This window comes from Acinetobacter sp. WCHAc060033, from assembly GCF_004209125.1.
Classification (GTDB): Bacteria; Pseudomonadota; Gammaproteobacteria; order Pseudomonadales; family Moraxellaceae; genus Acinetobacter; species Acinetobacter wuhouensis.
This window is the reverse complement of the sequence record NZ_SGSW01000015.1, coordinates 57,672-100,430: the sequence shown is the minus strand read 5'-3', so window position 1 is coordinate 100,430 and position 42,759 is coordinate 57,672. Positions and strand designations below refer to the sequence as shown.

At 38.1% G+C, this 42,759-nt stretch carries 40 protein-coding genes and 1 other RNA gene (1 of these 41 cut by a window edge); 24 read left to right on the top strand and 17 right to left on the bottom strand.

Translation table 11 applies throughout. From position 1 onward, the window contains the following. On the top strand, nucleotides 1–822 hold an 822-nt coding region (locus EXE10_RS08890), incomplete at its 5' end, for an IS982 family transposase (RefSeq protein WP_130113115.1). Nucleotides 823–855: 33 nt separating this feature from the next. On the opposite strand, the gene EXE10_RS08885 is transcribed toward EXE10_RS08890, so the two are convergent. Beyond that, nucleotides 856–1,998 carry an alpha-hydroxy acid oxidase gene (locus EXE10_RS08885; protein WP_130113114.1) on the bottom strand — a complete coding sequence of 381 codons (1,143 nt, stop codon included), beginning with the start codon at nucleotides 1,996–1,998 and terminating at the stop codon, nucleotides 856–858. Between the two features lie 376 nt (nucleotides 1,999–2,374). Here EXE10_RS08885 and lpxB point away from each other — a divergent pair, with 376 nt between their 5' ends. Beyond that, nucleotides 2,375–3,547, top strand: a complete 1,173-nt coding sequence (lpxB, locus tag EXE10_RS08880; RefSeq protein WP_130113113.1) for a lipid-A-disaccharide synthase — start codon at nucleotides 2,375–2,377, stop codon at nucleotides 3,545–3,547. 40 nt (nucleotides 3,548–3,587) lie between these two features. Here the strand turns inward: lpxB and EXE10_RS08875 are convergent, their stop codons facing one another. Together EXE10_RS08875 and EXE10_RS08870 are read right to left on the bottom strand one after the other, a co-directional pair. After that, on the bottom strand, nucleotides 3,588–4,166 hold the full coding sequence (locus EXE10_RS08875; protein WP_130113112.1) for a DUF2878 family protein: 579 nt from the start codon (nucleotides 4,164–4,166) through the stop codon (nucleotides 3,588–3,590). Nucleotides 4,167–4,363: 197 nt separating this feature from the next. Further along, nucleotides 4,364–5,236 (bottom strand): DUF2797 domain-containing protein, encoded by an 873-nt coding sequence (locus EXE10_RS08870; RefSeq protein ID WP_068974601.1) that lies wholly within the window; start codon nucleotides 5,234–5,236, stop codon nucleotides 4,364–4,366. 32 nt (nucleotides 5,237–5,268) lie between these two features. On the opposite strand from EXE10_RS08870, the gene EXE10_RS08865 reads away from it, so the two are divergent. The 3 genes from EXE10_RS08865 (at nucleotide 5,269) to EXE10_RS08855 (ending at nucleotide 7,006) form a co-directional block, all read left to right on the top strand. Continuing rightward, entirely contained in the window at nucleotides 5,269–5,739 is a 471-nt protein-coding gene (locus EXE10_RS08865; RefSeq protein ID WP_068974602.1) for a DUF6231 family protein, read from the top strand. A 125-nt stretch (nucleotides 5,740–5,864) separates the two neighbouring features. After that, nucleotides 5,865–6,470, top strand: a complete 606-nt coding sequence (locus EXE10_RS08860; RefSeq protein ID WP_068974603.1) for a YidB family protein — start codon at nucleotides 5,865–5,867, stop codon at nucleotides 6,468–6,470. Nucleotides 6,471–6,550: 80 nt separating this feature from the next. After that, nucleotides 6,551–7,006, top strand: a complete 456-nt coding sequence (locus EXE10_RS08855) for a hypothetical protein (RefSeq protein ID WP_130113111.1) — start codon at nucleotides 6,551–6,553, stop codon at nucleotides 7,004–7,006. Nucleotides 7,007–7,055: 49 nt separating this feature from the next. Here EXE10_RS08855 and EXE10_RS08850 read toward each other — a convergent pair whose 3' ends face one another. From EXE10_RS08850 to glnL, 3 genes are all read right to left on the bottom strand, one after another. Next, a complete protein-coding gene (locus EXE10_RS08850; protein ID WP_130113110.1) occupies nucleotides 7,056–7,766 on the bottom strand; it encodes a hypothetical protein in 711 nt (236 codons plus the stop codon). 132 nt (nucleotides 7,767–7,898) lie between these two features. Next, complete coding sequence (glnG, locus tag EXE10_RS08845) at nucleotides 7,899–9,380, bottom strand: nitrogen regulation protein NR(I) (RefSeq protein ID WP_068974606.1); 1,482 nt, start codon at nucleotides 9,378–9,380, stop codon at nucleotides 7,899–7,901. Continuing rightward, nucleotides 9,370–10,476, bottom strand: a complete 1,107-nt coding sequence (gene glnL / locus EXE10_RS08840) for a nitrogen regulation protein NR(II) (protein WP_087551783.1) — start codon at nucleotides 10,474–10,476, stop codon at nucleotides 9,370–9,372. Before glnL ends, glnG begins: the two co-directional genes overlap by 11 nt. Before the next feature lie 362 nt (nucleotides 10,477–10,838). On the opposite strand from glnL, the gene rimO reads away from it, so the two are divergent. The 12 genes from rimO (at nucleotide 10,839) to lpxA (ending at nucleotide 23,275) form a co-directional block, all read left to right on the top strand. Continuing rightward, nucleotides 10,839–12,182 carry a 30S ribosomal protein S12 methylthiotransferase RimO gene (rimO, locus tag EXE10_RS08835; RefSeq protein WP_130113109.1) on the top strand — a complete coding sequence of 448 codons (1,344 nt, stop codon included), beginning with the start codon at nucleotides 10,839–10,841 and terminating at the stop codon, nucleotides 12,180–12,182. A gap of 87 nt (nucleotides 12,183–12,269) precedes the next feature. Next, complete coding sequence (pyrH, locus tag EXE10_RS08830; RefSeq protein WP_068974609.1) at nucleotides 12,270–12,998, top strand: UMP kinase; 729 nt, start codon at nucleotides 12,270–12,272, stop codon at nucleotides 12,996–12,998. Nucleotides 12,999–13,119: 121 nt separating this feature from the next. Continuing rightward, complete coding sequence (frr, locus tag EXE10_RS08825) at nucleotides 13,120–13,674, top strand: ribosome recycling factor (RefSeq protein WP_068974610.1); 555 nt, start codon at nucleotides 13,120–13,122, stop codon at nucleotides 13,672–13,674. Between the two features lie 8 nt (nucleotides 13,675–13,682). Continuing rightward, nucleotides 13,683–14,435, top strand: a complete 753-nt coding sequence (gene uppS / locus EXE10_RS08820; protein WP_068974611.1) for a polyprenyl diphosphate synthase — start codon at nucleotides 13,683–13,685, stop codon at nucleotides 14,433–14,435. Then, a complete protein-coding gene (locus EXE10_RS08815; protein ID WP_130113108.1) occupies nucleotides 14,435–15,259 on the top strand; it encodes a phosphatidate cytidylyltransferase in 825 nt (274 codons plus the stop codon). The genes uppS and EXE10_RS08815 overlap by 1 nt, the downstream gene beginning before the upstream one ends. Further along, complete coding sequence (gene ispC, locus EXE10_RS08810; protein ID WP_130113107.1) at nucleotides 15,260–16,456, top strand: 1-deoxy-D-xylulose-5-phosphate reductoisomerase; 1,197 nt, start codon at nucleotides 15,260–15,262, stop codon at nucleotides 16,454–16,456. 2 nt (nucleotides 16,457–16,458) lie between these two features. Continuing rightward, complete coding sequence (rseP, locus tag EXE10_RS08805; protein WP_130113106.1) at nucleotides 16,459–17,814, top strand: RIP metalloprotease RseP; 1,356 nt, start codon at nucleotides 16,459–16,461, stop codon at nucleotides 17,812–17,814. A 36-nt stretch (nucleotides 17,815–17,850) separates the two neighbouring features. Next, entirely contained in the window at nucleotides 17,851–20,400 is a 2,550-nt protein-coding gene (gene bamA / locus EXE10_RS08800; protein ID WP_130113105.1) for an outer membrane protein assembly factor BamA, read from the top strand. 42 nt (nucleotides 20,401–20,442) lie between these two features. Next, the gene (locus EXE10_RS08795) at nucleotides 20,443–20,928 is read left to right on the top strand and encodes an OmpH family outer membrane protein (protein WP_068974616.1); all 486 of its coding nucleotides are present in this window, start codon (nucleotides 20,443–20,445) and stop codon (nucleotides 20,926–20,928) included. 3 nt (nucleotides 20,929–20,931) lie between these two features. Then, nucleotides 20,932–22,002 carry a UDP-3-O-(3-hydroxymyristoyl)glucosamine N-acyltransferase gene (gene lpxD, locus EXE10_RS08790; protein WP_130113104.1) on the top strand — a complete coding sequence of 357 codons (1,071 nt, stop codon included), beginning with the start codon at nucleotides 20,932–20,934 and terminating at the stop codon, nucleotides 22,000–22,002. Nucleotides 22,003–22,004: 2 nt separating this feature from the next. Continuing rightward, nucleotides 22,005–22,490, top strand: a complete 486-nt coding sequence (gene fabZ / locus EXE10_RS08785) for a 3-hydroxyacyl-ACP dehydratase FabZ (RefSeq protein ID WP_068974618.1) — start codon at nucleotides 22,005–22,007, stop codon at nucleotides 22,488–22,490. Beyond that, complete coding sequence (gene lpxA / locus EXE10_RS08780; protein WP_068974619.1) at nucleotides 22,487–23,275, top strand: acyl-ACP--UDP-N-acetylglucosamine O-acyltransferase; 789 nt, start codon at nucleotides 22,487–22,489, stop codon at nucleotides 23,273–23,275. The genes fabZ and lpxA overlap by 4 nt, the downstream gene beginning before the upstream one ends. An 88-nt stretch (nucleotides 23,276–23,363) precedes the next feature. Here lpxA and EXE10_RS08775 read toward each other — a convergent pair whose 3' ends face one another. Further along, a complete protein-coding gene (locus tag EXE10_RS08775; protein WP_213073849.1) occupies nucleotides 23,364–24,224 on the bottom strand; it encodes a YbgF trimerization domain-containing protein in 861 nt (286 codons plus the stop codon). 332 nt (nucleotides 24,225–24,556) lie between these two features. Here EXE10_RS08775 and ffs point away from each other — a divergent pair. Then, an RNA gene (gene ffs / locus EXE10_RS08770) (signal recognition particle sRNA small type) lies at nucleotides 24,557–24,653 on the top strand. Between the two features lie 125 nt (nucleotides 24,654–24,778). Here ffs and EXE10_RS08765 read toward each other — a convergent pair. The 6 genes from EXE10_RS08765 to EXE10_RS08740 form a co-directional block, all read right to left on the bottom strand. Continuing rightward, complete coding sequence (locus EXE10_RS08765) at nucleotides 24,779–25,477, bottom strand: regulatory protein RecX (protein ID WP_130113103.1); 699 nt, start codon at nucleotides 25,475–25,477, stop codon at nucleotides 24,779–24,781. Between the two features lie 96 nt (nucleotides 25,478–25,573). Next, nucleotides 25,574–27,052, bottom strand: a complete 1,479-nt coding sequence (locus EXE10_RS08760) for a class I adenylate-forming enzyme family protein (RefSeq protein ID WP_130113102.1) — start codon at nucleotides 27,050–27,052, stop codon at nucleotides 25,574–25,576. Further along, nucleotides 27,052–27,906 carry an SDR family NAD(P)-dependent oxidoreductase gene (locus EXE10_RS08755; protein ID WP_130113101.1) on the bottom strand — a complete coding sequence of 285 codons (855 nt, stop codon included), beginning with the start codon at nucleotides 27,904–27,906 and terminating at the stop codon, nucleotides 27,052–27,054. The genes EXE10_RS08760 and EXE10_RS08755 overlap by 1 nt, the downstream gene beginning before the upstream one ends. 190 nt (nucleotides 27,907–28,096) lie before the next feature. Further along, the gene (gene recA / locus EXE10_RS08750) at nucleotides 28,097–29,137 is read right to left on the bottom strand and encodes a recombinase RecA (protein WP_068974623.1); all 1,041 of its coding nucleotides are present in this window, start codon (nucleotides 29,135–29,137) and stop codon (nucleotides 28,097–28,099) included. A gap of 187 nt (nucleotides 29,138–29,324) precedes the next feature. Next, nucleotides 29,325–29,765, bottom strand: coding sequence for an RNA-binding S4 domain-containing protein (locus EXE10_RS08745; protein ID WP_068974624.1), 441 nt, complete (start codon nucleotides 29,763–29,765; stop codon nucleotides 29,325–29,327). Beyond that, a complete protein-coding gene (locus tag EXE10_RS08740) occupies nucleotides 29,749–30,435 on the bottom strand; it encodes an HAD-IA family hydrolase (protein WP_130113100.1) in 687 nt (228 codons plus the stop codon). Before EXE10_RS08740 ends, EXE10_RS08745 begins: the two co-directional genes overlap by 17 nt. Nucleotides 30,436–30,834: 399 nt before the next feature. Between EXE10_RS08740 and EXE10_RS08735 the strand changes: the two genes are divergently transcribed. From EXE10_RS08735 to EXE10_RS08725, 3 genes are all read left to right on the top strand, one after another. Then, nucleotides 30,835–31,686 (top strand): 3'(2'),5'-bisphosphate nucleotidase CysQ family protein, encoded by an 852-nt coding sequence (locus EXE10_RS08735; protein ID WP_130113099.1) that lies wholly within the window; start codon nucleotides 30,835–30,837, stop codon nucleotides 31,684–31,686. A 109-nt stretch (nucleotides 31,687–31,795) separates the two neighbouring features. Beyond that, nucleotides 31,796–32,524 (top strand): histidine phosphatase family protein, encoded by a 729-nt coding sequence (locus EXE10_RS08730; RefSeq protein WP_130113098.1) that lies wholly within the window; start codon nucleotides 31,796–31,798, stop codon nucleotides 32,522–32,524. A gap of 282 nt (nucleotides 32,525–32,806) precedes the next feature. Then, entirely contained in the window at nucleotides 32,807–35,911 is a 3,105-nt protein-coding gene (locus EXE10_RS08725) for a M66 family metalloprotease (RefSeq protein WP_130113097.1), read from the top strand. A 116-nt stretch (nucleotides 35,912–36,027) separates the two neighbouring features. Here EXE10_RS08725 and EXE10_RS08720 read toward each other — a convergent pair whose 3' ends face one another. From EXE10_RS08720 to EXE10_RS08705, 4 genes are all read right to left on the bottom strand, one after another. Next, on the bottom strand, nucleotides 36,028–36,552 hold the full coding sequence (locus tag EXE10_RS08720; RefSeq protein ID WP_130113117.1) for a protein tyrosine phosphatase family protein: 525 nt from the start codon (nucleotides 36,550–36,552) through the stop codon (nucleotides 36,028–36,030). An 80-nt stretch (nucleotides 36,553–36,632) separates the two neighbouring features. Continuing rightward, on the bottom strand, nucleotides 36,633–37,724 hold the full coding sequence (locus tag EXE10_RS08715) for a 3-deoxy-7-phosphoheptulonate synthase (RefSeq protein WP_068974628.1): 1,092 nt from the start codon (nucleotides 37,722–37,724) through the stop codon (nucleotides 36,633–36,635). 142 nt (nucleotides 37,725–37,866) lie between these two features. Continuing rightward, a complete protein-coding gene (locus EXE10_RS08710; RefSeq protein ID WP_130113096.1) occupies nucleotides 37,867–38,745 on the bottom strand; it encodes a sulfite exporter TauE/SafE family protein in 879 nt (292 codons plus the stop codon). A 390-nt stretch (nucleotides 38,746–39,135) separates the two neighbouring features. Then, entirely contained in the window at nucleotides 39,136–40,032 is an 897-nt protein-coding gene (locus EXE10_RS08705; protein WP_130113095.1) for a DUF4198 domain-containing protein, read from the bottom strand. A 105-nt stretch (nucleotides 40,033–40,137) separates the two neighbouring features. On the opposite strand from EXE10_RS08705, the gene EXE10_RS08700 reads away from it, so the two are divergent. The 3 genes in view from EXE10_RS08700 to EXE10_RS08690 are tightly spaced (at most 28 nt apart) and all read left to right on the top strand, a layout consistent with a single transcriptional unit that may run on beyond the window. Then, on the top strand, nucleotides 40,138–41,694 hold the full coding sequence (locus EXE10_RS08700; RefSeq protein WP_130113094.1) for a DUF2271 domain-containing protein: 1,557 nt from the start codon (nucleotides 40,138–40,140) through the stop codon (nucleotides 41,692–41,694). Between the two features lie 28 nt (nucleotides 41,695–41,722). Then, nucleotides 41,723–42,313, top strand: a complete 591-nt coding sequence (locus tag EXE10_RS08695; protein WP_130113093.1) for a PepSY-associated TM helix domain-containing protein — start codon at nucleotides 41,723–41,725, stop codon at nucleotides 42,311–42,313. A gap of 10 nt (nucleotides 42,314–42,323) precedes the next feature. Beyond that, nucleotides 42,324–42,759: the 5' end (the start) of a sulfite reductase subunit alpha gene (locus tag EXE10_RS08690; protein ID WP_130113092.1), read on the top strand. It continues 1,064 nt past the right edge of the window; 436 of the gene's 1,500 nt are visible here — the first part of the coding sequence; it begins with the start codon at nucleotides 42,324–42,326; the stop codon falls past the right edge of the window.

Here is a 42,759-nt window from a genome sequence, read left to right as displayed (position 1 = left end):
ATTGTCACAAAACCCTTAAGAACCAGAGGTTTTCCACCTGCTTTAAGTGATATTGAAATTATCACCATGCAAATTGTTGGAGAGTTTCTCAGCCTAGATTCAGATAAAAATATCTGGATGTATTTCAAGCATAATTGGATTGAGTGGTTTCCTCAGTTAGGTTCATATCCTAATTTCTGCAAGCATTGTGCAAATTTATGGAATATTAATCAACAAATTACAGCAAAACTAAGTTCTCGTTTTGGTGCTGATAATATTCATTTTATGGATGGTTTACCGATTCCTGTCTGTCGTTATGCGAGAGCAAAAAAGCATAGAAACTTTAAAGCATCAGCAGGCTTTAGTTATTGTGCGGCAAAACAGGAAAAATATTATGGGTTTAAAGGGCATATCGTGATTAATTTATCAGGGATGATTACGAACTATACTTTTGCTCCAGCAAATTGTGATGAAAGAGATGTTGCACCTGAAATTACACAAAACATTTATGGTTTATTGGGAGCGGATAAGGGATATATAAGACCTGAATTAAAACAATATTTTAGGCATCAATATTTAGACTTACAAACACCTTATAGACGAAATATGGTTGATCTAAGACCAAAAGAATCAATCAGAATATTGATGAATGCTCGAAGGAAAATTGAAACTGTTATCGGTCAGTTGACTGACCGATTCAACATTCAAAAAGTAAGGGCAAAAGATCTGTGGCATTTAACACATCGAATTGTTCGCAAGATTCTTTCACATACTCTTTCAGTTATTCTAAATATGAAATTAGGGAATCCTCCTATACAGCTTGAAACCCTAATTAAAAGTTGAGATTGGCGTTAATATATGCTTTATTGTCAGTCATTACCTTAAAATACTTTTGTCCACATCTTGAATATTGACCTTGCCACAAAAAGCCATACTAAGGTCAAGCTCTTTCTTTAAAATTTCCAGAACGCGATAAACACCTTGCTCGCCATATGCACCTAAACCATATATGAACGCTCGTCCGATTAGACAGCCTTTCGCACCTAAAGCAATGGCTTTTAAAACATCTTGTCCAGTACGAATACCACTGTCGATATAAACTTCAGTTTGCTCACCGACAGCGAGGACGATTTCTTCTAAAACGGAAATGGTTGAAGGGGCGCTGTCTAATTGACGACCACCATGATTGGATACCACTATTGCATCTGCACCTGCGTGTACAGCAGAAATTGCATCGTCAACTTCCATGACACCTTTGATAATCAGTTTACCACCCCATTGTTGTTTAACCCATTCCACATCTTTCCAACTGAGTTGCATGTCAAACTGTTCGGTTGTCCATGCGGACAATGAACCTGTATTGCTGATGCCTTCAACATGTCCCACGATATTGCCAAAACTGTGTCGTTTTGTACTAAGCATGCCTAAACACCAAGTAGGTTTAGTGCACATGTTAATGAGATTGCCAAGAGTTAGTTTGGGCGGCGCAGATAATCCATTTTTAATATCTTTATGGCGTTGCCCCATGATTTGCAAATCTGCGGTCAATACAAGTGCAGAACATTTTGCTTGTTTTGCACGCTGAATCAGTTGTTTCATAAACTCACGATCTTTCATCATGTAGAGTTGAAACCAAAAAGGTTTGGTTGTCGCTGCTGCGACATCCTCGATTGAGCAGATGCTCATGGTTGACATAATGTATGGAATACCGAACTTTTCAGCAGCTTTTGCAGCTAGGATCTCACCATCCGCATGTTGCATACCGATCAAGCCAGTCGGTGCAAGTGCAACAGGCATTGCCACCTGTTGGTCTAGCATCTTTGTTGCAACAGAGCGGTTATCCATATCGACCAAAACTTTCTGGCGGAATAAATATTTTTTAAAGTCTTCCGAATTTTGTCGCCAAGTTTGCTCAGTCCAAGAACCTGAATCACAATAATCAACAAACATTTTAGGTACGCGTCGGTGATAAATTTCCTGCATGTCTGCAACGCAGGTGATTTTTTGTAATTTATCCATAACGATTCCTTATTGGTGTAAGTGTGTTTGGGTTGAATATTGTTAAGCTAAGTCAGCGTTGAAGTTGCTCAATTGCTTGAGTTGCTAAATCATTTTAGGACGAATAGGGTGGTGTTGAATAAAAAATCATTGAAAAGTGTATTAAATGGAGATTATTTGTACATTATATTGAGGTGTGCATCGCAAAGGAGGTTACAACCAAATTGGATCATAATGACATCGTGGTGAAAGCATCGGTTAGATATTTCAATGATCTTCATGCATGTTTAAACATGTCTTTTGTATGAAAAGAAGGGCTTATTTGTTTTTAAGCATTTTTATGAAATATAAATGAGTATGATATGATGCACCTAGACTGCTAAATGGGAAGAATGTCTTGCAAAATCGAAAACTTAAAATTGGAATTGTGGTGGGTGAAGTATCTGGAGATACTTTAGGCGCTAAACTGATCCGTAGTTTTCGTGAACAAGGTATTGATGTTGAGTTTGAGGGTATCGGTGGTCCTCAGATGATCGCGGAAGGTTTTAATAGTTTTTATCCGATGGATATTTTATCAGTCATGGGAATTGTTGAGGTTCTTAAAGATCTCAAAAAACTATTCGCTGTGCGTGATGGTCTGGTGGAAAAGTGGACTGAAAATCCTGTCGATATTTTTATTGGAATCGACGCACCTGATTTTAATTTACGTCTTTCTAAAAGTTTAAAACAAAAAAATCTTCCGATTAAAACAGTTCAGTATGTGAGTCCATCGGTATGGGCATGGCGACAAGGACGTGTGCATGGCATCAAAGCCAGTATTGATCTGGTATTGTGTTTATTCCCATTTGAAAAAGCCTTTTATAAAAAGTTTGATGTTGCTGCTGCATTTGTGGGGCACCCGCTTGCAAGTGCATTGCCATTACAAAATCCAATTTTAGATGCAAAACAAGAGTTAGGCTTAGATATTAGTCAAAAACATATCGCGCTTTTACCAGGTAGTCGTCGTGGTGAGATTGAGCGCTTAGGGCCGTTGGTTTTAGATGCGGCTCAAATTATTCACAAAAAGTATCCAGATTATCAATTTCTGATTCCTGCAATTAATGATTTGCGTAAGCAGCAAATTGAAGAATTATTGAAGCAATATCCAAGTGACCTAGTGTCTAATATTCACTTGTTAGAAAATACAGATAAAGAGTCAAAAATAGGTCGTCAGGTAATGAATGCTGCCAATATTGTGGCATTGGCTTCTGGTACTGCTACGCTTGAGGCTTTGTTGTTGCATCGCCCAATGGTGACGTTTTATAAGCTAAATTGGTTGACGTATGTGATTGCAAAGTTATTGGTCAAAATTCCGTATTATTCTTTACCCAATATCATTGCGGGTAAAAAGGCGATTCAAGAATTGATTCAGTCTGATGCGACACCTGAAAACCTCGCCAACGAAATTGAAAAATTAATGAATCAGGAAACAGCGCAAATTCAGGTAATGCAGTTAATCACCATGCATAAGAAGCTTTTAGCGGGAAATAGTGAAGATCCTGTTCAGGCGATTTTAGGTATTTTAAATTGAATCGGGATTGAGGAAACTTGTCCTCAATCCATGTATAGATTTATTTGTTATACACAAAATATCTCATACCACTTCTTAGAGCAAAAGCACCGTGCATATATAAACCGCCCAACCACCATGGGACATAGAAAATATCGACATGATGATACGCAACCAGTTCAAAATGTGATAATAAACCTTCAAAGAACATTCCAGCAATAGCTAGTATTATCGCAATAATGGTTAAAAAAATTCGTTCATAACTGAAAAATAAACGGATAATAAAAGTACTGTAAAAAATGATGCTGAGCATGCTTGGATCATTGTTACCAAAGACACTGAGTAAGTAGACCATTACAAAAAGGATTAAGCTCTCAATTAAGTGTTCTAGAGATCCTGATGTTTGACTTTCTGTAGTGGCAATTGTATTTGGTAAAGCATGAATAAGTTGTAAATAGTTGATTGCCATAGAAGCAAAAGCAAGAAAAAAACTAGGAAAGACCCACCACGCTTGGTTGAAAAGTAAAGGATTAGGATAGCTTAATGTGAGTGTGTAAACATGATAACCATCGCATATTGTCGCTGTAATGGCAGCGACTAAGCTGAGTAGGAAAATGCCTCGAATATTATAATTTTGCATCTAGTTTCCTTGATTTGTTATTTCAATTTTGAAATTTAGAATCAATTAAAGCAGATTGGTTTGAATTGACAATAGATATTGTCAATGAGAGGTGGTTAAATGATGGACGGTAATCGCAAAATAAATAGCCCCTAATTTAGGGGCTATCATAGGTGGAGCTATAATTTGAATAATATCAAACTGGCATAATACAAAGGTTATTCTGCACGAAGCTTTAGCTCATAACCTGTATATTTACGGATATTAATCACACCTGTATCCATGATCAGATATTGACCTTTAATCCCTTGCAGCTTGCCACGAATAATTGGTGTTTTGTCCAAGTTATGCGATTTGATCTTTTCAGGGTATAGATCAACAGGGTAGACAAATTCACGAGGGAGTTCATTTTCCAAAATTTCAACATTTTCATTAAAATCCAAGCTCATGCTGAATTCATCACGAATTAACTCAATTTGAGGTTCAAACTCAGTCAATAACTCGTCCCGAATAGTTATTAAATCAATCGGATCAGCTTCACCTTTCAGCAATTTACGCCAATCAGTTTTATCTGCCACTTGTGTACCAAACATGACTTCAAGCTGACCTGAAAGACGGCGTGAACCCACTTTCATGATCGGTAGAGCTTGAGTTGCGCCTTGGTCTAACCAACGCGTTGGCATTTGTCCTAAACGTGTAATACCGACTTTTAAGGCACTTGAATTGGCTAAATAAACAATATGTGGTTGAAAACAAACTTCTTGCGCAAAACTTTCTTCACGACATGTGCCTAAATGATAATGACAAGTCTCAGGCTTCATAATGCACATATCACAAGATGCTTTGGTCTTCATACATTTGAAACAATGCCCTTGAGAGTAGGATTTCGGGGTTTTAGCACCACACGATACACAATAAATATTCCCAGTCGCTTCAAGTTCAATTTCTTGCCCTAAACTAAATGGAAGCTCGATTTCTGAACGATCTAAAATAAATTTATATTCAACATTTGCCTTATGTGTTTGCTGATCAGTTAAACTAAGGTCTCTAAGACCTGCATGCATTTTATGGCAAATGCCTTGTAGTTCCATGTTTAATTACTCACTCAAAAATAGGTGCAGTTATGGCTGAGCAAAATGTCATCACTTCTATGCTAGACGATTTATCGCAAGAACAGCCAATTCAAACTGCATTGTGTATTGGGCAAAATTTAGCGCAATACAATACAAATCATTCAATTCAATGGTTTCATTTTAACGCATCTGAGCTTTTAAATCTGCCTTTTACTCAGCGATATGATTTGGGATTTGTGTTATTGGATACAGATGAAATGTCAAATGTATCAGAATCACAGAAATCACAACTCCTAGTGAAACTGCGTGATTTATTTGCAAAACGAATAGTTGTGACATGTAAGCTTGATGATGAACAATTATTACGTGCATTGGGTTTTACGCAATTGATTGATAAAACTTCGCATGAAAATGATTTTGCACTCTGGCAATTTAATATTTTGACTTATAAACATGTGCCAGATTGGTTTAATTCTAAGTTTTGGGCAAACCCTGAAAACTGGAATAAATTCCGTTGGTAATTTGATTTTCCTTGAGATAAAAATAACTTTTAACTTATTGCAAAATTTAACAATTTCAATTTGGTGAATATTCTAAAGCCAAGTATGCTGTACACGAGTCATAAAACTTAGAAAAGGGAATAACCATGACCGATTTATCGAATATTGTAGAAATTTTAGCGAAACAAGCGCTTGGCGGACAACAACAATCACAAGGCGGGCTAGGTGGTGGCTTGGGTGGTGTTCTAGGTTCAGTACTTGGTGGTTTGGGCGGTGGGCAACAACAATCACAAGGCGGATTGGGTGGTGTGCTTGGATCGGTTCTTGGCGGATTAACGGGTGGTCAGCAACAACAAGCGCCACAACAATCAAGTGGATTTAATGGTTCTTCATTGCTGATCGCAGTTGTACCGTTGATTCTAGGTTGGATTCAGCAGAATGGTGGTTTGCAAGGTGCCTTGGCTAAATTGCAAGGCGCGGGTCTAGGTGGCCAGGTACAAAGTTGGGTGGATCCATCACAAGGTAATGGTGGTGTTGATGTTCAACAAATTCAAGGTTTATTCGGTGGTCAGCAAGTAGAGCAAGTTGCACAACAAGCAAATGTACCGACCAATGAAGTTTATGGTGCAATTTCGACTGTATTGCCACAAATCATCGATTCTTTGACTCCGCAGGGTGATTCAACAGATCACAATGAAGCAAATGATGATATTCAAAATGTGATGAATTTGGTTTCAGGATTTTTAAAGTAAATTCATTGTTCTAATGAATGCGTAAAAAGCCAATTTATATTGGCTTTTTTATTACTTATTTGTTCGTTTAAGACATTGATATGAAAATAATAAAAAACATTAAGTTAATAGTGATAAAACCTGCAAATGATTATAGAGAAACCCTTTGTGAGGTTTATTTAGATGGTGTTGCAACGCAGATTTATGTGCGGGGTGAAGTGTTAGAACAGGCCCTTTATGTAGCTGATAATCGTTACTTATTATTTACAACGGATAATGTGATTTTTGAAGAAAGTTTAAATATTTATCTAATTGAAATCGGGCGTGATGTTCTGGATAAGCTATGGGTGGGTGTACCTTATGAAACTGATAGCTATTCAGGTTGTGAGATCCTAGATGAATATTCACTTCGATTTAGCTTTATTTACAAGCGAGATTGGCAATTATTAATTTATCAAAAACCTGCTTTTAGGGTTTCTTTTTATTCGTTTTTAGCATTTTTAACGACATTTCGTCTAAAGCGTTATTTAAGACTAAAGCAAATGCCAAAGTCTTAAAAAATATCATTAATCACAGTAAATATGCTTATATCATTTTGATCTTGATTTAAGGTTCATCTCCAATCGCTTCACTAGATTTGACGTCGCCATTAGCTTTTGTGCGGACAAATTTGATTTGACCAAAACCTTGCGCATACCATTCATCAAGTGTTTCGTCTTCGAGCTGAGATTTAAAATGACAAGCCTGATTAAACTCTAAAGTATTGTTATTATTATCAATGAATTTTAGATCTTCGAAACCAACAAATTGAACTTCAATCGTTTTATTATTCTCAGTTTTATCATTTTCATCAGTTTGTGATTGGATGACAGCATTATAAGTCATGGGAAACTTTTGTTGAGGTTTCATGTTAGATGGAAAAGTAGGTAATGGAGCTTGGAAAGTAGTTTTTACCAGAACTTCATTCGGGTTTGAACCTAATGCAGCAATGCCGTAATCTAAATTTGCCAACATGGTGCGACCAGTGAGATCATAAATATAGTCTGTGCGAATACCATTTCCAGTTTTAATCACCGCAATGGCTTTCTGATTGTTAAATTCAGTCGATTCAATTTTTATATTGAAATCATCATTATTGAGTGTAAATTCAAAGCTAGGCTCTAATTGAAAGCAGTCATCCGAATTCAGCTTTTGATTTTTTTTAATGCTGTTTACTTTTTGTTGTTGTTCAAGCTGTATGCTGTCATGTGGTTCATTTTTAGAACAAGCCACACTGAATATGGATAATATGCTCAATACAGCAACGGTCTTTTTCATTTTAATCCTAGATGATCAAGGTTAAATTTAACGTGGCTATTCTTTACTATGCTTAAAGAAAAAACAACCATATTCTTTGAGAATATGGTTGGAGTAAACTATTATTTTTTATAGATTTAAGTGCTTTGAATATTATTCTGTAAGAATAGACTTATCTTCTTCCTCATCGTCTTCAACAGAGTCCATGCCTAACTCTTTGAGTTTGCGTGTTAAAGTATTACGTCCCCAACCAAGTAGTTCGGCAGCATGACGTTTACGACCACGTGTTTGTTGTAAGGCAGCATTAATGAGTGTGCGCTCAAACATTGGTGTGGCAATGTCTAGGATTTTCATCTCACCATTTTTAAGTTTTTGAATCGCCCATTGTCCCAATAACTCATCCCAATGGTGTAAGGCGATACGATCCACTCCAGACTGCGCATGAACAGTAGCATCTGATTTAATTGGAATTTGTTTTAACTCAGAAGGCAGGTCTTCTGGATAAACTTCACGCCCCGTGATCATGACGGTTAGCCAACGGCAAGTATTTTCTAGCTGACGCACATTTCCAGGCCAAGGCAGTTTTTGAATATATTCTTGGGTTTCTGGACGTAAAATTTTAGGACTAACACCGAGTTCTTTGCCTGCACGAGCAAGAAAGTGTTGTGCTAACATTGGAATGTCTTCAGCGCGATGTGCAAGTTTTGGAATGTGAATGCGAATTACGTTCAGGCGATGATATAAATCTTCACGGAAACGTCCATCATGCACCAATTTTTCTAAATCTTGATGCGTTGCAGCCACAATACGAACATCTACACGAACAGGAATATGACCACCAACACGGTAAAACTCACCATCTGCTAATACACGAAGTAGACGAGTTTGTGTTTCAAACGGCATATCGCCAATTTCATCAAGAAAAAGTGTTCCGCCATTGGCTTGTTCAAAACGACCTTGACGTTGTGTGTTTGCACCCGTGAAAGCACCTTTTTCATGACCGAATAATTCAGTTTCGATCAAATCTTTTGGAATTGCCGCCATATTGAGTGCAATAAAAGGCTTGCTGCTACGTGGTGAATGGCGATGCAGGGCGTGTGCAACCAGCTCTTTACCAGTACCAGATTCACCATTAATTAAAACAGTGATATGAGACTGTGAAAGGCGTCCAATTGCTCGGAACACTTCCTGCATTGCAGGAGATTCACCGATAATTTCAGTCGATTGAATTGGTGCAGCTTTGGCAGATTCTTGTTGTTGTAACTTATTGATATGTAAGATCGCACGATTCACCAAAGCCAAAGCTTCATCAATATCGAAAGGCTTTGGTAGGTATTCAAAAGCACCAGTTTGATAGCTTGAAACGGCTGATTCTAAATCTGAATGTGCAGTCATGATGATGACAGGTAAGTCTGGATAGTTGCTTTTGACTTTGCCTAAAAAAGTCAAACCATCAATACCTGGCATACGAATATCAGTCAGGATCACATCTGGTGCATCATGTGGAAGTTGGTCTAAAGCAGACTGAGCTTCTTCAAAACTGGTAACATCAAAACCTTCTTCTTTAAATGTTTTTTCTAAGACCCAACGCATAGCGCGGTCATCATCAATTACCCAGATTTTATTATGCGACATGGTGAGTCTCCCAAGGTAAATATAAGCTAAATACTGTTTTTCCTGGAATTGATTGGCATTCAATCATTCCGTTATGTTGATGCATGATATTTTGTGCGATGCTTAATCCAAGACCAGTCCCTTTGGCACGACCTGTAACCAAAGGGTAGAACACGGATTCTAAAATTTCTTCAGGGACACCTGGTCCATTGTCTTGAATGTCGATACGAATCGCAGACTTATTTAAGACACCATTAATTGTGACGAGGCGTTGAATACGTGTGCGTAAGGTGAGTTCAGGTTGATGGTCTACGAAAAACTCTCGATTTTCTGTCATGGCTTGAACGGCATTCACGCTGATATTTAACATTACTTGAATCAGTTGATCACGATCAGCCTTTACATCAGGTAATGACAAATCGTAATCACGGGTAATTTTAATTTTCTTTTTGGTTTGATTGACAATCAGTGAGCGCACACGTTCTAAAGGTTCATGGACATTGACAGGTTCATAACTTGGCAGTTGACGTGAACCGAGCATGGTATCGGCAAGATTCCTTAAGCGATCCACTTCACTGATGATAATGTCGGTAAATTCAGCATATTGTGGATCATTTAGGCTACGAGCAAGAAGTTGAGTTGCACCACGGATACCGCCTAAAGGATTTTTAATTTCATGTGCAACACCGCGAATCAACTGACGTGCAACTTGATGTTGTTGAATTAAGTTTTCTTCTTTGGAAATTTTCAACATACGATCGATTGGGTTGAGTTCAATCAATAGTAGTGGGTGATAAGGTCGTCCAGTATTGAGTTGAGAAACTGAGTAATCGACATGCATATCTCTAAAGTTTACATTGATGATAGCTTCACGGCGGGTGTAGGCTTGCCCTGTTTTCATGCTATTGGTGAGTGCTTCCAAAGTATTAAAGCTATCATTGGGTGCATGCAGTAAATTGATTACGGGTTGACCGGCAGCACGTAAGAGGCTGATATCAAACAATGCTTCACATGATGAATTTAGATAAAAAATATTTAAGTTACAATCGACCAAAAGGATTGCTGTGGTTAAATTATCCACAAGTAGTCGGTAGTCAATTGTTGGGTATTGATCCATTAGCAGAACGTTCCTGTCTTAAAATAGCGCAATGGCATCTGCACCTCAATTTTCATTCCTGTATTTTGGAATGCACATTTATTCAATATCGTGCGCTTATAAAGCAAAATACACGCCAACTTTTATAAATTGCGCAGTTTTCTTACACGACTTATAAAAAATGCGCATAAATCGCTCTTAGTTAAAGATTTAACATCGAGAGATATACTACGCTATGATTATAGTGTTCCAAAATGGTGCATTGTAAGGAATTAATATTCGACTTGGTTTTATTTTGGTGCAATGGATAAAGAGTACCTTTTTTACCTATTTTTATCTCTAGAAAAGTCATACAATACGCGGAATATAGTGGAGCGTAATTCATGAAGTCCCCCAAAGTCGGTTTTGTATCTTTAGGTTGTCCTAAGGCATTGGTAGATTCTGAACGAATTTTAACTCAGTTAAAGACTGAGGGTTATGATGTAGCATCGGATTATGATGGTGCTGATCTTGTCGTTGTAAATACATGTGGATTCATTGAATCTGCAGTACAGGAGTCACTCGACGCCATTGGCGAAGCAATGAGTGCAAATGGCCGTGTTATTGTGACTGGCTGTTTAGGTAAAGATGAAGATAAAATTCGCCAAATGCATCCGAATGTTTTAAAAGTAACAGGTGCAGCAGCATATCAAGAAGTCATGGAAGCGGTACATGAGTACGTTCCAGAACCACCGAAACACAATCCTTTTATTGACCTTGTTCCTGAACAAGGTATTCGTTTGACCCCAAAACATTATGCATATTTAAAAATATCAGAAGGCTGTAACCACCGTTGCACATTCTGCATTATTCCTAGCATGCGTGGTGATCTTGTTTCTCGTCCAGTAGGTTCTGTACTGAATGAAGCTCAGGCGCTAAAGAAAGCGGGCGTAAAAGAAGTTTTAGTCATTTCCCAAGATACTTCAGCTTATGGTGTAGACACCAAATATAAGTTGGATTTTTGGAATGGTCAGCCTGTAAAAACTAAATTCTATGACATGTGTGAAGCACTCGGTCAGCTTGGAATTTGGGTGCGTTTGCATTATGTCTATCCTTATCCACATGTGGATGCTGTGATTGATTTAATGGCACAAGGCAAAATTCTTCCTTATTTAGATATTCCTTTTCAACACGCCAGTACGCGCATCTTAAAGTTGATGAAGCGACCAGCTCACAGTGAAAATACATTGGAACGTCTAAAATTATGGCGTGAAAAATGCCCAGAATTGGTCATTCGTTCAACATTTGTTGTCGGTTTCCCTGGTGAAACTGAAGAAGATTTCCAAATGTTGTTGGATTGGTTGCAAGAAGCCAAACTTGATCGTGTGGGGTGCTTTACTTATTCACCTGTAGAAGGTGCAACAGCAAACGATCTTCCAGATCATGTGCCTGAAGAGATTAAACAACAGCGCTATGAACGTTTTATGGAAGTTCAACAAGCGATTTCAGCTGAGAAACTTCAACGTCGAATTGGTCAAACCATGACGGTATTGGTTGATGACTTGGAGGAAGAATTCCCTGTTGCTGTAGCGCGTTCTTATGCAGATGCCCCAGAAATTGATGGTAATGTCTTTGTTGAAGATATTGATAAGTCAGTGATCAAAGCAGGTGATTTATTAGAAGTCGAAATTACCGATGCAGATGAATATGATTTATTTGCAAAGTTAATCAAGATCAAATCAGCTTAAATGCATTACGTTTAGATTCAAGATTGAATGATCTAAAGATAAATAAAATTTTAAATAAATTGTAGATATGAGTATTGGAGTTTTGTGATGTTAGATTCTAAAAAGCCACGTTATGAGCGCATTTTGCTGAAACTTTCAGGTGAGGCGCTTGCAGGAAATAAAGACATGGGGATTGATGCTCCAGTCTTAGATCAAATGTCATTATCAATTGCGCATTTGGTCGGTTTAGGTGTGCAAGTCGGTATCGTCGTGGGCGGTGGTAACTTATATCGTGGTAGCCAGTTGCAAAAAGATGGTCTGGTTGGTCGTGTAACAGGTGACCAAATGGGTATGTTGGCAACTGTAATGAATGGTTTGGCATTACGTGATGCATTGGTGCGTCGTAATATCAAAACACGTTTAATGTCAGCGCTTCCGATCGGTGCTGTGGTTGAATCATATTCAAGCCGTGATGCGATTCGCCATTTAACTCAAGGCGAAGTGTGTGTATTTGTAGCGGGTACAGGTAATCCATTCTTTACGACAGATACAGCTGCATGTTTACGTGGTATTGAAATCGAAGCAGACCTTATTTTAAAAGCAACTAAAGTTGATGGTGTCTACAATAAAGACCCAAGCAAATATGATGATGCTGTAAAATACGATACTTTAAGTTTCGATCAAGTTTTAGATGAGAAACTGGGTGTTATGGATTTAACTGCAATTTGCTTATGCCGTGACCACAATGTGCCATTACAAGTTTTTGATATGAATAAGTCTGGTGCTTTGCTTTCTGTGGTTATGGGGGAAAAAGAGGGTACTCATGTTACCAATTAATCATTTGAATGAAAGTTATTTTAACCAAGTTCATTTGAATTAATGACGTGAGCTATAAAGCTCTTTATACTACTGCAATTTTACGTTATACACATTTAGATAAATAAGTAAGGAAGATCATATGATTAACGATCTTAAAAAAGACGCTGAAGACCGTATGAATAAATCACTCGAGTCTTTGGATCATGGTTTTGCAAAGGTTCGTACAGGTCGTGCGCATCCATCAATCCTTAACGGTGTTATGGTTCCTTACTATGGTTCTGACGTACCATTAAACCAAGTTGCAAACGTAGGCGTTGAAGATTCACGTACTTTATTGGTTCAACCTTTTGAACGTAATATGGTGAGTGCAATTGATAAAGCCATTCGTGAGTCTGACTTAGGTTTGAACCCGATTACTGCTGATGCGATTCGTGTGCCGATGGCAGCTTTGACTGAAGAAACACGTAAAGACATGCAGAAAGTTGCACGTACTGAAGCTGAAAATGCCAAAGTTGCGATCCGTAATATTCGTCGTGATGTTTTGGGCGATATTAAGGCGTTATTGAAGGAAAAAGAAATTTCTGAAGATGATGAGCGTCGTGCAGGTGATGATATTCAAAAAATTACTGACAAATTTGTTGCTGAAGTTGAAAAACGTTTAGCTGCTAAAGAAGCTGAATTGATGAAGGTCTAAGATTTCTGATGACCACAACTGAAGACAATCATCTTCCAAAACATGTTGCCATCATTATGGATGGCAACAATCGTTTTGCAAAAAAGAAACAACTACAAAAAGGTGATGGGCACCGTGAAGGAAAAAATGTCCTTGATCCGATTGTAGAGCATTGCCGCAAAGTAGGCGTACGTGCATTAACTGTATTTGCATTTTCCAGTGAAAATTGGAATCGACCACAGTACGAAGTTGATTTGTTAATGAAATTGTTGGAAGACACGATTCATGAACAAATTCCGCGTATGGTGAAGTTTGAGATTTCATTGAGATTTATTGGTGACCGTAGTCGGCTTTCTCCAGCGCTACGTGAATTAATGTTGCATGCAGAACAAATGACTGCTAAGTTCAGTAACATGACGTTAACAATTGCGATTAGTTATGGTGGTATGTGGGATATTGCCGATACTGCTCGTCGACTTGCGCAACAAGTTAAAGATCAACATATTGATGTGAATCAAATTAATACTGAATTATTTGCACAACAAATTAGTTTAGGGGATTTGCCAGCAGTGGATCTGTTGATTCGTACTGGTGGTGATTATCGATTATCTAACTTTTTGCTCTGGCAGGCAGCTTATGCTGAATTGTATTTCACAGATACCTTATGGCCTGAGTTTACTGTTCAAGAGTTAGATCATGCGTTCAATGTTTTTTCAGGTCGTGAGCGACGTTTTGGAAAAACCTCTGAACAACTTCAACAAGAACATATAGAGAATTTATAATGTTAGAGCGGATTATAACCGCATTGGTTTTGGTGGCAGTAGTCTTGAGTTGTATGTTTGCAACAAAGTCGCCATATCCAATGATCGGGTTAATGATTGTCGCAGCTGGGGCAGCTGGTTATGAGTGGTTTAAACTCATGCCACATGAGTCTGAGGGCGTAAACAAAATCAAAGCTTCAGGCTTTGGTTTGATCACGGCTTTAGTTTCAGGTTTAGCATTGTATTATAATGATTTAGCACTCATCCTCTGGAGTGCTTCTATTTTGACATGGTTATGTAGTCTTTATTGGGTAAAACAATATCCTGAATATGATGGTTGGTACAATGCCACTTTGTATATTGTGGGCTTGGTGTTAATCAGTGCTGCGATTACCGCGGTTTTATATGTATGGAATCAATCGCCTTGGTGGTTGATGTATTTGTTCCTGTTGGTCTGGGGTGCAGATAGTGGTGCATATTTTGTTGGACGTAAATTTGGCAAAAGGAAACTTGCACCTGATGTAAGCCCAAACAAATCAATTGAAGGTTTGTTTGGGGGAATTGTGACAGTTGCAATTATTATTATTGCAGTTCAAGCAAGTTATCTCCATTTAACGCTTTCACAACATATCCTTTTTCTTGTTTTATCTATTGTGACAGTGTTCAGTTCAGTACTCGGTGATTTGTTTGAATCGATGATCAAACGCCGTGCTGGAATTAAAGATTCAGGTCGTATTCTACCAGGTCATGGTGGTGTACTTGATCGTATTGATTCATTACTTGCTGCAGCTCCAATTTTTGCAGCAGGCATGTATGTTTTAAAACTTATTGGTGTAGATTTATAGATGTCACAATCTGTTTGTATATTAGGTGTAACAGGGTCTATCGGGCGCAGTACTTTAAAAATTTTAGAACAGCATCCCGATCAATATTCAGTATTTGCAGTCACTGGATATAGTCGAATAAAAGAACTCACTGAAATATGTAAACAGTATCGACCGAAATGCGTTGTTGTTCCATCAGAAAAAGTGGATGAACTGCAACAATATTTTAAAGCTGAAAATATTCAAAATATCGAAATTTTAACCGATGAAGCAGGTTTAATTGCTGTTTCAGAACATCCTGAAGTGGATGTGGTGATGGCTGCAATCGTCGGTGCGGCAGGCTTGCTGCCAACTTTGGCAGCAGTCAAAGCAGGTAAGCGTGTATTGCTTGCAAATAAAGAAGCGCTGGTAATGTCTGGCGATTTGATGCTTCAAGCAGCAAAAGAATATCAAGCGTTATTGCTACCTGTTGACTCTGAACATAATGCAATTTTCCAATGTCTTCCTCAAAATTATTTACAAATCGAACGTCATGGTGAACCTCAACTAGGGGTGAAACAGGTGTTATTGACTGCTTCTGGCGGTCCTTTTTTGAATCATCGTTTAGATGAATTAAAAAATGTAACGCCTGCACAGGCATGTAAGCACCCAAATTGGTCAATGGGGCGTAAAATTTCAGTTGATTCTGCGACTTTAATGAATAAAGGTCTAGAATTGATCGAAGCGTGTCATTTATTTTCAATTAAAGAACAATTTGTTACAGTCGTCGTTCATCCACAAAGTATTATTCATTCAATGGTTCAATATGTGGATGGTTCAACTTTGGCTCAAATGGGTAATCCTGATATGTGTACGCCGATTGCGCATGCACTTGCATGGCCTGAGCGTATCACTACACATGTGCCACCATTAGACTTATTTGTACATTCTCAGCTTGATTTTCAAGAACCCGATGTTGTGCGTTTCCCATCGCTTCGTTTAGCGCGTAATGCAATGAAAGAAGGTGGCTTAGCGCCTGCAATTCTGAATGCTGCCAATGAAATGGCTGTTGCCGCATTTTTAGCAGAAAGAATTGGATTTTTAGATATTCCTGAAGTGGTTGAACATAGCTTAAATCACGTTCAGAATGGTTCAGCAGACTCGATTGACACGATTTTGCAGACAGATCAACTTGCTCGACAAGTTGCTTCGCAACGTATTACACAATTGGAAAGCTGATCATGAGTGTTCTATTTATCATTGTTGCTGCGATCTTTTTACTGGGCCCATTGATTGCAATTCATGAGTTTGGTCATTATTGGGTTGCTCGTAAACTGGGTGTCAAGGTCTTGGTTTATTCTATAGGCTTTGGACCAACATTACTAAAATGGACATCAAAGAAGTCAGGTATCCAATACCAACTTTCAGCATTACCACTTGGTGGTTATGTCAAAATGTTGGATGAGCGTGAAGGCAATGTCAGTGCAGAAGATTTACCCTATGCATTTAATCGTCAATCACCTTGGAAACGTATTGCCATTGTTGCAGCAGGACCATTCATTAATCTCATTTTTGCGATTTTATTGTTTTGGATTTTATTTTTACCTGCGCAAGAACAGTTGAATACACGTGTTGGTGCGATTTTACCCAATACACCTGCAGCAACTGCTCAAATGCAAGTGGGTGACAAAATTGTTGCTATTGATGGCACTCAGGCAACGACTTGGGAAAAACTCAATTATGCCATTGTTGATCGTGTAGGAGAAACTGGACATATCGATGTTCAAGTGGAACGTGACGGTCAGGCAAAAAGCTTTGCATTGCCAATTCAAGCATTTCTAAAGGATCAAAGCCAATCACCTTTTGATGTTTTAGGTTTTACTCCTTATCGCCCACATATTCCTGCGACTGTGTATAAGTTGAGTGAAGATGGGGCTGCGATTCGCCAAGGTATGAAAGAAGGTGATCAAATTATTTCAATCAATCAAGTCAAAATGAAAGATTGGTTTGATGTGGTAGATGTGGTACAAAAATCACCTGAAAAGTTACTTAATGTTGATGTGTTGCGCCAAGGACAGCTTGTACATTTACAAGTCATGCCACAAGGCAAACGTGACAATATGGGGAACGTGACGGGAATGCTAGGTGTACAAGCTCAGACAAGTAAACTTTCGATTCCTGCGGAATATAAGCAAACGATTCAATATAATCCTGCTGAAGCATTTGTTGTTGCAGTTGAAAAAACTGGACAGCTTTCAGCCATGATTCTGAATTCTATTGTGAAAATGGTTCGCGGTTTGATTGGTTTGGATAACTTATCTGGTCCAATTACCATTGCTAAGGTTGCAGGCCAAAGTGCTGAAATGGGGTGGCAAACCTTTATTTCCTTTATGGCTTTGATGAGTGTAAGTTTGGGTATTTTAAATTTATTGCCAATCCCGATGTTAGATGGCGGTCATTTGGTTTATTACATAATTGAAGCAATTCGTGGTAAGCCTGTTTCTGAACAAATACAATTGGTTGGACTAAAAATTGGTATGGTATTGCTCGGAAGCATGATGCTTCTTGCGATATTTAATGATTTTATGCGTTTATAACGTAATAGCGGATTAACTTACTGGAAAATAATAGGCATGCAGCACTCACATTTATTTATGCCATTGGCGCTCGTTAGTGCTATGGCAGCTGTACAGCAAGTACAAGCGGCAGATGAGTTCATTGCTCGTGATATACGTGTCGATGGCTTGGTTCGTTTAACGCAACAAAATGTTCTTGCACTTTTACCAATAAATAGTGGTGACCGTGTCAATGATGCTGCGATTGCGGATTCGATTCGCGGATTGTATGCCTCTAATTTATTTGATGATATTCAAGCATCTAACCAAGATGGCGTTTTGGTTTTTAAGGTGATTGAGCGTCCAGTCATTTCAAAAATTAATTTCAAAGGCAATAAGCTGATTCCAAAAGAAGCTTTGGAAGATGGTTTAAAGAAAATGGGATTGGCTGAGGGTGAAGTTCTCAAAAAATCTTCATTGCAAACGCTAGAGACCGAGCTTGAGCAACAATATGCTCAACAAGGTCGTTACGATGCAAATATTAAAGTAGACCAAGTTGCACAGCCGAATAACCGTGTAGAGTTAAATGTTAATTTTAATGAAGGTAAGTCTGCGAAAGTATTTGACATTAACGTAATTGGTAATACGGTTTTTTCTGATGATGACATTAAACAGGCTTTTGCTGTTAAAGAAAGTGGCTGGTTGTCAGTACTTTCACGTAATGACCGTTATGCACGTGAAAAGATGTCTGCAAGTTTAGAATCATTACGCGCATTGTATCTGAATAAAGGTTATATCAACTTTGATGTGAATAGCTCAAATCTAAATTTGAGTGAAGATAAAAAGCATATCTTTATTGAAGTTTCCGTAAATGAAGGTGAGCAATTTAAATTTGGCGAGTCGAAATTCCTTGGTGATGCACTGTATAAACCAGATGAATTAAAAGCACTGCAAATTTATAAAGATGGTTCAACCTATTCTCAAGAAAAAGTGAATGCCGTTAAGCAATTACTTTTACGTAAATACGGTAATGCGGGCTATTACTACGCTGAAGTGAATGTTGTTCCTGAAATTAATAATGAAACACATATTGTGGATCTTAATTATTATATCAATCCGGGTCAGCAAGTAACTGTACGTCGTATTAACTTTAAAGGTAATACAAAGACTGCTGATGAGGTTTTACGTCGTGAAATGCGTCAAATGGAAGGCGCATTGGCAAGTAATGAAAAGATTGATTTGTCAAAAGTGCGTTTAGAGCGTACAGGTTTCTTTAGTAAAGTCGATATTAAACCTACGCGTGTTCCAAATACACCAGATCAAATGGATTTGGATATCACTGTAGAAGAGCAACATTCAGGTACCAGTACTTTGGCTGTGGGTTATTCGCAAAGTGGTGGTATTACATTCCAAGCTGGTTTGAGTCAAACTAACTTTATGGGAACAGGCAATCGTGTTGCGATCGATTTATCACGTTCTGAAACTCAAGATTATTATAACTTAAGTGTGACTGACCCGTACTTCACTATTGATGGTGTAAGTCGTGGTTATAATATGTATTACCGTAAAACTAAGCTAAATGATGACTATAACGTCAATAACTATGTAACAGATAGTATTGGTGGTGGGATTACTTTTGGTTATCCAATCGATGAAAATCAAAACATTAGTGCGGGTTTAAATATTGATCAAACTAAAGTAACGACGGGTGCTTATGTATCAACTTATGTTCGCGATTATTTATTAGCGAATGGTGGTAAATCAACTCATACTAGTTCATATTGTCCGACAGATGATAAAGGTCAAAGTCAATTAGAGGAGATTACTGAGAAAGATCCAACAACTGGTAAAGATGTCGTTACGGGAACAAAGTGTAAAGTTCCTGAAGAGACTTATAAGGATGCCTTTGAAGGTAAATATCTTACTTATAATTTAAATCTAGGCTGGTCATATAATACCTTGAACCGTCCGATGTTCCCAACTAAGGGGACTTCACATCGTGTTAATGCCGAGATTGCGTTACCTGGCAGTGATGTTGAATATCAAAAAGTCACTTATGATGCGCAAACATACTTCCCATTGGGGCATGATTTTGTTTGGCGTGGTTATGGAAAGTTAGGTTATGGTAATGATTTGCCATTCTATAAAAACTTTTATGCGGGTGGTTTTGGATCTGTACGTGGTTATGACAACAGTACCTTGGGTCCGCGTTACCCAGGTGTGACCTATAATGAGCGTAAAACTAAAGATTATGATCCAGAAGAAGTGGGTGGTAATGCGCTGATTCAATTTGGTACTGAATTAGCCTTACCTGTTCCATTCAAAGGGGATTGGGCACGTCAAATTCGTCCTGTGATTTTTGCAGAAGGTGCTCAAGTTTTTGATACGAACTGTAGTACAGCGACTGGTGATCTTTATTTAGATGGTTCTAAAACCCCAACGGATGCTAAACAGTACTGTAAAGACAATTACGACTTTGATTTCAACAATATGCGCTATAGTGTCGGTGTAGGTTTTACATGGATTACGATGATTGGTCCACTTTCACTCAGTTATGCATATCCATTGAATGATAAGCAAGGTGATGAAACCAAAAACATCCAATTCGAGATTGGTCGTACTTTCTAAGTGCGATCTCTTATTTATAGTGAATATGAACAAGGAATATGTATGAAAACAATGAAAATGGCAGTTTTAGGCTTAGGTCTAGGTTTTGCAGGTTTAGTTCAAGCTGCAGGTTTTGGTGTGGTTGACTTAGAGAAAGTGGTTGAAAGTAGTACTTACTTAAAACAGCAAAATGCGAGCTTAGAACAGTCTGTTAAACCTCAAACGACTAAGCTTGAACAAATTACCAAAGATATTGAAGCTTTAAAACAGAAGGCTCAAGCTCAAGGTGCGAATGTGCAGCAAATCAATGCACAATACCAAGCAAAAGTGAATGAGTTTCAAACCATTCAACAAGGCGTGCAAACTAAAGTGCAAACTACAATTCAAAACACCAATGCAACTTTTGAGACGCGTGTGAAGCAAGCTGCTGAACAATTACGCCAAGAAGCAGGTTTAGACTTTGTTTTGAATAAAAATTCAGCACTTGCTTATGACGCAAAGAATGATTTAACTGCTAAAATGATCCAAAAGGTTAATGCAATTAAATAATCAATGAGATCACATCGTTATAAACTCGATGAATTAGCTCAACTTGTTCAAGGTGAGTTAATTGGTCAATCTGATCTTGTTCTAAATGGTCTTGCCAGTTTAGAACAAGCTCAGCCAAATCATATTGCTTTTGTGAATGGCGATAAATATTTAAATGAAGCTTTAAACTCGAAAGCAGGGGCATTAATTGTCACCGCGGAGTTGAAAAATCAGTTGACAACACATCATAATTTTATCGTCGTTGCTAATCCATATCTTGCTTTCGCAATTTTAACTCATGTATTTGAAACTAAAGTTTTAAAACGTGGTATTGAAAGTACTGCGCAAATCTCCCCATCTGCGATTATTGCTGATGATGCTTATATCGGTCATTATGTCGTGATTGGTGATGATTGCGTAATTGGGGTAAATACCATTATTCAATCTAATACACGTATAGATGATGGTGTTGAAATTGGTAAAGATTGCTTTATTGATTCGCAAGTCACGATTACGGGTCAAACGAAAATTGCTGATCGTGTACGCATTCACTCAAATACTGCGATTGGTGGCGAAGGTTTTGGTTTTGCACCTTACCAAGGGAAGTGGAATCGTATTGCGCAATTAGGTTCTGTCCGAATTGGAAATGATGTCCGAATCGGCTCAAATTGTAGTATTGATCGTGGTGCTTTAGATGACACAATTCTGCATGATGGTGTAATTATTGATAACCTTGTGCAAATCGCACATAACGTACAGATTGGTGAGAATACAGCCATTGCTGCGAAGTGTGGTATTGCAGGAAGTACGACGATTGGCAAAAACTGCATTCTTGCGGGTGCTGTAGGTGTGGTTGGTCACATTAATATCACAGATAATGTAACAATTACTGGAATGTCAATGGTGACAAAAAATATTTCTGAAGCTGGTTCTTATTCATCTGGAACAGGGCAATTTGAAACAAACCATTGGAAAAGAACAGTTGTTCGTCTGAGACAATTAGCAGATGTGCCATTGACCAAATTGGTGAAACAAATAGATCATATGCAGGCTCAATTAGAGTCCATTGAATCAACTTTAAAGTCGCGTAAATAATTATGACTGAATCTAAATCTTTACCTTTTACGGTTCCTGAATTACCCATGCAAACTCAAACGATTCGTGAGTATCTTCCGCATCGTTATCCGTTTTTGCTCGTTGACCGTGTAACAGAAGTTTCAGAAAACGGGATTGTAGGTTACAAGAACGTTTCAATTAATGAAGAGTTTATGCAAGGTCATTTTCCTGGTTATCCAATTATGCCAGGTGTTTTGATTGTGGAAGCAATGGCGCAAATTTCAGGTGTACTTGGTTTTATCATGAATAATGAAAAACCAAGACCTGGTTCTTTATTCTTATTTGCTGGCGCAGAAAAAATTCGATTTAAAAAACAAGTCGTACCGGGTGATCAACTCGTGTTAAAATCTGAATTACTTATGCAAAAACGTGGCATTTACAAATATTTATGTACTGCCAGTGTTGACGGCGTGGTAGCAGCAACCGCTGAAATTATCATTTCTCATCAGAAATTAGAGCAGGCATGAGCAGTAACGAATTAATACACCCAACAGCGATTATTGACTCTTCTGCGGTAATCGCACCCGATGTCCAAATTGGACCTTATTGCATAATTGGTCCTCAAGTGACGATTGATGCTGGCACTAAACTCCATTCGCATGTTGTGATTGGTGGTTTTACTCGAATTGGAAAAAATAATGAAATTTTCCAGTTTGCCAGTGTGGGTGAAGTTTGCCAAGATTTAAAATATCAAGGCGAAGAAACTTGGTTGGAAATCGGCGATAACAATAAAATTCGTGAACATTGCAGTTTACATCGTGGTACGGTGCAGGATAAAGGAATTACCAAGCTAGGTAGTAATAACCTATTGATGGTCAATACCCATGTTGCGCATGATTGTATTATTGGAAACAATAATATATTTGCAAATAATGTCGGTATTGCGGGTCATGTCCACATTGGTGATTTTGTTATTGTTGGTGGAAATTCTGGCATTCATCAATTCTGTAAGATTGACTCTTATAGCATGATTGGTGGAGCTTCATTGATTCTTAAAGACGTTCCTGCGTATGTGATGGTATCAGGTAATCCTGCACATGCCTTTGGTATGAATGTTGAAGGAATGCGTCGTAAAGGTTGGTCTAAGAATGTGATTCAAGGCTTAAGAGAGTCATTTAAACTGATCTATAAAGAAGGTTTAACGACTGAGCAAGCCATTGAGCGTATTCGCCAAGATATTTTACCTGAGGTTGAAGAAGCACAATTGCTGATTGATTCTGTATTAGAATCTAAACGTGGTATTGTTCGTTAAGCTTATTGATTTCTATATTGTTTTTATAAAAAATGCCTCATTGATTGAGGCATTTTTTTATGGCAATTCATAATGGGTTGCACGTCAATTAACTCTTTTTAAAATAACCTGCTTCTTCAGATTTCGGATAGGTATTTAAAAGTTTGGTTTTATAGACATTCGCTGCTTGGGTGTTTTTATTTACATCTTTGGCAATGCTATAAAGCTGATATAAAGCGCGTGAAGCTTTGGATGAGTTTGGGAACTTTGACGCAACTGTTTCATAATTTTTCTTTGCTTCATTATAGTTCGCAGGTTCAATCGCGAGATTGAATTCTGCTAACCAAAAATGCGCATTGCCTGTATAGATGCTGTTTGGGTAGTTTTTAATAAAATTTTGCATTGGTGCAATGGCTTGTTTAGCACCACCTTTTTTATACGCATCTAATGCAATGGTATAAGCTGCTTTTTCAAGAGCGATTGGATCACTGGTATTGGTGTTGTTTTCGGCTGTAGCTGTCGTATTTTGCTTCTGTGTGGTTGTATTGTTGATAGGCTTTGCGGGTACGACAGCAGCTGTATTGTTATCTGCCGAGGTAGCATTTGTTGATGAGGTGTTTTCAGCTGGGGCTGCAGTTTGCTCTGTATTTTCAGGTTCTAGTTTTTGGTTTAATAATTCAAGGCGTTGATCTAAGTCGGTGTAGCGATTAGTAAGTTCTTTTGTGAGTTGGTCTATTGCATGATCTTGCTCTTCGATCTTGCCACGCAATTCACGGATTTGATTTTCTAGTTGTTGGTTTTTTTGCATCAGATCCCAGTTCATATTACCCGCAATTGGTGAGGCTGAATTTGTAATATTATTGGCTGATGTCGAGCTATCACTTAGACCACGAGATTCTATTGGAATTGCATATAAGGTTGCAGAGCTGAGTAGTGCAATAGAAAATAGGGCATGCTTTTTTAGCATCATTTTAAATCCATTAAAGTCAAAATTTTTCAAATCGTAGAATTACGTATTGAAAATCAATAATTGCTCTCATTAAAAACGGCTAGGGAATGAATTGCAAGACGCATTTACAATCTTGAGATAATTTTCATTCAATTATGAAGATTTCTGTAAATTATTTGCTGATAGCCAACTCATTTATATCGTTATAATGGTTTGAAATTGTATGTTTAAAAGCCATTTATAAGTATTTTGATTGTGAAATAAGCAAACGAATGAATAACTTGTGAAAAAGACAATGTTTGGCTTGAAAGAAAATAAAAAATCTCTATACTCTGTTCTTGCAATGGTAGCCCTGCTGGTGGCTTCGCAATTGTACTCTGAAAACCCCGCCAGGACCGGAAGGTAGCAACGGTATCAGAATTACGATGTGCCGAGGTTTTGCTAGTAGGGTTGCCACCAGTTTTAAAAATTATAATATAGTGTTTTATTCTTTTTTTTATTTCTAGATTCTCTAATTCATTTCTATTTAAACGATCTCTAAAAATTTAATTTTAAATTATTCATCAAATTTTTGATCATTCATCTGTCTTTTTCGAAATTGCTTTCATGATCGCATCCATTTCAAAACCACGATATTGTAAAAAGCGAATTTGTTTGGCTTTGATTTTCGGATCTTTGCTGACGTCAGTACCATATTTTTTAACTTTGAGTTGATAGGCTTGTTCATACCAATCAATTTCAGCAATATCTTCCTTGACCAGCTCTTTATCTAAATGTTTGGCACGAAGGGCGAGTTTGATCCGATTGGGTCCTTTGCCTTTACGCACTTGGCTTCGTACGGTCATTTCAGCCACACGTTGATCACTTTGGTAATGATTAGCAGAAAGTTCTTCAACTAAAGTCAGGACTTCATCGCGATCTTGCGCCCAAGTGGCTAATTTCTCGATTAAATCTGCTTTTGAGTATTCTTTACGCGCCAGTACTGCAAAGGCATAAGAGCGTAAGCGTGTGCCTGTCAGCCCTTTAGGTTTAGGCGCAAGATCTTGTTCAGCATTAAATGCATTTTCATCTTGTATATTGCAACTATTTTCAAAACTTTGATCAGTATTTTGTTTAATGTCTATTTCTGTACATTCTTCAAGACTATTTTCTATGTTGTGCTCAGATTTGTGATTCACGTATTTTGAACGGCTATTCGATTCAGTAGAGGATTCTCCAAATTGCTGTTTTAATTTTTCATAATCTAACATTTTGGGAAATTTAGCTTGGCTCATAATCACTTAACAACGAGAATTGATTTACAAATTAGATTTAAGTTTAGCCTGAATCTATTTATTTAACAGTGTAAATGCTGTACGAATGCGTATTATTTATTGAATTGGTTTGCCAATACTATCAGTCGCAATATTTTCAATGATTTGAATGGTTTTAGGTCTTAAATATCGTGGTGCATGATGACTGATCCAATCGTGTAGCTCTACAATTTCAATCGATGATTTTAAAATGACATTCACTGCTAAACATTGTCCAAGTTCGTGATCAGAAATAGCATAAGCTTGGGCATATTGAATAGCTGGATGTTGGTAGAGAATATTTTCTAAATCAATCGGATAGATATTGATACCACCACAAATCAACATGTCATCTTGGCGACCTTTTAAATAGAAATAACCGTGCTGATCGTACATGGCTAAATCACCACAGTGCATCCATTGATTGGGACGAATCGACCATGCGCATTTTGTCCAAAGGGTTCCAATTTGCTCAGGTGCTAAAATATTTCCATCATGATCCGCAATTTTGACTTCAACACCTTTGATGGCTTTGCCGATACTTTCGGGATGACTTTTTAGATCATCAGGTGTTGCAAAAAGATTAATCCCCGTTTCTGAACTACCATAGAGATTAAATAGCTGAATATTAGAATATTCTTTCACGAGTTGTAGGATGAGATGACGACTCAATGGCGCACTGCCTGAAATGATATATTTGACAGGTTTTAAAGGTGCATTAGACGTCAGTAGGCGATATAAAATCGTGGGAACTAAATTCAAACTGTCGATTTGATGTTGTTCAATCAGCTGACTGGCAGTTTTAGCATTGAAACGTTGCTGTAAAATGACCGTTTTATTGAAACTAAAAGCCATTAAACTTGCGGTCAAACCTGCTGCATGGCAAATCGGTGTCATAACAAATATTTTCTGAATTTTAAGAAACTTTAATTTTCTCAAGAGTAAGTCTAATAAAGGCAAACTTTGTAATGGATTGGACTTGCGGGTAGCAACTTTAGGCACACCTGTAGAGCCTGAAGAGCAGACACTGATTTTATTGAAATAATAAGGTCTGATTGATACTGCTTGAATAGGGGAATATTGTTGATCTTGTGCTAGATCTTGTACTGTTGGAATAGCGAAACTATTTTTGACTTGTAGTTGATTGAGTGTTGTTAAATTTCCAATCAAATACGGTTGTTTTTGTTCAATCAATGCATGCAATTTATCAATGACTAAATTAGGATTGAGAATAATAATGTCTTTACCTAAGCGACTGAGTGCAAATAAAGATGCAAGTCCATCTAAGTTTTGTTGTAATAATAGTCCGATTTGTTGGGGGAGTAATGGACTATTTTCTGGGGAGTTCCAGAGATGAATCAGTTGATCGGTTCTTTGTTTGAGTGCGCTATAAGGAATGCTTTGATCATCAATAATAACGGCAATCTTATCTTTCTGAATCCGTGTCAATGCATCTAAAAGGCTATATAAATGAACGCCATGCTTGATACAACTTAGACATAGACTGAGTAGCCACTTAATCCAAAATATCCATTTCGTCGACACCAAGCTTTGCATTAGTTTTGCTTCCGTTTAAGCCAATGTAGGTAAAAATAATAAATTGGAGTAGCAAAAACTTTACTCAATACACTTGCAAAGGGAAGCCACCAAGGTTGCCATTGTCTTTTATGGGAAATAGCACCTGAAAGCACCGCTTGAGCTGCAACTTGAACTTGCATTGCAGGCATTTGATTATATTGCTTTGTTGGTTCGATCATACGTGTTCGTACCAGTGGCAGATAAATCAAACTTGCTGTTACACCATACACAGCAAGCTCTGGCTGAATGGATAGAATCCATTGTTGCATCGCGGTTTTAGACGCTTGGTAATTTGACCATAGTGGTGGGGCAAATAACTTGGCATTGATGGTGGATACAATCACGACTTTACCTTGCGCCTTTTTAAGATCAGGTAGTAATAGGCGTGTTAACTGAGCAGGGTTGATGTAGTTGATATGAATCGTTCGATCAATGTCTTGTGGGCGATCTAAGCTTTCCCAAACTGAGCGTTGAATTGATTTTCCTGCGTTGTGAATCAGAATGTCGACTTGTATATTTTTGGCTTTTAAGTTTTGAAAAATGTCTTCAGCAGCAGTGGGTTGATATAGGTCAGCACTGATGATTTCAATCTGGCATTGACCTTGTTGTGTGAGTTGCTTTTGTAAAGCTGTCAGTTTGTCTGTACTTCGTGCGACTAGAACCAGTTGACATTGAGTCGGTGCTAATAAAGTCGCACATGCTTCACCGATACCATAGCTTGCACCCGTAATCAGAATGGTTTTATTTTCAAAATGCTGTTTTAAAGTTGCTGTTGAAAGCGACGGTGCTTGAAAGAATAGTGATTCACAAAGTCGTTTTAATATTTTTTGCATAATGATTCAATTTAAGGTGATTCGGTTGTTGTTATTCAAATTTTGTAAATATGCGGTCTGATTTCAAAGCATAAGTATTTATCATATTTATTCAAGTCGAACTATACAATAAAAGTAAGACTTAGAAATAAAAAACGCCCCGAAAGGCGTTTTATGGAACTCTAATTTTTTAGAAGATCAATTTATAAAATTAAACATCTAAGAATTCAGGTTCTTCTTCATCTTTTTCTTCAGTCACAACAGCGGTTGTTAATAGTTTTTCACGAATCATACGGTCAAGATCATTCGCCAATTGAGGGTTTTCCTCTAAGTGACGAATCACATTGTTTTTACCTTGACCAATTTTATCACCATTATAAGAATACCAAGCGCCTGCTTTGTGAACCAATTCTTGTGCAACAGCAAGATCAACCAATTCACCAAGATGGTTAACACCTTTACCATACATGATTTGGAATAAAGCTTCTTTAAATGGAGGCGCCATTTTGTTCTTCACAACTTTGACACGTGTTTCAGAACCGACGATCTCATCGCCTTCTTTAACTTGACCGATACGACGAATATCAAGACGCACAGAAGCATAGAACTTCAATGCATTACCACCAGTCGTGGTTTCTGGGCTACCAAACATCACACCAATCTTCATACGGATTTGGTTAATGAAGATCACCATACAGTTTGAACGCTTGGCATTACCTGTGATTTTACGCAATGCTTGGCTCATCAAACGTGCTTGTAAGCCCATGTGCGAGTCGCCCATTTCACCTTCAATCTCGGCTTTCGGTGTTAACGCTGCAACAGAATCGACAACGATCATGTCAATCGCACCAGAGCGTACTAACATGTCTGCAATTTCAAGTGCTTGCTCACCGTGGTCAGGCTGTGATACCAAAAGATTGTCAATATCTACACCCAATTTACGTGCATATTGTGGATCTAAAGCATGCTCAGCATCGATAAAGGCACAAGTTCCACCTGCTTTTTGGCATTGCGCAATGGCTTGTAAAGTCATTGTGGTTTTACCAGAAGATTCAGGGCCGTAAATTTCAACAATACGACCTTTCGGTAAACCGCCAATACCAAGTGCAATATCCAGTGTTAAAGAACCTGTAGATACAGCTTCAACCGCTTGAACAGTGTTGTCGCCTAAACGCATCACCGTGTTTTTACCAAATTGTTTTTCAATTTGACTTAGGGCAGCATTGAGCGCCTTGCTTTTGTTATCATCCATCTCGTAAACCTCAAAAACGATGTGCTTCACTTATCTTTTCAGTGACTAATATCTTAAGTGGATGTGATTAAATTAGATCTTTCGTCCACGGCAGTTATAGTGACAGAAAACAAAAAACGGTTCTATATTAAAAGAAGTTAAAAAAACATTTGTACGACATAATGTGTCGCGCTCAACCTAAACCAATTTAGTCATCATCATAAGACCAAGATTGGTCAAATTGTTGATCATTTTCTTGTTTAAATTTACTGATATCTCGTCGATCTTTTTTACTTGGTCGATGATCAGGTCGGGCAAGATTATGCAATTTTCTTTGGGTAGAAATCAACTCTCGTCGAGCAACACTGACTTCGGTTTCTTCATAAAGTTGCTGTGCAATTGGTGCACCACCACGAACTGCTGAAAGTGCCTTGATCACCACTGTTTTACGATCAAAACCTTGCTGAATGGTCAGTTCCATTCCCACTCTAATTTCTCTAGAAACTTTAACACGTTCGTTATTGTGGTGAACCTTACCACCTTCAATTGCCGCTTTGGCAATTGAACGAGTTTTAAAAAAGCGTGCAGCCCAAAGCCATTTGTCCACACGCATTGATTCAACTTCTTGTTTCTCAGGCTGTTTTGACATCGACATCCTTATTTTGAATTTTCTCTAATAATGGTAAAAGTTCAGTTAACTGATTGATTGCAGGGTATTCTAACTCTAAAGCATGACGTGCAGCGCGTCCACTTGATGGTTGGGTAATGGTGACTAAATGTTGAATCTCAAACTTTTCAGCACCTTTGAGTACTGGAGCAGTGTCATCCACCAAACAGGCATACTGTGGATCAAAAGGGTGTTTCTCTTGTAGAATTTGCCAAAACTCAACGAATTCTTTGGAATATCCAATCTCTTCACTACTGATCATCACTTCAAAATAAGGGCTGAGATCAATATTTTCAAGTTTAAGTTTCAAACCTGCTTGATCTGCATTGGTCAGTAACCAACAACGATAACCTTGTGCTTTTAATTCTTTGAGTAGTTCAAAACATCCGATTCTCGGTGCAATTTTATCTTGATAATCGTATTGCAGTTTTAAAACATCGACACCGACTTTTTCTGTCCAGTATTTTGATGAATACCAGCATAGGGTGTGATTGTGTTGTTGATAGAATGCTTTTAAGGTTGCCTGACTTTGTTCGAGTGAGCATTGATGTGTTTCTGCATGGCGTTCTGGCAGTTTGGTGTTCCAAATGAGATCATCAAAAGCTAAATCGAGCAGTGTTCCGTCCATGTCAAACATCACAATAGGTTTCATATCATTCAACTTTCAAGTGCATTTAAATCAAGGCTTAGTATAGTGAATTGCTTGGGTATTGGGTAGTTTTATGCTGACCTTAAGATCATACTCATACTTTTGCATAACATATTAGACTTCATGCGAATGTTAGTTTCGGCAAGTTCTGAATCAATATTGAATGTTCCCTCTCCTTTAAGGATGAGAAACATCGTTTCGCAAGTGGGAGAGGTTTTTTTAAAGGCCCTCATCCTAGCCTTCTCCCAAAGGGAGAAGGAACTTTCTGTATTCTTTTGAAATATGCTTTGAACTAAAAAATCGATTTGCGTAGAGAGCTTTTGTAAATATTCAAATTCATGCATTTAACATAAAAAAGTGCTAGGCTTGAGCATATATCAGACTTCATTTAGGTTAATCCTAATGTTTATCACTACACACGCACCACAAGATGAACAAATTTTAAAATTAGTGCCGATTTTGGCACACGCAAGTCAAATCCTACTTGAAGAATATCAAAATTATTGCGATGGAAAAGCCTTTAAAATTGATGAAAAAGATGACCATTCTCCAGTGACGCAAGCAGATCTACGCGTCAATAATTATTTACTTAAACAACTGGCTGAAATTACCCCGAACATTCCTGTACTGTCTGAAGAAAGTGATAATTCCAATCGTTATGAATGGCAAACTTGTTGGATGCTAGATCCATTGGATGGTACGAAAGAATTTATTCATGAGCGTGATGAATTCACCATTAACCTGAGTTTGATTCAAGAACATCAAACTATACTTTCGATTATCGCTGTACCAACTGAACAAGTCATGTATATCGGTTATCTGACTGAATTACCTTATAAATATTCATTTACCCAAAATACTTGGGAACGCTATTGTAAGTTTAAAGATGTAGAGCAAGATGCAATCCAAGTTGGCTTAAGCCACAGTAGTAAGAATCCAAAATATCAGCAATATATTGATTTTATAGAACAAGAATCACCTGTGATTCGTCGTGAAGCAGGCAGTGCATATAAGTTTTGTATGATGCTTGAGGGCGAAATTGACATTTACCCTCGTTTTCACCCAACCTCAGAATGGGATACCAGTGCAGGGCAAGGGTTATTAGAAAGTATCGGTGGTGGTTTGCTGAGTTTAGATGCTGTGCCATTCACCTATAATCAGCGAGATACTTTGTTAAATGAAGGCTTTATTGCCTATAGAAATCAAGAGAATAAACAAATTGCTTTAGAAGCCTTATCCAATGTTAGCCTTTAGTGCGATAAGCATATCAATTTTATAGCAATTGGAATTGATTTAGATTAGATTGAGGCTTTCGCTCCTTATGTTATAGTGGAGCAGGTCACAAAAAGAGTTATGAGTTGTTATGGCTTTAGATTTATTGCCGAAAAGCATGCTGAAAGCAATCGATTTATTGCCTGATGCAAAAACACCTGTCACATTATTTACTCGGCATTCGATTCGTGAAATGGTGAGTGGGCAGGGCTTGGCTGGTTATGATTTGCAATTGACGACGCAAGGTCGTGATTTGGCTCAAGCTTGGGGCTCTTATCTAATTGATAATACAGACCGTGTGATTCAGCACTGTATTTCTAGCCCGATTCAACGTTGTGTCGATACCGCTGCGTTGATGATTCAAGGAGCGGATTACATCTCACCTGAAAATAATACCCATCACATTGAAATTGTAGAAAAAGGTTTGCTTGTAGAACCTGGTAGTTTTGTTCTCGATATTAAGCAGGCAGCACCTTATTTTCGTAAACAAGGTGCATTGGGCTTTATCAATAGTTTTGTGAATAATGCTTTGCCTGGAATGAAACACCCAATTAATGGTGTTGTGGATGTCTTAGAGCTGATTTATGACACGCATCCTACTAATATTAATGGAATCAGTTTGGCTGTTAGTCATGATACGATTTTAGCTGCAATTATTGCGGTGATTTCAAAGCGTACTCATATCGATCAAACAGATTGGCCTGAAATGATGGAAGGCTTGTTTGTATGGTTTGAGGGCGATAGTTTTGATGATAGCCAGTTAAAATGGATTTGGCGCGGTCAGTTAGGACATTTATCAATTCGTGAGTTTCGACAATAAATCGCGAAATTCAACTATAAAAATACTTATTTCTAAAAGGAAGATCTATGTAAATGGATCTTCTTTTTTATGCGCATTTTAAAAATAATAAATATGAAAATATAAGTTCTTATTCTGCTTTTAATCATAATTTCAGAAAATAATTCTCTGACCTAAATAAAAATGAAAATACTTAATTTTAGGTATTGTGTTATCTTAACATGTTGAAAAAAATGAATTTTTAACTGAATCTCAAAAATTAAAAATAGAGATAAAGCGTTATAAATATAGGTGGGATATGTGATGCAATTAAGGTTTAAGTACTTAACAGTTTGTACGCTTTCAGCGATGTTAATCGCATGTGGAGGCGGGGGAAGTGAAGGTTATTATGAAGCAGATAAACCTTCGAAAGTACCAGAAAATCCAGGAAATGGAACCAATGAGCTTCCTGGAGATGGTTCAGATAGTTCTACTGGTGACGGTTCGTCAAGTAGTGGTTCAGGAGGCTCTGCTGGTGGAGGTTCATCAGATAATGACTCAGGTGACTCCACTGGTGGTGATTCGTCGGGGAATGGTTCAGGTAGTTCAAATGAAAAGCCAGATACCAGTATTCCAAGCACGCCAATCGGCCCGAGTACACCAGTTCAGCCAGATACGAGCATTCCAAGCACACCAATTGGACCAAGTACACCAATTCAGCCAGATACCAGTATTCCAAGTACGCCAATTGGACCAAGTAGGCCAGTTCAACCAGATACCAGTATTCCAAGCACACCAATTGGACCAAGTACACCAATTCAGCCAGATACCAGTATTCCAAGTACGCCAATTGGCCCGAGTACACCAATTTCAAAATATCCTGAGCCTAAGAAGGATGTTACTGAAAAAACTTTGCTTGGCTTTTACGATTTTAATGCACAGGGTGAAAATCGTTTATTGCGTAATGACTTAATTGGTAGTTTTAATGCAATGGTGCAATTTGCACAAAGCCACGTAGTTAATCCCAAAAATAATGAACAGGATAAAATGCCACGTTTAACCTCGGAAAAAGAGGCTTTACTTTTGGTGACACCTCATCCAGCAATGGGGGATTTGGATCAATTACAAGTAGAGATTTATCAAGGGAGTCGACTCGTCCGGACTGCTAAATTAAAGGAACCCTCCCGTATAGCTGTTTCGGATCAATCGAATAATGACAGTCGACCACGAGTATCTTATTCAAAACAAGCATGGAGTCTAGCTTTAACTTGGGAAGAAGTGAAAGCAGGTTTGTCGATCAAAGTCGTTGATCCTGAGCATCAACGCAGTGGAACATTAGGTGAGGCAGACATTGACTTTGCAGCACCAGGTGAGTTGGTCGTGCAAAGTATTCGTTTAGGCTTGTTGACCAAAGCACCACAGTCAAGTGGACACTATATGTTGCTTGAGCCTGAAAAAGCGGGCACAGATTATTTTCAAACCATCCCTGCTGCACGAATGATTGTGAGCAAATACGATGAAATGAAATTAGATAGGGTCATGGTGGCCAATGGTACGATTTATGATTCTGTCAGTGTGACGGATGGTGGTGTCTATAGCGGTGATATGCGTGAAAACACTGCTAAATCAACATTTAGTACAGGTATTAACCTTGCAAATTGGGGGGTAACAAGCTCATCTATGCAGAGTCAAGATCAACCACAAGTGACTCAAAGTGTAGTGATTCATCATGCACGTGGTAAATATGCCAATGGTGAATCAAACCACGGGCTAAGTGGTGGTAATGGTATTTTGACATTGATTGATTCTATTGGAAATGAATTTAGTCATGAAATTGGACACCATTACGGGCTCGGGCATTATCCAGGTCAGTCGGGGAGTAATTACTTCTGGGCTGCACATCATGCGGACAGTGGTTGGGGGTATATCGCATATCGTAACAAAATGCGTGGCAATCTTAACTGGGGCAATACCAACCTAGGTGATGGTAGCAATGGTGTACCAAATTTCCAAAACCTATATGCTTATGGTTGGGATGCGATGTCAGGGGGGGCTTCTGCAAGTAGCATTTCTAAGTACACACATTATACTGGATATAGCACATGGCTGAAAATTCAACCTGCATTTGATAAATATGTTTGGGATAAGGATTCAAATACAGGCTATAAAAAATGGAATCCTACCACTCGTACAATGGAAAATGCCCAACCCAAAGTGCCACAGTCAGGCTATGTTTGGTACAACAGCCAAGATGGAAACTTTTTAAAACCACGTTTGTTCAGTGTGCCAGTTTATACGATTTTGGGTGGTTATGATCCTGTACAACAAGTTGGAATTGTTTATCCAGCAGCACGTGGAAACTGGGGTAATGTATTTAATTTACCACAAGCCAATACCAATAGCACAGCTGCAAATTGCTGGCTGAATGTTCAATATTCAGGACGTCCTGCTGAAAATATTGCTCTTTCTCCAAATCGTATGACGGGTAAAGACGCGGGTAATGCCAATAAGTTTCACATCAATTTGGCACAAGAAGACCAACCTAGACATGTCAACTTATACTGTCAAAAAGAAGGTGAGCAGGCAATTCAATTGTCCAACATTGATATTCCTATCAATGATGTACCAATGAACCCTTTTGTTGAAATTGGTCGTGAAAAGGGTTATTCAGCTTTAAGAGCGATAGAAATGCCACAACTGGACAATGCACTTGTCGCAAATATGGGTAAGGCTGTAGTGAAACTAGATGCTCAAGCACGATTATTGTTCGATTCTTATCGTTTATTTAAAGATGAACTTAGTGCAAATGCGCAATCTGAAGTCATCCGTTATACACAACAACAGATTAAGCTCTATCGTTTAAATCGTTGGGTGAATGTCTATCGTTCAGATCTTGTAAGTGGTAACACTGAAGCAATTGAAGCCTTCCAAGCCTTTGTAAAACAATTGGAATTAGAAGGTGATTTTAATTTAAATGAAGTTTCTAGTCTAAAAAATGGAACCAACTGTTTGAAGGTAGAAACATTGTCTGATGGCAAGCTAAATGCCTACATCAGTGGTAAAAGTGCTTGTACTGGGGATGACTCTGAACAATGGATTTATGATGCGATGGGTAAAATCCATAGTAAGAAATATATGGATCAATGTTTAGCAAGTCAGGCTGGTGTGATCAATCTTGCATCATGTAATAATGAGAGTTCAGCGCAGGTTTGGATGATTAATTCTACATTACAACGCATTGAACAAGGTTCAAAATGTTTTGATTTAGAATATGGCTATTTAAATAACAATCGTGCCCGTTTGATTAGTTATAACTGCGGGACGGGTGGGAATCAAAAATGGACAAGTTTACTCTCCAATAATAGTTTGATCTTGGCTGCGACAAGTTCAGCAAACTTACCATTGATCAAACAATTATTGATTCATTAAGCAGAATCAGATTGTTCAGATCGCTATAAAATAAGCGCCTAAGGGCGCTTATTTTTTTATCATACTGGATGCTTTTATATTGAAAATCGGTCAAAGATATCAAAGGTGTTATATTTTTAAGAAAACTGATCTACATGCATCAATGAATGTTGTAAATCCTCAGTCGCTTTACGGCCTTGCAGTTGTAGCGCTACGGCATGAATCAAGCCTGTCCATGTTTCATTCGGTTCCCAAATTTGATGCATCAATTCTTGTGCAGTCGGCATATCCATATCCATAAAGTATTGACGATATAAATAGATCAAACTACTCACACGCATATTTTTGGCACAATGAACCCAAACCATTTTTTCTTGAACCAAATGTGCAACTAAGTCTAAAACAAACAAACATTGGTCATCGGCAGGCGTATCCCACAGAATTGGGAGCTGAATATAGTTGAGTCCAAGTTCAGCACAGATTTTATCTTCATGCTCAAGATGTGGATTTGCATCGGTAAAAGCTAGATTGATGATTGTATCAACACCATATTCTTTAATCTGTTTAAGTTGTTCCGTAGTCGGCTGACCAGACGTCATAAGATGTTCGTGGACAAATTGGAAGTTTGCGATTTGACTGAGTTGTTGTTCAAGTTCGTTCATAGCATTCTTACAGACAGGTTTGATTAACAATAACATCATAAACAAAAACGCCATCTATGTAGATGGCGTTTTGCATTCAATTAACGATTTGGCAAAATTTCTTTTAAAGCTGCATCCATTTCGAGCAATGCTTTTTCAGTGGTTTCCCAGTCGATACAGCCATCAGTCACAGATTTACCATATTCAAGATCACAAAGATTTGCAGGAATATCCTGACGACCACCTTTGATATGACTTTCCACCATTAAACCGACGATTGATTTGTTACCATCAATAATTTGTTCAGTAATATTTTTCAATACTAAAGGTTGTAAGTACGGATCTTTGTTTGAGTTGGCATGACTGGTATCGATCATGATTTTGTTGCTAACTTTGGCTTTTGCAAGTGCATTTTCAGCTTCAGCAACAGAACCTGCGTCATAGTTCGGTTTACCATTACCACCACGTAAAACCACGTGTGCATAAGGGTTACCATTGGTACGAATAACAGAAACTTGACCTTCGTTATTTAAACCAAGGAAGCTATGACCGTGTTTTACAGATTGCATCGCATTGGTTGCAACAGTTAAACCACCATCTGTACCATTTTTAAAACCAACAGGTGAAGATAGTCCTGAAGACATTTCACGGTGTGTTTGGCTTTCAGTGGTACGCGCGCCGATCGCAGACCAAGAAATTAAATCTTGATAATACTGTGGCGAGTTTGGATCAAGTGCTTCAGTGGCACAAGGTAAGCCTTTTTCATTCAACTCAAGCAATAATTTACGTCCTAAACGTAAACCTTTTTCGATATTGAAAGAATCATTCATATCAGGGTCATTGATCAAACCTTTCCAACCTACTGTTGTACGAGGCTTTTCAAAATAAACACGCATGATGATATACAAGGTATCTTTAACTTTTTCGCTCAACACTTTCAAGCGATCTGCATAATCATGTGCAGCAACTGGATCATGAATAGAACAAGGACCAATCACAACGAATAGACGTTTATCTTTACCATCTAAAATATTGCGTACTGTTTCACGACCATGCAATACAGTTTGGTAGGCATTATCGTTTAAAGGTAATTCAGCTTTAAGTTCTGCTGGAGTTACAAGAGTTTGAATGCTTTGGACATTCACGTCATCAATATCTGATTGAGTAATTGGATTTGAATTTAATGTATTCATTGCCGTCACTGGGTATTAGAACATACGGAAAGTATTTTTAGTGGTCAGAATATAACATGAATTGATCAAGGTTTTGTCATAAATAACGTATTAAAACTTCGCGATCAATTCATAATTATTAGTTATTAATTACAGCTTAACATTAAACTTGATGTTGTGCATGGTTTTGCACCACCATCGCAGTTTGTGGTTTGGCAGCAGGTTTCTCTTTCACTGGGTGTAAAATAAAGTTCACACCTAGCGCAAAGAGGGTAACACCTAAAATTTTACGGATCATTTTTTCAGGTAGTCTTGAGCTAATCAATGTACCGACAATAATCGCTGGAATTGAACCTGCCAATAACCAACCCAGAAGGTGGAAATCAACATTACCCGAAGTCATGTGGGCAAATCCTGCAACTGAAGTGAGTAATACGGCATGGACAACATCTGAACCGATGATGCGGATCATGGGTAAATTGGGGAACATAAGAATCAAAGCCATGATTCCAAAGGCACCTGCACCGACGGAGGAAAGGGTCACAAATACGCCCAAGACAACGCCCATGATCACCACATATAATTTTTTACCTTCAATTGAAAAGTTACTTGCTTCATTGAGGTCGTGTTTTTCAGCACGAAACTTGGCAAAGAGCTTTTCAATGCGCGCACGGAACATGATAGATAAACCCGTAATCGTTAGCATAAAACCAAGTACGGTAGTGAGCACGACTTTGTAGCTAGATGAACCACTCAAGTAAGTGTCTAACACCCAATGGGTAATAAATGATGCTGGAATACTGCCAAGTGCTAACCATAAAACGATGGGCCAAACAATATTGAGTTTTTTGGCATGTACCATTGAACCGCAGAACTTGGAAATGGCTGCATATAAAAGGTCAGTCCCGATGGCAATATGAGGTTCAATCCTAAAAAGGCTAATCAGGATTGGGGTCATGAGTGAACCACCACCTACACCTGTAATGCCAACACAGAAACCGACGAGAACGCCAGCCATAATAAATTCAACGGGACCAAACATGACTTATTGCCGAATATCGAAAAACAGGCATATCTTATGACTTTTTTGTATAAGTGGTTGTCTTGATTGTTGATTTGCTTATGACAAAAAATGCTAAAGTAAAATTTGATGCTTAACACATTTATGGTTTGAGTTTTAGAATTGCATGATAGCTTTTAGCAATGCTTTTATTAACACACCCATCCAAACTTTCTTAATTTGACTTTGTTAAATCATTAAAGTACGGATATTTGATTCAAATAAAAAACTTTATTCGCCTAGAGTCAATTGCAACTCATCGAATGTAAAAGAAAAAATGCGATATTCCATATTCTGAAATATCGCATTTAACTTGCTTAGACCAATATTAATCAGTCAAAGTTTGTTCATTAATAATGCAAGATGACTAACTTATTCTGCAACTTCTACAGTTAAGCCATACGTGTAAATTTCGCTTGCAGGTTTTTTAGTATTGTCTGGATTTGCTTCTGGATAAGATGTTGTAATTAAATAAATACCTGCTTTATCAAATTTAACTTCAAATTCGCCTTTAGTATTGGTTTTCACATGTGGTTGTTCACGTGAAGCACTTGCTTCATAGCTACTCGCACCTTTAAACACATCAATTTCAAGATTTGGTACGGGTTTACCATTCACCAAAATTTGAGCCTTTAATGATTCACCTGAAAATAATTCATTTGGATGCGTTGTAAATTTAACTTCAAAACCTTTATTCGTTATAGCAGGTACAGGGCTTGGTTTTGCTTTAGTTACAAAGCTTTCAGCGATAATATTATTTTTAGTTTCAAAAGTTTGTGCATTAGCAGGGACTTGATCAGCAGAAATCACACGTGGTGGTTGAGCAGGTGCAGCCGCTTTTTTCTCTGCTTCAGTTTTAGCAGGCTCTGCTTTAGGTGCTTGAGCATTGGCATTTTGTGGGCGTGCAGGGCGTACACGTAACCAACGACCATCAACCAATGCATATTTACTCGCGTTGCCTAAAGCATTTTCTGTACGAATACGGTATGTACCATCATTCGGTAAGTCAAATTCAGCAACATTAAAACGTTTTAATTCAGCTGCAGGATTGATTTTACTGTCTTGACCTTTAGGATCTGTGATTATATACGTCGTTTTAAAATTAAAACTTGGAACAAAGAATTTCTCGAGTGTCATCGCACTTTGGAAACTGACATTCGGTGAAGCATTGGTGTCAAAAACTTCAGGCAGAATAAAAGGGCTGACTGTATGAGCCGAACCGACAACAGGTAGTGCTGAGAGGAGTGCGATTTTTAACCATTGATTCATTTTAAATTCTTCCAAGAGTCATTAAGAGTGTAAAATTTTCAATAATGTACTTGATAACAACTCTCATTATCAATATTATTTTAAAAAAATTTGGAGCTTATCGGTATGTCATTCTCAAGTCGACATTCAACCTCAACTCGCGCTGTATTTCGTTTATCACCTCTGGTAATGGCACTCGCACTGATTTCTCCATTAAATGCTTTTGCTACGACGACGAATGCACAAGCAACACCGTCTGAAAATGTTCAATTACAAAGTCATCATTTTCATCGTGATCATGTTTTAGGAACATCTTTGGATGTAGTGATCACAGGGACATCTCAGCAAGATGCGCAACGTGCAACCATAGCCATTGAAAATGAAATTGCTCGATTGAATGAAGTCTTGTCGACTTGGCAGGCAGACAGCGAAATTTCTCAATTAAACCAACAAAAACAAATCAATGCATCTTCTGATTTATATCATGTCATTGCAGCGTGTGAAGCATTGCGTGGCCAAACCTGTGGTGCTTTTGATGCACGTTTAGGCAATTTAATCAGCATGTGGCAACAGGCACATGGTGTGCTTGAAGTTGATGCAAATACTCGTCAACAATTGATTGCACAATTAAAAGAAAGTCATGTACAAATCGATGCTGATTCAAAAAATATTCAAATGGATTCAGCTGTCGCTTTTGCCCCAGATGCTTATGCCAAAGGCTATATCATTGACCGTGCATTAATTACTGCACGTGAAGCTGTCCCTCATTTACAAGGGATTCTAGTAGATATTGGTGGCGATATGCGTGTTTGGGGCTCATCTCCAAGTCAAGCAGGTTGGCAAGTTGGCGCGCAAGATGCATTTAATCATTATGACAATGCGGCTCCGAGCCAAGTATTAAAGTTAAATGATCAAGCCGTGGCTTTTAGTGGTCAAGGCTATCGTGACTTAGCTGGGCAATCACACTTACTCGATCCACAAACAGGTTTGCCTGTACAGCATGTTGAACAATGTGTGGTTGTCGGTTCGTGTGCTGCTGATGCCGATGCATTAGCAACTGCTTTAGTGGCAATGACACCAAGTGAAGGTATGCAACTGATTGAATCTTTAGTTGGTTATGAAGCTCAGTTAACACTTGCCAATGGTCAAACACACCAATCTACGGGGTGGAATGCATTGGTACAACTTCCACAACAAGCTGATTTTAAAAATGTTGCAGTCAATGCATCTGCAAAATGGCCAGCAGGTTATCAGGCCGTAGTTGATTTTACGATTCCTAAAATTGCAGTCGAAAACTATCGTGCGCCGTATGTGTCTGTATGGGTAACCGATAGTGATAAAAAATTAGTCCGTACCCTTGCTGCTTGGGGTAAAGATGAAAAATGGATTAATTCAAACTATGTATGGTGGCGTCGTTATGGTCGTCAAATGCCAAACTTAGACGCTGTTGCTAAACCATCACGTCAGCCTGGGAATTATAAATTGGCTTGGGATGGTAAAGATGACAGTGGCAAAGCTGTTGCAGCAGGACAATATCAAATCCATGTCGAAACTTCACGTGAACATGGTGATCATTCATACCAAACTTTTAACTTAGATGTGAAAGCCAAAGCGTCTAGTCAAAATTTACCTGCGCAAAAGGAAATTGGTGCTGTAAAATTGAATTTCCAAAAAGTGAATTAATGAAAACATTCACCAAGAGAATTTAATAGTGTATCAACGTCGAGATTTTTACCGCCATGCACGTTATGTGCATGGTTGGTTGTCAGCATTTGCATTTATAGTCCTTATTTTCTTTTCTGTGACGGGTCTACTATTGAACCATCCTGAATGGTTTACGCCGTCAAAAGATGAAAATACCGAAACCATCACACTTCCTCCGCAATTGCTCACCCAGATTAAAGGAGAAGAGAATCCGAGTCAGCAAATCGTGGATTATATACGTCAGAACCATGAGCTTGTCGGACGTTATAAAAGTGGTGAAGTGATGGACAATGAAGTCATGATCCATATGGAAAGTCCTGCGGGAATATCTGATATTTATGTGACTTTAGATACTGGGGAAGCTGAAATAACAGTTAAACCGGCTTCAACGGTTTCATTTATTAATGATTTGCATCGGGGTAAAAACTCTGGAAAAGCATGGTCTTGGTTGATTGATCTAAGTGCGATCATTATCACCTTATTGTCTTTAGCAGGTTATATCCTCTTTTTAAGTATCAAAACCCGCTTAAAAACCCATATTGTTTTGACGATATTGAGTTTGGCAATTCTGATGCTTTTAGTTTGGTCAGTGGTATAAGGTTAGAACAATGACACATGCTGTACTGATCGTATTAATTTCCTTGCTCATTGTTTTGATTTTAAACGTCATTTTCTTGTTGGTTTTGCTTAAGTCAAAGTCAAAAGAAAAGTTAAAACAGGCTGATCATCCAATATTAATTGTCTATGCAAGTCAGTCTGGTCAAGCTGAAAATTATGCTGTGCAAACAGCACAACAACTTTCAGCTGCTGGTCATGTTGTTCAAACACTGAATATTGCAGACTTTAAAGCAGATTTATTCAAAAATGATCAAAGAATCTTATGGTTAGTCAGTACGTATGGTGAGGGTGATGCACCTGACACAGCGCGTCAATTTATTCGAAATGTAATGACAAAGTCATTTGAGTTGAATGACATTCAGTATGCAATTTTGGCTTTTGGCGATCGACACTATTCAAATTTTTGTGAATTTGGAAAAAGACTAG

Coding starts and splice junctions, on each gene's coding strand:
- EXE10_RS08885 (WP_130113114.1), bottom strand. CDS start 1,998: ATGGATAAATTACAAAAAATCACCTGCGTTGCAGACATGCAGGAAATT.
- EXE10_RS08875 (WP_130113112.1), bottom strand. CDS start 4,166: ATGCAAAATTATAATATTCGAGGCATTTTCCTACTCAGCTTAGTCGCT.
- EXE10_RS08870 (WP_068974601.1), bottom strand. CDS start 5,236: ATGGAACTACAAGGCATTTGCCATAAAATGCATGCAGGTCTTAGAGAC.
- EXE10_RS08865 (WP_068974602.1), top strand. CDS start 5,269: ATGGCTGAGCAAAATGTCATCACTTCTATGCTAGACGATTTATCGCAA.
- EXE10_RS08860 (WP_068974603.1), top strand. CDS start 5,865: ATGACCGATTTATCGAATATTGTAGAAATTTTAGCGAAACAAGCGCTT.
- EXE10_RS08855 (WP_130113111.1), top strand. CDS start 6,551: ATGAAAATAATAAAAAACATTAAGTTAATAGTGATAAAACCTGCAAAT.
- EXE10_RS08850 (WP_130113110.1), bottom strand. CDS start 7,766: ATGAAAAAGACCGTTGCTGTATTGAGCATATTATCCATATTCAGTGTG.
- glnG (WP_068974606.1), bottom strand. CDS start 9,380: ATGTCGCATAATAAAATCTGGGTAATTGATGATGACCGCGCTATGCGT.
- glnL (WP_087551783.1), bottom strand. CDS start 10,476: ATGGATCAATACCCAACAATTGACTACCGACTACTTGTGGATAATTTA.
- rimO (WP_130113109.1), top strand. CDS start 10,839: ATGAAGTCCCCCAAAGTCGGTTTTGTATCTTTAGGTTGTCCTAAGGCA.
- pyrH (WP_068974609.1), top strand. CDS start 12,270: ATGTTAGATTCTAAAAAGCCACGTTATGAGCGCATTTTGCTGAAACTT.
- frr (WP_068974610.1), top strand. CDS start 13,120: ATGATTAACGATCTTAAAAAAGACGCTGAAGACCGTATGAATAAATCA.
- uppS (WP_068974611.1), top strand. CDS start 13,683: ATGACCACAACTGAAGACAATCATCTTCCAAAACATGTTGCCATCATT.
- EXE10_RS08815 (WP_130113108.1), top strand. CDS start 14,435: ATGTTAGAGCGGATTATAACCGCATTGGTTTTGGTGGCAGTAGTCTTG.
- ispC (WP_130113107.1), top strand. CDS start 15,260: ATGTCACAATCTGTTTGTATATTAGGTGTAACAGGGTCTATCGGGCGC.
- rseP (WP_130113106.1), top strand. CDS start 16,459: ATGAGTGTTCTATTTATCATTGTTGCTGCGATCTTTTTACTGGGCCCA.
- bamA (WP_130113105.1), top strand. CDS start 17,851: ATGCAGCACTCACATTTATTTATGCCATTGGCGCTCGTTAGTGCTATG.
- EXE10_RS08795 (WP_068974616.1), top strand. CDS start 20,443: ATGAAAACAATGAAAATGGCAGTTTTAGGCTTAGGTCTAGGTTTTGCA.
- lpxD (WP_130113104.1), top strand. CDS start 20,932: ATGAGATCACATCGTTATAAACTCGATGAATTAGCTCAACTTGTTCAA.
- fabZ (WP_068974618.1), top strand. CDS start 22,005: ATGACTGAATCTAAATCTTTACCTTTTACGGTTCCTGAATTACCCATG.
- lpxA (WP_068974619.1), top strand. CDS start 22,487: ATGAGCAGTAACGAATTAATACACCCAACAGCGATTATTGACTCTTCT.
- EXE10_RS08775 (WP_213073849.1), bottom strand. CDS start 24,224: ATGATGCTAAAAAAGCATGCCCTATTTTCTATTGCACTACTCAGCTCT.
- EXE10_RS08765 (WP_130113103.1), bottom strand. CDS start 25,477: ATGAGCCAAGCTAAATTTCCCAAAATGTTAGATTATGAAAAATTAAAA.
- EXE10_RS08760 (WP_130113102.1), bottom strand. CDS start 27,052: ATGCAAAGCTTGGTGTCGACGAAATGGATATTTTGGATTAAGTGGCTA.
- EXE10_RS08755 (WP_130113101.1), bottom strand. CDS start 27,906: ATGCAAAAAATATTAAAACGACTTTGTGAATCACTATTCTTTCAAGCA.
- recA (WP_068974623.1), bottom strand. CDS start 29,137: ATGGATGATAACAAAAGCAAGGCGCTCAATGCTGCCCTAAGTCAAATT.
- EXE10_RS08745 (WP_068974624.1), bottom strand. CDS start 29,765: ATGTCAAAACAGCCTGAGAAACAAGAAGTTGAATCAATGCGTGTGGAC.
- EXE10_RS08740 (WP_130113100.1), bottom strand. CDS start 30,435: ATGAAACCTATTGTGATGTTTGACATGGACGGAACACTGCTCGATTTA.
- EXE10_RS08735 (WP_130113099.1), top strand. CDS start 30,835: ATGTTTATCACTACACACGCACCACAAGATGAACAAATTTTAAAATTA.
- EXE10_RS08730 (WP_130113098.1), top strand. CDS start 31,796: ATGGCTTTAGATTTATTGCCGAAAAGCATGCTGAAAGCAATCGATTTA.
- EXE10_RS08725 (WP_130113097.1), top strand. CDS start 32,807: ATGCAATTAAGGTTTAAGTACTTAACAGTTTGTACGCTTTCAGCGATG.
- EXE10_RS08720 (WP_130113117.1), bottom strand. CDS start 36,552: ATGAACGAACTTGAACAACAACTCAGTCAAATCGCAAACTTCCAATTT.
- EXE10_RS08715 (WP_068974628.1), bottom strand. CDS start 37,724: ATGAATACATTAAATTCAAATCCAATTACTCAATCAGATATTGATGAC.
- EXE10_RS08710 (WP_130113096.1), bottom strand. CDS start 38,745: ATGTTTGGTCCCGTTGAATTTATTATGGCTGGCGTTCTCGTCGGTTTC.
- EXE10_RS08705 (WP_130113095.1), bottom strand. CDS start 40,032: ATGAATCAATGGTTAAAAATCGCACTCCTCTCAGCACTACCTGTTGTC.
- EXE10_RS08700 (WP_130113094.1), top strand. CDS start 40,138: ATGTCATTCTCAAGTCGACATTCAACCTCAACTCGCGCTGTATTTCGT.